Genomic DNA, 57142 nt, shown 5'->3' on the forward strand with positions numbered 1-57142 from the left:
TGGGATGTTGCAGGCTAAAGTGTACCCAGGCATATTCAGCATTTACTCTGGGGTCTGCACCCTGGAGGGTTCGAATCGCAAAATTACCATTAAGGTCTGGATTGTAGGTATACACAGTTTCTGCTCGAGTGATGTTTCCGTATAAATAATTATGGTATAAATCTAATAGCTCTACAAATTGAATGCGGTTTGTAGCAGCCCGTATGTCTTTATTGTCAAAATCAAAAAATTCATTACCTGCATAAAATGAAGTTTCAGAGTCATAACGGTATTGCAATTGATTTCCTAAGCTATACTGGGGTTTTACATTATTGATACTTGTGTTTAGATTATTATTCTGTATTAGTAATGTCTTTATATTTTTCTCGGGATTAACAAATATGGTCTCGCCAAGATCTACATTTATATTTACGACCTGCTTTTCTTCTATAAACTCAAGATTACGAGTGCGTAAAATCTCAACACCTACAGAAACTATAGGGTTATAAATCATAAATTTTCTAGAAAACACAATCTCATCTTCATCATTATAAACTTCAAGAAGGTAGTTGCCAGATTTTAAAAGTGCTGTAGTATTGCTATTGGGTATTTCTAATTCGTAATGGGTGTATAATTGTAATGTACTTACCGAATTTGTATAATTAAAAATACGTACATCGTCTATTCCTCTTAGATATTCGGTCTTTACGAGAACTGAAGGGGTCCAGTCATAATTATAATGCGTGATTCTATAATAGTAATTGGCCTCATCTCCTATGATATCGTCAAAGCTGAGGTTGAGCGTTTGACCCATGCGTAGGAGGGGAAGTTGACTTTGAGCGGTGTTTCCATAAAATTGCACCGATTTTATATAAGGTGGAGCTGCTATTTCGGTCACATTTTGACCTTGTGCAAAGCAGTAAAGGAAGAGCGTAAAAATTAACGAAAACGTTTTCATAAAGGGGTAGTCAAGATATTAGTCAAATGTAGCAAAATATTTTCCTTATTTGTAAACAATCTCAATAAGGAGCGAATGTGCATATTGCAAGCCTTTACTGGCAGGACATTGTTAAATACAGGCAATTTATGAATATTTTTAACCTGTAGTTTGTGTTATGAGCATGTAAAATTTGTAAATTCGCACTCCTCAATTCAAGCATATAATGGGTTGAGTTTAACAAGAACTTTAACATATACTTCCTATGTCAAAAGACATTAAGATCAAAAAGGGTCTTGATATTAAGTTAGTGGGTGAGGCTGAGCAAGTTGTCTCAGATGCACCCCGGTCAAGAACCTACGTGATCAAGCCTTCAGATTTTCATCTTGTAACTCCTAAGATGCTTTTTAAAGAAGGAGCTACCCTACAAGCAGGAGAACCGCTTTTCTACGCAAAGAAAGACCCTAGTATCAAATTTGTTTCCCCAATAAGTGGGACAATTACAGAAATTAAACGTGGCGCTAAGCGTGTTATTACAAGTATTGTAATAGAAGCTGATGGTAAAGATGCTGTGCGTGAATTACCTGTGCTAGACGTTAATTCTGCGAGTGCAGCGGTTATCAAGGAACATATTTTAGAATCTGGTCTATGGCCATTTATTAAACAACGTCCTTATGATGTAATCGCAAGTACAAAAACAGAGCCAAGCGCTATTTATATATCGGGTCACAACAGTGCTCCTTTAGCTCCTGACTATAATTTTATTTTAAAAGGTAAAGAGGCTGCATTACAGGCAGGAATTACTGCATTAAGTAAATTAACTTCGGGAAAAATTCATCTGGGTGTTGCTAAAGTTTCTGATTCTGTTTTTTCTAAATTGAGTGAAGTGCAAATGCATACGGTATCTGGTCCTCACCCAAGTGGAAACGTGGGTACTCTTATTAATAAGGTGTCACCGGTAAATAAGGGAGAAACGGTTTGGACGATTACTCCAGAAAATCTTGCTATTATGGGTGAGCTTTTCTTAACGGGTAAGTTTAATGCAGAACGTATTATTTCGGTTTCTGGATCTTGCATAAAAGCTCCCAAATACTATAAGACAAAAATAGGAGCAGAGGTTTCTACTTTTGCTTATGCGGCAGGCGTTGAAGGTGATAATGTACGTATGATTTCAGGAAACGTACTTACTGGAGATCAGGTTAATGCAGATGGGCATTTAGGTTATTATCATACTGAATTTGCAGCGATTCCTGAAGGAAATGACTATGAATTTTTTGGATGGAATAAACCTGTTTTTAATAAAATTTCTTCATCAAGAGCGCTAACCTTCTCTTGGTTATTCCCCAATAAAAAGTACGATTTAAATACAAACACAAATGGTGAGCACAGAGCTTTTGTGGTAACCGGAAACTATGAGGAAGTTTTTCCTCTAGATATATATCCGCTACAATTAATTAAAGCCTGTATGGTACAGGATTTAGATGCTATGGAAGCTTTAGGTATGTATGAAGTTGCTCCTGAGGATTTTGCGCTAACCGAGTTTGTATGTGTTTCAAAACAACCACACCAAGCAATCATTCGTAAAGGACTTGACTTAATGCACGAAGAAATAGGATAATAGCAATGGGATTAAAAGAAAAATTACACGGAATTAAAGAAGATTTCAAAGGCAAAAAAATGGCGCCTGCATTTAATGCATTGCATACATTTTTATATACGCCAGATGAAACTACGCACAGTGGTGGTCACGTGAGAGCGGTTGATGACTTAAAGCGTACAATGAATACGGTTATCATAGCTCTTTTGCCAGTTTTGGTTTGGGGTATTTTTAATGCAGGTTATCAACATTATGCTGCAGTAGATGCTGCTCAGGGAGTACTTAGAGAAGCAAGTTTATTTGGTAACTTTTTTACCTGGGATAACTTTATTATGGGTGCGTGGACGGTTCTGCCACTTGTTATCGTTTCTTATGCTGTAGGTCTGGGTGTAGAATTTATTTTTGCAGTTATTAAGGGGCACGAAGTAGAAGAAGGTTATTTAGTAACCGGGATGTTAGTGCCGCTTATAGTACCTATAGATATTCCATTATGGATGCTTGCTATCGCAGTCATCTTTGGTGTTGTAATAGGTAAAGAAGTTTTTGGAGGTACAGGGATGAATATATTAAACCCTGCGCTTACCATTAGAGCTTTCTTATTCTTTGCTTATCCTACGTGGATGAGTGGAGATCAGGTATGGGTGCATGGTGCTAAAGCAGCAGCAGGTGGTCCAGACGCGATTTCTGGAGAAACTATTCTAGGTTCTTATGCACAGAATTCTTCTGTTATTTATGATTTCTCAGATAAATTCTTTGGTTTTATACCAGGATCTGTAGGAGAGACTTCGACCTTTCTTATTATTATAGGAGGTCTTTTTCTTATGTTTTCTAAAATAGCGAGCTGGAGAATTATATTAAGCGCGATAGTAGGCGCCGCGGTTATGGGATTAATATTTAATGGCGTTGTTGATCAAGGTTGGATAGGTGAAGGAAATTCATTTTACGGTCTTATGAGTACACCATTCTGGGAGCATTTAATTATAGGAGGTATCGCTTTTGGTATCGTTTATATGGCTACAGATCCTGTATCGGGCTCTCAAACAAATACCGGTAAATACTGGTACGGTTTCTTAATCGGGTTTTTCTCAATTATGATTCGTGTGTTTAACCCGGCATATCCTGAAGGTGTTTTCTTAGCAATTTTGTTGATGAATGTTTTTGCACCTACCATTGATCATTATGTGGTTCAGGCAAATGTGAAAAAACGTATGAAGCGTTTAAAACTTAAAACTGCTTAATTATGGCAAATACAGATAAAAATAGTTACACACTCATCTTTGCAGTAGTGATGGTGCTTGTGGTAGGTTCTCTTCTTGCTTTTACAGCATCAAGTCTTAAACCTGCAATTACTGAAAATGAGCGTTTTGAAAAGCAACAGAATATTCTTTATGCAATGGGCATAAATGAGAATGTTGAAGGTGCCGTTAATTTTATTCCAACAGATAAAGTTGAGGCAGAGTTTAGTAAATATATTAAGGAGCAATTAGTAATTCAAAACGGTAAAATCTCTAAGGATTCTGCTGCATATTTAATAGATCTTAAAGGTCAGCTTGCAGAAGATAAAGAAGATCGTAAGCTTCCGTTATTTGTAGGTGAGAAAGACGGTAAAGATTATTATATCATTCCGCTATATGGTAAAGGGCTTTGGGATGCTATATGGGGTTTTGTTGCTTTAGACGAAAACTATGTAGTTCAAGGTGTTTACTTTGATCATAAAGGGGAAACTCCAGGACTTGGTGCTAATATTAAAGAGCGCTATTTTATGGATGACTTTACAGGTGAAGAAATTATGTCTGGGACACAATTTGAAGGAATTACCGTAGCAAAAGGTAATAATGATCCGCTTAACGATCGTAAAGACGATGGGAAAGTTGATGCACTTGCAGGAGCTACTATAACAGGAAATGGGGTGACGGCTATGATTAATAGTACAGTAAAACTATACATCCCTTATCTTAAAGATTTAAAAATATAATTATGGCATTATTATCTAAAAAAGACAGAGGATTACTTTTAGACCCTCTTGCAGATAACAACCCTATTACAATTCAGGTATTGGGTATATGTTCAGCATTGGCAATTACTGCACAACTTAAAGCTTCTATTGTAATGGGCCTTTCTGTTGTATTTGTATTGGCAATGGGTAACGTTGTTATTTCGCTAATGCGAAACATAATACCTTCTAAAATAAGAATTATTGTACAGCTTGTTGTAGTAGCTGCATTAGTAATTGTAGTTGACCAGGTTCTTAAAGCTTTTGCTTATGAGTTGAGTAAAACGCTTTCTGTATTTGTAGGTCTTATTATTACAAACTGTATCATTATGGGGCGCTTTGAAGCTTTTGCTTTAGGAAATAAGCCCTGGAGATCTTTTCTTGATGGTATAGGAAATGCTGCGGGTTATGCTTTAATCCTAATTATAGTTGGTTTCTTTAGAGAATTATTAGGTTCTGGTACTTTACTAGGTTTTAAAGTTCTTGGAGATCCTATTACTAAAACCGGTCTTTATGCTATAGGCTATGAGAATAATGGTTTTATGTTGCTATCCCCAATGGCTCTAATCGTTGTGGGTATCATTATATGGATACAGCGTTCTAGAAACAGTGCATTAATCGAAGAAAATTAAAGATTATGATTTGAGATTGTATCTCAATTCTAACTTCTTATATAAAAAAAATGGAACACGTAGAGTTATTTTTTAAGTCGATTTTCATTGACAATATGGTATTTGCAACGTTCTTAGGAATGTGTTCTTATCTGGCTGTATCTAAAAAAGTTACTACAGCTGTAGGTCTTGGAGCTGCTGTAATATTTGTACTAGCAGTAACGGTACCTATGAACTGGTTATTAGATCAATACGTATTACGTCCTGGAGCCTTAAAATGGTTAGGTGAAGAGTATGCGGCGTATGATTTAAGTTTTCTTTCATTTATACTTTTTATCGCTACCATTGCAACAATGGTTCAGCTGGTAGAAATTGTGGTTGAGAAATTTGCCCCTGCATTGTATACTTCATTAGGTATCTTTTTACCGCTAATCGCTGTAAACTGTGCGATTTTAGGAGGATCATTATTTATGCAGTCTAGAGATATTCAAACTTTAGGTCTTGCTTTTAACTATGGCTTGTCTTCAGGTATCGGTTGGTTTTTAGCGATTCTTGCAATTGCAGCGATTCGTGAAAAAATTAGATATTCAAATGTACCAGCTCCTTTAAGAGGGTTAGGAATTACTTTCATAATAACTGGTCTTATGGCAATTGGTTTTATGAGTTTTGGGGGTATGCTTACCGGTGGTGATGAAACTACTGAAGAAACAGACGAACTAGCGAAAGCTCAAGTAGAAAATACAGTTTCTGATTCTGAGACTGAAGTACCTTTAGCTGAAGTTTCTCAAGAAATAAACAACAAATAATATGTTTTTAGCAGCAAGTACAGGAGGAGTAATAGCGGCAACGGTAGTAGCCTTTTTAGTTTTGACTATTGTATTAGTAGGTTTGCTACTTTTTGCAAAAGAAAAATTATCACCATCAGGACCCGTAACCATTACTATTAATGGTGAAAAGAAAGTTGAAGTAGATTCTGGTAGCTCACTGCTTTCTACTTTAGGTGGTAAAAAAATATTCTTACCATCTGCATGTGGTGGTGGTGGTACATGCATTCAATGTGAATGCCATGTTCTTGAAGGTGGTGGTGAAGCATTACCTACAGAAACCCCTCACTTTACACGTAAAGAATTAGCTTCTGGAGCACGTCTTGCGTGCCAGGTTAAAGTGAAGCAAGATATGAATATCACAATACCAGAAGAGGTTTTTGGTATTAAAAAATGGGAAGCGACTGTTGTACGTAACTACAACGTAGCATCATTTATTAAGGAGTTTGTAGTTGAAATCCCTGAGGATATGGACTATAAAGCTGGTGGATACATTCAGATTGAAATACCTGAAACTACAGTTAAGTTTTCAGATATGGACATCACTGCGCATCCAGAAGAGCATAGCGATCCTGATAAATTTAAAGAAGAGTGGGAGAAGTTTAAACTTTGGCCACTTGTAATGAAAAATACTGAAGTAGTAGAGCGTGCCTACTCAATGGCTTCATATCCTGCAGAAGGACGTGAGATTATGTTGAACGTGCGTATTGCAACACCACCTTTTGATCGTGCTAAAGGCGGTTGGATGGATGTTAATCCAGGTATAGCTTCTTCTTATATCTTTAGTAGAAAGAAAGGAGATAAGGTAACGATTTCTGGTCCTTATGGCGAGTTCTTTATTAACGAGTCTGAAGCAGAAATGCTTTATGTAGGTGGTGGAGCAGGTATGGCGCCTATGCGTTCGCATTTGTATCATCTTTTCAAAACCTTAAAAACAGGTCGTAAAGTAACCTACTGGTACGGTGGTCGTTCTAAACGTGAGCTTTTTTACCTTAAACATTTCCGTGACTTAGAGGCTGAGTTTGAGAATTTCAAGTTTTACTTGGTATTATCTGAACCTTTAGAAGAAGATAACTGGAATGTTAAAGCAGATATAGATAGCCCTGGAGATGGTTTTACCGGTTTTGTTCATAACGCGGTTATAGAGCAATACTTAAATAAACATGAAGATCCTGAGGAAATAGAATTGTATTTCTGCGGACCTCCACTGATGAACAAAGCAGTTCAGAAAATGGGTGAAGATTTTGGTATCCCTGATGAAAATATTCGTTTTGATGATTTTGGAGGATAATCTTCAATTTTAATATAAAGTAAAGCCGTTACGAAAGTAGCGGCTTTTTTTATGCCTTATATTGAAAATCCACTTTAAGGCTCAAAACATTCATTTATAGTTTGATTGAGTTTTTAGAATTACCGTTCCTGTATTCAAACAGTCGGTTAATCAATTAGGTCTGGTTTTTAGTTAGTTAGCGGCGCATCTTTGACTTGTATAATTAATAAAACAACTTATGAAAACTTCACTTAAACAATTGCTTTTCATTGCTATACTGGCAATAACTGCTATCAGTCAAGCGCAGATTCACAATAACCAGTGGTTATTTAATGCGCGGGTTGGATTTGATTTTCCAACTTATGAAAACAACACACCTTACATAGATTACAAAGGTGGTTTAGACCTGGGTCTTTCCGTAGACTATTATTGGAATTGGTTTGGTATAGGTGCAGATGCAGACTATATCTGGAATAAACCGGAGAGCACCTATCCTACAGATAATTTATTCAGTATGGGAAACATAGCCTTAACGGATTTTTCTCTTTCAGAACAAAAAATAAACCGACTCTTTTATGGTATAGGACCCAGTTTTAGATATGTAAACCAAAATGGTCGCTTTAGCGCTGAGTTGAACCTAAGAGGAGGGCTCGCTAATATTAAGGGAGGACGCACAGAATTACGTGAGAATACCGTAATTAATGATGTTCTAAACTTTCATTCCGGTTATGATGATAAAAATGTATTAAGCGCTAAAGGGCAAATTAGAGCGATATACTTTGTGAATAGTTGGTTGGGTTTACATGCAGGAGCGTATTATTTGCGTCATTTTAATGTAGAAGAGCAATTAGATCCTATTTATAACAGAACAGCCGGGTATTATCCTGTAATAGACAATCAAGGAACCAATAGTGTTAATCAAAACGCACTAAACATTCGAGACGAATCCTGTGACTGCGATATTTATTCGGTTGGAGTTTTTGCGGGTATAACGGTAGCTTTCGGAAATAAAAAGGCAGCAGATGTATGTCCCGTATGTGGTGAAGATCACACACCGCATTGCTGCGCAACTTGTGGATGTACTGTTACTATAACTGCAAGAGATAAGTATACGCAGCAATTACTTGCAAATACAGATGTGGTTCTTGAGGATGCTAATGGTACTATTACTCAGACCGGTACTACAAATTCGTATGGTGTTGTTGTTTTTCAGGAAGTAGCTACTTCAAATTATGTGGTTAAAGGAAAACTGTATGAAGTAAATCTCGAGGAAACAACAATTGCTAAAGCCGAATTTGACACCTGTAAAAAAGGTGGTAAAGGTATTCAGAAGGAAATTATCTATACAGATGAGAATTTCATTTTAAGAGGTAACGTTGTGGAGTGTAATAAAAATGAAGGGATTCCGGGAGTGGATATTAGCTTAAAAGATACTAAAAGCCCATCGCAAAAAAATACACTTTCTGATACAGATGGCAACTTTATATTCTATTTAAAGCAAGCTTCTGTGTATTCAGTTCAAGGAGCTAAAGATGGTTATTTCTCAAATAAAGCAGAAGTTAATACTATAAATACAGATAGAAATACAGATCTATTTATAGATTTTGAAATGTGTGTTGATCCCTGCGGAAAAGCAATACGTCTTGACAATATTATTTTCAATTTAGATAAATGGGACATACTTCCTGCAGCTCGACCAGATCTTGATTATGTCGCTCAATTGATGCAAGATAATCCTACAATCAAGGTTGAAATGTCATCGCATACAGACTCCCGCGGAAGCAATGCTTATAACCAGGAGCTTTCACAAAAACGCGCACAATCTACTGTAGATTATCTACTGGCAAAAGGAATTTCTAGAGATCGTTTAATTGCTCGTGGAGCAGGAGAGACACAACTTCTCAATAGCTGCGCAGATGGCGTACAATGCACAGAAGCCGAGCATACCATTAATCGAAGAACAGAATTTAAAGTTATTTGCTTCTAATTAACCCAATTAATAACCTTAATCAAAGCCGTCTTTCGGCGGCTTTGATTTATTAAAAATATACGATTATGAAAACTATTAAAAACTTCGTTTCACTATTTGTTTTACTCATTATGATCAGTAGTGCATTAAACAGCTGCAAAGATGATGAGGAATGTGCTTATGTTGTTTGTGAAGACAGCTTAGAACGTATTACAGACTTTGAGAATGACAGCTTAGGTACTACTTCAGATTGGCAGGGAATCGCTTCTAGTGGAATTGCTATAGTATCACGAAATGGTAGTAATGTACTACAGGCCTTAGACGGTAGTGGTGCTTCTTTTGTATTTACTGAAACAATATTTCCATCAAATTTAATTGCTGCTGGTTGCGAACTTCAATATGAGGTAGAATATTTTGGAGGCACAAATAACCCTGTAGGTGCTGCAAATTCAATTATTATTTATCAAGGAACCAGTATAAATACAGCTACAGTACTAGCATCATTTGTTCTAAACACGACGTCTTTAGTGATTTCTAGCGATCCTCCTAAACAAATAATTGTACCTATCGAGTTGGCCACATCTACGGCATTACCTTCAAATAGTTTTGGTCAATGGGTTTTATCTGGAGCAAATACGACCACTCCAGCCGCAGATGCAGTGTTATTTAATAATTTAATACAGAATACTTCAGGACTGGGTTTCTATCTAGATTCTGGCGGAAATCCCGCAGAACAGTGGTGGTATGATAATTTTACGTTTAAAAAATGCTGCTCTTTTGATACTAGTAAGTGATTAAAATTTAAAGGAGTTTATCAAGAGGTTGCTATGATATATCTTATTAAAAGTGAGTATATTATGTGCTATTAACCAACTAATTCTAATTATTATGAAAATTATTAAAGCTTCCGCAGTTATTTTTTTTACAACAGTATTATTTACCTCGTGTATAAGCATCAAAAACACAGAGGTAGCAAAGCCAGAGAATCTTATAACAAAAGAACGAGCAGATCAATTGCATGAGGCTTATCTCAACAATCAATATTCATTTATAAACAAAGAACTAGGTGCTGATGAGCTTGATAATGTAGGAGCATTAGTTACAAATGTTGAAGATTTACAACTCTTTTTAGAGTCTATCATTGCATTAAAAAAGCAAGACAGTGTCGCAGCTGTAGGTATGTTTGTATATTTTGGTGCAGAAGAGTCAGGTAGTGGAGTTGCAAAAAGCACAGTCTTTTTTGAAGCAGCCTATTCGCCAAAGACTAAAACTTCAAGAAGAGCTTCTGGAGGAGGAGCATCTTTTACGCCCGTAAATTTCATTTCACTACCTCAAGATGATTCATTTTTACCAGCAGGTGGTGATGGTGGATATTACGATAAACTACATCCTGTGGGAACACGTAAAAAAGGGTCAGGTAACTAATATTCAAATGCTATGTTTATTTTAGAATTTAGTGCAAAATTATTAATGGGTATTGCGTTAGTAATAGCTATTTGGAGACATAGCGAACTGAAAAAAAGTACTCAAAATCATTTTATTTATTTTCTAAGTATAATGATATTCATTGAGTTTGGCGCAGAACTGTGTATAATTCTGTATGGCAATAATGTGCTAATCTATAATTTTTATGACCTCTTTACCGGTATCTTTTTTTGCTATTGGTTTTATAGAATACTTTATAAAAAAATATGGGTGTATATCTTAGTTACTTTGCTTTCAATAAGTTTAGTAACAAGTATGTTAGTAGAAAACTGGATGCTTGATTACAATGTAATTTTCATTTTTTCTGTTACTATAGCATTGCTGGTATTGGTGTTTAGATTTTATATAGAATTTCTGAATAATGATGATCTTATAGAGTTTAAGCGAAATCCTAAATTCTGGATTACCACAGGAATATTGATTTTTAATCTCGGGTATTTACCTATACAGGTCTACATTTCAAAAATAAATGGAAGTTTAGCGCCTAGTTTATACATTGTGATAGCATTCTTAAATATTCCACTTTACGGGTGTATTATAACTGCTTTATTATGCCCACAGAAGAATTAAATTATCAACTCATCGTCACGATGACGCTAGCTTCAGTAGTTGTAGTTGTGGCGGTGATTTTATTATTTACCGTATTTGTTTCTAAAAAGAATGAGCTAATTAAAGCAAAGTTAGAAGTCGAGTTTGAAAAAGAACGGGAACGACATAAACTTGAGTTACAAGCTTTACGATCGCAGATGAATCCGCATTTTGTGCACAATTCACTTAATGCTATTCAATATTATATACAGCGTAATGAAGTTGAGCTTTCTGAAGAATATTTAACTCGATTTTCAAAATTAATCCGTTCGTTTTTTGAGCTTTCGCGCCAGCAGACCGTTACTATTGTTGAAGAAATAAATCTTCTTAATAACTATCTCGCACTCGAGAAAATGCGTTTTGAAGATAAGTTAGAGTACAAGATTACTGTAGATAAAAATTTAGATACAGACACCTGCATACCGGCAATGTTATTACAACCTATTGTAGAAAACGCAGTAAATCATGGTATTTTTCATAAAAATGATAAAGGTCTGGTACGTGTAATTTTTAAACCGTTTAATGAGCACGATTTTGAAGTAATTATTGAAGATGATGGCATAGGTCTTACCAGGTCAAAAGAACTATTTAAAAAAAGTGGTAAGACTTTAGAAAATAGGTCTTCTGCAGTACTAAAAGATCGTTTGAAGTTGCTAGAGTACAGTAATCAGTTTAAGGTTGATTACCGTATAAAAGAGCGTAAAGATTTAAGCGGAACGCGTGTAAGTTTAATTTTTAAAACACGATTTGAGTCATGAGTATCCGAGTATTTTTAATAGACGATGAGCCTAAAGCACTCGCGATTTTACAAAATAAACTCGAGCGCTTTTGTCCGCAGTTAACAATTATAGGACAAAGTCAGAAGCCTGAAGAGGCAATTTCATTCATTAAATCTGAAAAGCCAGAACTTATTTTTTTAGACATTGCAATGCCTACGATGACTGGTTTTGAATTATTAAAAGAGTTTGACGAGCCTAATTTTGAAATCATATTTGTAACTGCTTTTGATCATTATGCGGTTGATGCTATAAAACATTGCGCTATAGGCTATATCGTAAAACCTGTCGCTAAAGAAGATTTGATACTTAGTGTACATCGTGCTATTGAGAGTATAGAATATAAGCACACGCTTTCTAAAAATAAGCAGTTAATTGCAAACTTGGGAGTACGTACTTTTCAGCAGAAAAAGATCGTAGTTCCTACACAAAACGGACTGCAATTTTTAAAAATAGCTGAGATTATACGTTGCGAAGGTACAGACGGTTATACAAAAATATATCTTGAGGATAATAGTTCTGTATTGAGCTCGCATAGTATTGGTCATTTTGCAGACTTACTTGATGATTCAATTTTCTTTAAGACTCATAAATCACATTTGATAAATTTAGATTATCTGGAATCCTATCTTAATGAAGGGTACGTTATATTAGAAGGCAAACATCAAGTTCCTGTATCTCGTAATAAGCGCAGTGATTTTCTAAATCTCTTGCGTAATAATGAGCGTTAGAGTGCAAGAATTATAGTTTCTTTTTTCTTGACTAAAATGTAGAGATAGTATCTTTGTATAATGGCAGATCTATTAGATAAACAAGAACTACATAACCTTGCAATGAACATTGTCGGTAAAGATTTAGAAGAACAGGGTTTTGAGTTTTTAGGAGTAAATTCTCAGCTTAAACGCAATCCTCAATTTGTAGCCTTACGCGATAAAAAACTTCACTTTGTAATCGTAAAAGCAGTGAGTTTTCCTGATGATGCAAATGCGTATGATCCCTTTTTTATGAACGAGATTAAAGCGCACGCAGATAAGTTTAATGCAAAAACATTTTATGCAGGTGTAGGTTTAGGTAGTGCAAGTGATTATGGGAAGCCTGTAGAAAAAGGAACTTCTTACACAGTGATTTATAACGGACTTCAAGAAATTAAATAATGAGATTATTTATTATTGCTCTTTTACTTTTTCAATTTTCAAGCTGTAAGCAAGAACCACAATTAGTAACATTATCTGGCGAAGCTTTAGGAACAGGCTACAGTGTTCAGTTTTACAGTAGTGAACGTTTTGATGTAGTTAATAAGTTTGACTCTACCATTGCAGCTATTAATAAGTCTATGAGTACCTATCAGCCAGATTCTGATATTTCGAGAATTAATGCCGGCGATACCACAGTTATTGTAGATACCATGTTTAAAGAAGTTTTAGCGCTATCGCGGAAGGTTTATAATGCAACTGGTGGCTATTACGATCCTACAGTAGGCATTTTAGTAAATGCATATGGCTTTGGTCCCGGAAAGCCCTTGAATGTACTAGATAGCGTCGTTTTAGATTCTTTGCGCAATTATGTGGGTCTAGATAAAATAAGTCTTTCTGCGACCGGAAAAATTCAAAAAGAAAACAGCGCAGTGTATCTTGATTTCAATAGTATTGCTAAGGGATATTGTATAGACCGCATAGGAAAGATGTTAGAGCAAAATGGTGTTAAAAATTACCTGGTTGAATTAGGAGGAGAATTACTTGCATCGGGAATAAACTTAGATAAAAAACAACCGTGGCGCGTAGGTATTGAGAATATAGATGCGCCAATAAACGATAGGGGGTACACGGCTGCTGTAGAATTAGACAATAAAGGAATGGCAGGATCGGGTAATTACAGAAAATTTAGAGTAGATTCCTTAACTGGTCAGCGCTTTGTACATACCGTAAATCCTATTAACGGACTTGCTGAAAAAAGCGATATTTTAAGCTCAACCGTCATTGCTTCAACCTGCGCAGAAGCAGATGCTTTTGCTACCGCTTTTATGGCTTTGGGTCTCGAGAAATCTAAAAAAGTATTGGAAAAGCATCAGGATATAGAGGCTTATTTTATTTATGCAACTGTAGATAGTAGCGCGGTTTATATGTCAAAAGGATTTAAGAATTTTCTAGTAAACTAGTTTTCCTATTTATAACAAACCGGTAAAATTTCCCCTATAGCCAGTCGGTATTTATCTACTTCTGTAGCCGGTATGGTAGCAGTATAATCAATTTCTTCGGTCTTAAAACCTACTGTTCGTAATTTATCAAAATAGTCACGGCCGTAAACGCGCACGTGGTCGTACTGTCCAAAAATTTCTGCGCGTTTTTTAGGATCTGTAATACTGTTGTCTTCAAATGTAACGGCTCTCGTTAAATCCTGTGGAATTTGAAGTATTGCCATTCCGCCGGGCTTTAATACGCGATAAAGTTCGTGCATTGCCTTGAGATCGTCTTTGATGTGTTCTAAAACGTGATTGCAGAAAATAACATCGTACACGTCATCCTCAAAAGGGAGGTTGCAAATATCAGCTTTCACATCAGCAAGAGGCGAATTCAAATCAGTAGTGGTATAGTCCAGATTTTCCATCTTTCTAAAACGCTTGTAAAATGCCTGTTCAGGAGCAAAATGTAAAACTTTCGCTTTAGCGGTAAAAAAATTAGTTTGTTTAGATAAATACAACCACAACAAGCGATGTCTTTCTAGAGAAAGGGTAGAAGGCGAGAGCACATTTTCTCTTTGCTTACCATAACCATAGGGTAAAAATTTTCGAAACCTTTTACCGTCTATAGGATCTTCATAGCGGTCTCCTTTAAGTCCTATCGCAAGAACAGGTCTTGCGATATAGCTTAATCTAATGAGAATAGGCCGTGGGACTGCGTTGAGGATGCGTTTAAAAATTTGTGCAATCATACTTTAAGATCACCCCAGTTTTCTCCTGTTTTAATTCGATGTAATTGCATTTCTGAAACTCCAAATTGTTTAGCTAATACTTTTAGTCGCGTACGACGGTTAGGATCTAGCAATTTCTTTTTAAGTATTGTTGCTTCGGCAAAAGTCAGCTTAGTATAATGGCGTTCTCCCGAAGTACGTCTTTTAATATCTAACGGACTCGTTTTCTGATGTGCATAACGCTCTTTGTGCGTTGCCCATTTTAAATTTTCAATCCGGTTATCTTTCTTATCGTGATTGAGGTGTAAAACCGCCTTCTCATCATCTGCAGCTTTTAAAAAAGCTTTAGCAAGGAGTTTGTGCAGGTAGTAATTTTTACGTTTACCATTTGCCAGTTTTGCGCTTACAGTCACGTAGCCATGAATATGGCCACCTTTAATTAAAGTACCCTCAGGGCCTTTATTGTAACTGCGTATTCTACCATAATTAGAAAGACCTATTGTATAATTTTCTTCCCAATTATCTTCACGGTACTTGATCCATGTTTCTAATTGCATTGTATGTAGGGGGTGTTGATGTTTTGCTAATTTGTAATAGCCTGCGCTCTAAAAGCATCTTCTTCATTGCTTGTAATGCCTAAGGCATCATAAATATACTTAAAAGTTGAAAGAAGTTCTGGTTTACCGTCAATTAAAGCCACATCATGCTCAAAATGAGCACTTGGCTCATTGTCACGCGTTGTAATCGTCCAGCCGTCATTATGTTGTTTTATGCGGTGAGTGCCTTTGTTAACCATAGGTTCTATGGCGACAACCATACCTTCAATAAATTTTTTACCACGACCTCTTTTTCCGTAGTTAGGCATCTCAGGATCTTCATGCATTTTAGCGCCAAGACCGTGACCTACAAGCTCTCGTACAATACCGTAGCCGTGATCTTCGCAATATTTTTGAATGGCATAACCCACATCACCTACGCGGTTGCCAAATTTAAATTCTGCAATACCTCTGTATAAAGACTCTTTAGAAACTTCAAGAAGCTTTTTTGTGCTGGGGTCAACCTCGCCTACTTCAAATGTATATGCGTGATCACCATAAAATCCGTTTTTTAAAGCACCACAGTCTATCGAGATAATATCACCTTCTTCTAGAGGTTTTGCATTAGGAATACCATGAACAACTTGTTCATTAGGGCTCATACATAGCGTATTTGGGAAATCATATAATCCCAAAAATCCAGCTATTGCGCCGTGGTCTCTTATGCAGGTTTCTGCAATTTTATCTAAATACAAGGTGGTAACACCCGGTTTAACTTCAGATGCTAGTGCACCCAGAGTTTTAGAAACAATCAAGGCGCTTTCTCGCATTAATTCTATCTCTTCTCTGGTTTTTGCTATAATCATGTGTGTCTATTTTACTCAGCAAAGGTACAAAGAATACCTAATTTTGGGTATTACAAATTTTAGTATTAAAACAGAGGTTTATGTAGGAGATAAATCTCTTAAATAGAATCAGGGTTGGTCGCAATTGTCTTAAAGAGGTTGGCTTTTGCTTTATAAAATTTATTTGTGATTTCTATTTGTTTTAACTGGGAATCTATAAGTTTTAATTCTCTAGAATTTATAAGAAAAATAGAACTCTCACCTACTTGATACTTGCGTTCTTCTGCATAGAGCATCGTTTCATAATTACGCACCAGTTCTGCTGCCAGTTGATTTTGCTCTTCAAGTACTTGCAATTCTGTAGTTACCGCTCGTAATTTATTCTGAAGCTCTAATTTTGAATTAGTTAATTCAAACTGTGAGTTTTGAACTTTTAACTTGGCCAGTTTTAAATCACCGCGCTCTTTTCTCAAAAAAAGTGGCATTTTAAAGCGTAAGCCCGCTTTGTAATTTTGCGTATAGAAAGTGCTGAGATCATCACCATCAGAAGATATAAAGTTGTAGTTAACGTCAATAACTGGGAGCAGATTATTAGCTTTTAATTGCCTGTCAAGTTCTAAAGCTTCCACCTTAAAATTTAAAGAACGAAGTTTAGGATGCTCCTCAAGCTGAAAATTTGCAAGATCAAATCCTGTTATGTCTAAAATCTCATCTATAGAAAACCCCAATTCTTCCTGCGGAAAAATTCCCTCCTGAAGCTCTACAGGAATATTATTTCCTAACCATAGAAAGTTAGACAGCTCCAATTTTTTCTTAATATATTCTAATTGAACTTCTCTTAAATTAAGCGCTCTACTTTGTACGCTAATAGTCGCTTCGGTAGTATCTATAAGAGGTTTGTCTCCTGCTAAAGCGCTGCTCTTTATCCCTCTAAAACGCAGTTGCGAATTTTCTAAAAAACGGTCAAACAGTTTAACTTTTTTGTAAGCTTGTAACCATTCAAAATAAGCAACTGAAGCTTCGTAAAGAACAACGTTTACTGCTATGTCAAGATCTGCCTTTGCTTGCTCACGGTAAACTTTTGCTTGTTTTAAAGTAGTCATACGGTCATTAATCCATAATCCTTGTCCCAGTGATGCCGAAATTCCGGCAGTGTACAAGCCATTTTCAGGAACTGTATTTTGTGGATTGAGGTAATAGCCCTCATTTTGCTCAAACTGTGCTTTTAAATCTATACCGTACCACGTAGGGATTTTAAATGTTGCATTTAATAAATCGTAGTATTCAGTTTCCTTAAATACTTTCTGATCAAAATCAACTTCAATTTTAGGATCAAATCCTCCTCTGGCTTTCAATAGTTTAGCTTCCCCGTTTTTCCTAATTAAATTAGCTTGTTTTACGATAGGGTGGTTCTGTTTTACCAGAGTCAAATATTCTTTAAATCCTAAAGTTTCTAAACTATCTATCTGAGCAAAAAGCGAAGAACTAAAAGTCAAAAGTATTAGTAAAAAGAATGCCTTTATCATTTTTTTGTAGTTTCAGATTTTGTTGCTGGTGTATAGTAGTCAGGAGGGAAGCCATTAAGTTTCCTCCATAGTTCATACCAGATAGGTACATCTTCAAGTAATGCCATTGTACTTGCGCCAGACCCTACTCTAAGGGCATCTGGCCAGGATTGTTCTTCAGGATCGGGAGCCAGTAGTAACCTGTATTTTCCATTTGGGCTAATAAAATTTTCTATTGCAACTACTCTCGCTCCAAAGGTTCCTAATGAGCTATTAGGCCAGCCACTAAACACTATAGAAGGCCACCCATCAAATTGAACACGCACTTTTTCATCTAAATGTATAAGAGGCAAATCTATAGGCTTAACAAAAGTCTCTACTGCTATATCGTAATCTGAAGGTGTAATCCCTACTAGTTGTTGCCCTTCTTTAAAAGTCTCACCTATACCACCTATAATGGCCTTATTAATATAGCCAGATTGTGGGGCGCGTATGTAATACAGATCATTACGTATCTCATAATTAGTACGGCTATTTTCTAATTTACTAACCGCAGCTTCAGAATCATATTGACTAGATTGAGCAGTAGCTCTATCGCTCTGCGCTTTTGATATTTTATCTATATAAGTTGCTTCTAATCTATTAAGCTCAATTTGAGCATTTAAAAGTTCGTTACGTGTTGCCAGTAATTTATTCTCCTGAGAGATTAGTTTAGCTTCTGTTTCCTGAAGTTTTAATCGCTTTTCTTCAACATCTGTAACCGCTTTTAAGCCTTCTTGCTGTAAACTAAGCGTTCGCTCATACTGTCGCTGTGCAATACTTAGATTAGTCTTAGCGGCTTCAAAGTCTATACTGTCGCTTTTAATTTTTAAACCGGCTTGTATGCGTTTATTTTCGGCTTGTTTTAATTTTAAAACACGCTCATTATTAAGTGCAGCTATCTGATTATTTAGTGCTGTTACCTTCTGGGTGTAAGATTCTACAGAATTTGCTTTAGCACGTACTTGCAGTTCTGTACGTTCTACCAGGTTAGGATCAAAATATTCATTTTTTATTTCAGAAATAAAAAGAATCGTATCTCCTTTGGCTACAAAATCTCCTTCGCGCACATACCATTTTTCGACTCTTCCCGGAATGGGAGATTGAATGGTTTGCGGACGTTGCTCTGGTGTTAGTGTAGTAACAAATCCTGCCGAAGATATAGTTTGCGTCCACGGTAAAAACAAAATTATAAGCAGAATAATGGCAAACACAGCTAAAAATCTGTTGAAGTATGCGTAATGTTCTTTTTCTAAAACTTTTATTGAAGATTTATACTTAGAAAGATCAACCGCTTTATTTAATTTATTGTGAGATATATTAAGCATAGCTATTTAATTAGTAGTTGAAATTTTACCGCCATCAAGCCATAAAACCCGTTCGCAATAGTTTTTCCACATTGCATCTTTGCTGGCAATTACAATCGACCAGGTATTAGATTTATCAAATAAGAAGTTGATTATACGTTCTTTTTCTTCAGATGAAAATTTATTGAGGGGTTCTTTTAGTATAAGTATTTTAGGCTTTTTTACGATACTTCGAGCCAGAATAATCTTGTTTGCAATGGTCTCTGAGAGAAACTTTCCTTCTGGCTTTAATAAAGTTTGCAATCCTAAAGGTTGATTTTTTACAAATTCTGATAATCCCATTTTTTCTACAGCCCAGTCAATGTCTTTTTGAGAAATTGATTCATCGCCAAATGTTATATTATCTAATAAGGTACCTTCAAAAGGAGTTTCATCAGGAAAAGATTGCCCTAGTAATGAGCGGTAATGATTAAGGCTTATCCCCTGAATAGATTTATTATTTATATAGAAATCTCCAGATGTGGGTTCAATAAGGCCCGCTATTATTTTAAGCAATGTAGATTTGCCCGAGCCGTTAGGACCATTTATCAGCAAATGTTCACCGGGATTTATATTAAGAGTAATTGTGTCTAAAATACTTTTAGTATCGCGATCATCTACATAGCCTATATTTTTAAGCTCAAGGGTAAGTGAATCAGAATCTTGAAAGGGTGTTGCTAGGTTTTGAGACTCTAAATCTTTATCAACCACCTGTCCTACTTTTTCTAAGGCTGTTAATAAATCATAGAAATTCTCAAGCCCCAGAATTAATTTCTCTACTGAATTTATAATGAGTAAGATTATAATTTCTGCTGCTACAAATTGCCCTATGTTCATTTGTTGATTAAGTACCAGTATACCACCTATTAGTAACAGACCTGCGGTTACTAGTACTTTAAAGCCAATCATTTGGATAAACTGAATACGTAGAATTCTAAAATGACTCTCTCTTGAATCTATATACTCGCTTACTAATTGATCATTTTTATTTAAGGCTAAACTTGATCTACCCGAAAGTTTAAAGCTTATAAGGGTACGTGCGATTTCCTGTATCCAGTGTACAATTTTGTATTTGTACTTAGATTCTGTAAGACTTGTTTTTAAACCGGTGCTTCCGGTGAATTTGAATACCAGATAAATAAGAATTACGAGTAACATCCCATAAAAAATAAAGAAGGGATGATAAAATGATAATAAAATCAAACCGAATATGATTTGCACCATTGCTGCCGGAAAATCAAGAACTAACTTGTAAAGTCCTTTTTGTATGGTTAGTACATCAAAGAAGCGGTTTGCAAGTTCTGGTGGATAATAATCCCGAAGCTCACTCATTTTAATTTTAGGGAATCTGTATGTGAATTCAAACGAAGCCCGAGTAAATATTTTTTGCTGAATATTTTCTACGATGCGTATTTGCATAAGTTGCAAAGCACCTACAAAAGCGACACCTAGCGTTACTAGAACCACCAGAACAATCCACGAGGTGCTAATTTGCGCACCTTGAATTAAGTTTACAATTGCTTGAATACCTAACGGAAGTGAAAGACTTACTATACCGGCAAAAATCGCATAGTATAATATTTGTAAAAAGTCTTTGCGCTCTAATTTTAATAGCCCCACAAAGCGTTGCCAGGGCGTGTATGATTTCTTATCCATAGTTAGTAGGGAGTTATGAATTTAGTAGTGTAGAAGTGAGATGTATAAAATACTGTGATGGCGATGTGCTTGCATTGCAATCTGTTAAAGAGGTAAAATGATCTATAAGAAAATGCTGATGTAAAGAACCTGCCAGTATGGTACTCGCTAAACTTGCGGGATATGGGTAGTTAGGATTTACGTCTATTATCATTGCTTTTAAACGACTAGATAAGCGTTTGTAAATTACAAAATAACCTTCTTTATTTTCATTATCTACCTCCTTTGTCAAATAGGATTTTGAGTATTCATTTATGACTATTTTACTAAGGGCAACTTCATTAATATGTGAGAATAATTGATCTTGCTCAACCTCACGAGTGAGAATCTCTATTGCTTTTATTAATTTTTCGCTGGTGTTTGAAATATTTATAGTTGCAAATACAAGCTGGTATTCTTTCCAACCCCAATACCAGGAGGTGAGATAAACCAGAAATTTGTGTTTATTCTCAAAATATCTATAAATGGAGCTTTCATTAGACTGAATTCGATCTCCTAATTTTTTAAATGTAAAATTGTCGAAGCCCAATTCATCAATAAGTAGAATACCATCTTCAATTATGCGCTTGCCTAATTTTGAAGACTCGGGATCTTTTAAATAGATCCCTTCATTAATGGTAATCCTAATATTTTTAAGTAACTCATTCATAAAAAAGTATTTTGATTGCAAATATAATAGTATTACTATTAATTTTGAATGTTTCACACTTTTTTAACTCATTTCTACGAGTTTTATTTAGAATTACTTTGGCAGCTTAAGACTAGTAAGTTGTAGTCATATCTGCATCTATAACAATAATAAAATCTGCCTGGTTGAGGTAATTAACTTCTAGAGTGTCTAATTTTTCTTGTGATACACTAGTAATTGTTGTGTATTTAAGTTGTGGAGCCTGTTGCTTTAAATACCATAATATACCTTCATGAAAGTCACTGTGATAGGAGCCGTTGTAATGTATAAACAGGTGCTCTTTCTCTAAATTGTTTAATATAAAATGAGCCATTGTAGCATCTTTTATCGCTTGAGCCATTACTAATTGCGGACTTCCATGATCTCCCATCATATTTAAAATTTCTTTGTAACGTGGTAAATTGGGTTCAAATAAGATAGGTAAGGGGGCTATAAATCGTTTTTTAATAGGAGGTAAGCTGTCTAAAACTTCAAAGCCTTGCTTGTAAACCATACTGGCGTACTTCCGTGGGATGTTTGTCCCTATAAATCTTAGTTTATTGGCTTTAGCAAAATCAATAAGCGGCTGGTAGTCTGTTTTATGATTGACCCAAAGTCGTGCAGATGTGGCAAACTCTTTAAAACTTATACTATCTTTCAAGTAAGAATTTATTTCATCTTGATTATCTGTTTCGATCATTTCTGCACCTAATATGAGGTTTTTTGTTTCGGTTAAATCTTTTGTTACTTCTAGTTCTAACCAATGCACGATAGGGTTGTCGTGCATTTCACCAAATAAAATAATGTCTTTTTCATTTTTTAAAGAATCAAGCATCACACGGTAACTTACCTTTTTACCATCAGCATCAAACAATTGATAAGCAGGCTTGTCTTGAGAATGTGCAGTTTTACTATTTAGGAGTATTAGAAAGCTGCAAATTAGAAGTAAACGCATAGTTGAGATTTTTAAATTTAAAAATACAAGAATAAAGAGGTGCTAAATGTCCTAATCTTAATTTCTTATTACAGTTTTAGTACAAGTGTTGACTATCTTTGCGCTTCAAAATTTTAACATGGCAGACAATTTTAAAGAGCTGGGCTTAAGTGCCGGCTTAATCAAGGGACTTACAGAGCTTGGGATTATAAATCCTACACCAATTCAACAAGAGGTTATTCCTATATTATTACAGGAAAAAACACATCTTGTAGGACAGGCGCAAACAGGTACCGGTAAAACTGCTGCTTATGGTTTGCCTATTTTAGAGCGCATAGATCCTAAGAAAAAAAATATACAGGCTCTAATATTGTGTCCTACACGAGAGCTCTGTCAGCAGGTGGCAAAGCAGCTGTTTAGATACACAAAATATACAGATAAAATTTTTACAGAAGCTATTTACGGAGGTGAGAAAATAGACATTCAGATAAAAAATCTATTAAGACCTACACATATAATTGTAGCTACACCGGGTAGACTCATAGATTTACTAAATCGAAAAATAATTGATCTTTCCTATGTAAACACAGTGGTGCTTGATGAGGCAGATGAGATGTTAAGTATGGGTTTTAAACAGCAGTTAGACGAGATTTTAAATGCGGTAAAAAATGTAGATAATAAGTGGTTGTTTTCTGCCACTATGCCTCACGGAATTAAGCAGATTGTAAATGAACATATGTCTTCTGAAGCACATCGTATTCAGATAAGTAAAGATGTGGTGAATAAAAATATAGACCATAAATTTTTGCAATGTGAGGAAACAGATAAGTTGCCAATACTTTTAGATTTTTTAAAAACCAGAGGTGATGAGCGTGGTATTATTTTTTGTAAAACTAAAGCGGCAGCAACTAAGTTGGCTAAACAATTAATAGCAAAAAATATAGCTGCGGAAGCTTTACAGGGAGATATGTTGCAAAAAGAGCGCGATAAAGTAATGCGTGCTTTTAAAAATGAAAGTCTACGTCTTCTTGTTGCTACAGATATAGCAGCACGAGGTCTTGATGTACAGGATTTGACTTTTGTAATTCATTACCAGATGCCAGATCAGGAAGAATATTATACCCATAGAAGTGGTAGAACTGCCAGAGCCGGTAAAGAGGGTCTTTCTCTTGCTTTAGTGACTACTAAGGAGCTGCGTATTTTACGTAGTTATGAAAAGTCTTTGCAAATAGGCTTTGGAGAAGTTAAAAGTAGATAGATCTAAACGTGACTGTACCAGAATATACTCCATATAAATAGGAAGGTCCATAGTACAGTTCTAATCCAATTTAATTTAACCAGACGTTGAGGGGTTTCTTTCGCTGCAGTTTTTGTGGCAATACTGTTATGTAGTGGTACAAACTGAATGAAGGTAGACAGCCACAATGCGATAACCACAAATCCACTTACAAGCGTATAAACTGTAACTACATTTAAAAGTTGTACTGCGGTAACTAATAGTTGGCCTATCATTAATGGCATTACAATGTAAGAAAGTCGGGTAGTGTATTTTTTATGCCATAAAATCAAATCTGTTTCAGAATAGTAGCAAAATCCAGGGTAAATTACTAATTGCACTAGCCAGATAAGGATAAGCATCCCGGTATCAAGCAATACTCTTATAAAATCTAAAGGCATAAACTTGGTTAGTTATAGGCTCTAAATTTAAATAAAAGCGCAGCAATTAATAGGCGTTATGAATGCTTTTCTACAACCTGTTTTAGATCTGCTCTAGTAAGCACTCCGCTTTGTCGCCAAAGTTGTTTTCCATTTTTAAAAAGCATCAGCGTAGGAACACCACGCACTTGAAATTTTTGAGCAAGCGCCTGATTTTTATCTACATCAACCTTAATGATTTTTACTTTTTCGCCTAAATCTTTTTTCACATCTTCAAGTATAGGAGCTAGGGTCTGGCAAGGGCCACACCAAGTTGCATAAAAGTCTATCAACACCGGCGTTGATGATTCAGTTAGATTGCCAAAGGTTGTTTTCATATTTACAAAGCTAGGAGTTTCTTTTTATTCACAAAATGCTTTAACTACATCTTAATACTATCCCAATACCAGCGTTAAAGGGCGTTAAGAAAATATTTGAAGCTTAGTCAATTAACTAAATTTGTATTGATTAATTTATAAATATGAAGAAGTCGCAGTTTGACTTTATAAAAATTGTAAGCTATGAATACGAGTAAAGAAAATATTTTAGTTGCTGGAGCAAACGGTACAACGGGAAAAAAGATTGTGGAATATTTAAGAGAATCACAATATTATAATCCGGTTGCTATGGTGCGCAAAGAAGAGCAAAAAGAGCAGTTTAAAATACTTGATGTTGATACCGTTTTAGGTGATTTAGAAAAAGATCTTTCGCACGTTGTAGAAGGTATTGATAAAGTGATTTTTGCCGCAGGTTCTGGAGGAAGTACAGGTCCTGAAAAAACAACAGCAGTAGATCAAGAAGGAGCCAAAAGTCTTATAGACGTATCAAAGAAAGCAGGAATTAAGAAATTTATAATGTTGAGTTCTATAAATGCAGATAAACCTGAAACAGGAGGGGAGTTAGAGCATTATCTAGAGGCTAAACAAAATGCAGATAATCACCTCAAGAAAAGTGGATTATTATATAGTATCGTACGTCCTGGAACTCTTAAGGATGAAGAAGGAACGCGTAAAATCACAGCTGCAGAAAAAGTTGATATGGGTAAAATAACCCGTGATGATGTTGCATATACACTAGTGCACGTTTTAAACGACGATATAGCGCAGAATGCGGTATTTGAGATGATAGAAGGTGATGAGCGTATTGAAGATGCTTTAAAAGCTTTTTAATAAGATGTAATATGTTGGAGTGTCTTAATGTATTATATTAGATTCAAAATTTAAAGGAATATTGATAGTACCGCCATTTAATTAAAATAAAAACCCCTGTAAACCTAATGTTTACAGGGGTTTTTTTGTACCCGGAATGGGACTTGAACCCACACGTACAGAGTACACACGGCCCTCAACCGTGCCTGTCTACCAATTCCAGCATCCGGGTGTTTAAATCAAAATTAGTTTTAAAAAATAAAACCAGACCTTAAGATCTGGTTTTATTCTCGTGACTTGGCTGGGGCTCGAACCCAGGACCCTCTCCTTAAAAGGGAGATGCTCTGCCAACTGAGCTACCAAGTCTTTTACAACTCAGATTTATTTAAATCTCAACGATTTTAAAAAGTTTTAAAAAGTAAAACCAGACGTTGAGATCTGGTTTTAATATGGTGACTTGGCTGGGGCTCGAACCCAGGACCCTCTCCTTAAAAGGGAGATGCTCTGCCAACTGAGCTACCAAGTCTTTCCTTAAATGCGGCTGCAAATATACATCCATTTTTTTAATCTTACCAAGCCTTTTTGTAATAAATTTGAATAAAATAGTAAGACAGAGCTTAGGCTTCTGAAAATCAGTAATTTTAAGCATGAAAATATATTTAATAGGCTATATGGGTTCTGGTAAATCTACTTTAGGTAAGATTTTAGCTGCCGAAAAAGAGATGAATTATATCGATTTTGATGACTACGTAGAGCAAAAAGAGGGGAGATCTATTGCAGAAATTTTCGAGGAAAAAGGAGAAATTTATTTTAGAAGGCGAGAATCGCAATATTTAGATGAGCTGCTTGTAGGTTTTGAAAATACCATTATTAGTCTGGGTGGCGGAACTCCTTGTTATGGGGACGCTATAGATCGTATAAAGGCCGCAGAGGGCACTTCGGTTTATATTAATGTTAGTGTAGGTGAACTAACTCAAAGGCTGTGGACGCAGCGGGATCACAGGCCCGTTTTAAAACATCAGGAAACTCAAGAGAAGCTAGAAGAGTTTATACGCAAGCATTTATTTGAACGCAGTTTTTATTACAACCAAGCTACTATAAAGCTTCTTGTAAACGACCGTTCTGTACCTGAGTTGATAGAAGAATTAAAAACGCGCCTATTCTAATATAGCAGAATCTTTACCAGGTTTAAATCTAACCTTAACACGCTCTTGAAGAGATGTGCTTAGTGAAATGCCTTTATAATCTGCCTTTACAGGATATTTTTTGTGGTTTCGGTTTACGAGCACTGCTGTTTTAAATTGCTTAAGTGGTACATCTAGAAAATGCTTAACTCCATAAATTAAAGTTGTTCCCGAGTTTAAAACATCATCAATAAGTACAAGAGATTTATCTTGATATTCACTTTCTGTAAGTGATGTTGTAACCGTACCTTGAGGTGCAGTTTTATTCATAGTTACCTTACAGAGCGTACACTTTAGATCAGAAATAGTTTCTAAAATAGCTTTCAAACGTTTTGCAATTACATATCCGTTTTGCGCAACTCCTGCTAAAATGAGTTCTTCCTCATTTACATTGCTTTCATAAATCTGATAGGCAATTCTGCGTATTTTATGTTCAATGTCTTCGTGATTAAGTATTGTTTGCACGGCAGTTTTCATAAGATTTAGTTAGCGGGTTGCTGTTTGTTTTCAAATATAAAAAAGAGTTCGTTGCCTTGACGTGGTTTTATAGAATTATAACAAGGCTCTAGTATTTTTATAGTAAACTCTTCGGAAAATAACTTGTGATATTCTAACTCACTTCCTCCGTAAGGTGGCCCTTTTTCTGTAGACGGAAAATTAAAAAGCAATCCCACTATTTTTCCGGAAGGCTTAAGTAATTGATTCATGTGTTGTGCGTAATCTAATCTTAAATCGGGGTCTAATGCACAAAAGAAAGTTTGCTCAATAATAAGATCATAGGTTTCATAATGCTTAAAGAAATCACCTTCTATAAAATGCGAATCTGGTACATCAGGTAAATGAGCCTTTAGGTTTTGTAATGCTGAAGTAGACAAATCTAATACCGTCACATTGGTAAAGCCTTGTTTATATAAATATATTGCCTCGTGACCAAAGCCGGCTCCCGGAATTAAAATCTTAAGATTCTTATTAGATAATTGATCAAAATACGCTACTAACGGGTCTGAGGCGTAACCTATATCCCAACCGGTATTACGCTCGGCATACCTGCTTTCCCAATAGTTTTTATTCAACATCTTCAAAAAAATCATCTGTATCCTGAAAATCATCGAGGTCCCTACGATCTTTCTTAGTAGGGCGGCCTGTACCGCGTTTGCGGTAATAATCTTTAGAATATTTAAGCAGGTCTAATTTTTCCAGGTTTTCTGCGGGTGTTTTATCTATGACATAAAGTCCCACAAGTTTAGCGCCTACACGGCTGGGCGGGTGCTCTATGACTTCAAGAACATAGTCAACCTGATTTTTTCTAACTTGTATAGTGTCTGACGGAAAAACTTCTCGTGAAGGTTTAACTGCAACATCTTTAATTTTTACCTGTCCTTTTTTGCAGGCATTCGTAGCTATAGAACGTGATTTAAAGTACCGTATACACCACAAATATTTGTCAACTCGCATAATCTATTGCTTTAAAGCTCGTTTTTAATAACACAAAAATAGCGCAAAATTGTATCTTGCGCGACCTAAAAGGAATATGATGAATATGATTAGAAATGTGATTGTGGCTGTTTTAGGCCTTTTTATTTTAGCCTCGTGTAGCAAAGATGATGATTCTGTAGAAGTTACTCCACCGCGTGATCGAGGTGAGGTTGAAGTTGAAAGTCAGGCAAATTTGAAAGCGTATTTAAATACCCACTTTTATAATTATGAGGAGTTTGAAGCTAAAGAAGATGGTTTTAATTATAAAATTGTATTTGATACGATAAGTGGTTCAAATTCAGATAAAACACCTTTAATGTCGCAGGTTGTTGAAGAGAAGTTTACATATCTGGACACAGAGTATACGTTATATAGTTTAATAGCTAGAGAGGGTGCTGGTTTACAGCCTACGTTTGCAGATTCTACTTTTGTAAATTATCAAGGTAATGTTGTGGGTGGTGCTAAATTTGATAGTTCAGTAACACCGGTTTGGTTTGATTTAACACAAGTTGTATTTGGGTTTGCAAACGGTTTAAAAAATCTTAAAGCAGGTACTCAGTTCACCCAAAATGCAGATGGTTCAGTAAGTTTCGGTAATGATTATGGTATTGGAGCTGTTTTTATTCCTAGTGGTTTAGCGTATTTCAATGGTTCAGGATCAGGTTATAGCGCATACTCAGATCTTGTTTTTACATTTGACCTTTACCGAGCTGTTGAAGACACTGATGATGATAATGATGGTGTTCCTAATTGGAAAGAAGATATTAATGGAAATAATTTTTTAAATGAAATAGAAGATGATAGTGATGGAGATAATATTCCAGACTATTTAGATGCAGATGACGATGGCGATGGTACTCTTACGCGTGATGAGATTGTAATTAACGCAGATGGTACTATAACCTATACAGATTCTAATAATGATGGTACTCCAGACTATTTAGATCCTGATGTAAACTAATATCCTCTTGCTTAACTAAGAATAATAAAAAATCCCCGCAAGATTAGATCTTGCGGGGATTTTTTTATCACTTTAATCTTTCGGTTTTACTAACCTTAGAGGTTTAACGATAAACTTAAAATTAACTGGTCTGGTCGTGTATCTATACGAGAACCATCTCTAATAATTCCGTTAGTGTCTAAAAACTCTGCTTCGTTATCTCCAAAGCCTCTTTCATAACGTAAATCAATTCCTAGTTTACCCAGAGATACTCCGGCTCCAACATTAAGTCCTACTGTAAAATCATTTTTTACATCTCCTAAAGTCAGGCCATCATAGTCTGTGTCTAGTATATATTGCAATGAAGGTCCTGCAAATACATTAAGTGGACCAAAAACTTCGTAACCTATTAATAAGGGTGCGTCTAATTTTTGCATACTAAAGTCAGAATCTTCATAAGTAGAATTAAGCTTAGTATATACAAGCTCTGGTCTAAAATACAGTTTGTCTCCAGTACGTCCAAAAACTCCTATGTGATAACCTATATCACTACTTGGATTCTCGTAAGCTTTCTTTGTAGAATCACTTATATCTCCTGTTCCGCCATAGTTAAGACCAGCTTTTATACCAAAACCAGGGTCTGATTGTGCGTGTGCTGCGCCTGCGGCTAAAAATAAAATTCCTAAAAATAAATTCTTCATATCGGTTATTTTGTGCTCTTCTTGTTTTTTAGAGCCGTTAAAATTAAGTTTGGTTTATTTAAAAACCTTCAGAATTTTTGGTTGATAGAGGTAAACACTTTTAGGAATTGTCCTTAAAATGTTTACTTTCTTGTCAGCACTTTATTAACGGCTTCAATAATAGATTTAGTATTTAAACCATATTTTTCCATAAGCTCAGCAGGAGTTCCACTTTCGCCAAAGGTATCGTGAGTTGCCACAAATTCTTGAGGAGCAGGGTCGTTAGTAGCCAGTACGCGCGCAACACTTTCTCCTAAACCACCTAGAAAATTATGCTCTTCACAGGTAACAATACATCTGGTTTTCTTTACAGAATTTAAAATTGCTTCCTCGTCTAGCGGCTTAATAGTGTGAATGTTTATTACTTCAGCGCTAATTCCATTTTCATTTAATTCTTCAGCAGCTTTAATTGCTTCCCAAACCAAGTGCCCGGTAGCAACGATAGTTACATCAGAACCATCAAGTAAATGCAATGCTTTACCTATTTCAAATTTGCCATCTTTTTCTGTGAAATTAGCAACGCTAGGGCGACCAAAACGCAAATAAACAGGGCCTTCGTGATCTGCGATCGCGATTGTCGCTGCTTTGGTTTGATTGTAATCACACGTATTAATTACCGTCATTCCTGGTAACATTTTCATTAAACCTAAATCTTCAAGAATTTGATGCGTAGCACCATCTTCGCCTAACGTAAGACCGGCGTGAGAAGCACAGATTTTTACATTTTTACCTGAATAGGCCACACTTTGACGTATCTGATCGTAAACACGACCTGTAGCAAAGTTTGCAAAAGTAGTAGCATAAGGTACTTTACCTCCTATGGTCATACCCGCGGCCATACCTATCATATTTGCTTCAGCGATACCCGTTTGAAAAAAACGTTCTGGGTGATTTTTTTCAAAGTCATTCAGTTTTAGAGAACCGGTAAGGTCTGCACAAAGAGCAACTACATTTTCGTGAGTCTTTCCAAGTTCATCCATACCCGCACCAAAACCTGAACGTGTATCTATATTTCCTGAGTTTATATATTTTTTCATGAATGTATTTTTAAAGTTTTAGAAATCTCTTGAGTGTTACGTGATTAATAATCACCTAGAGTTTCCGGGTTTTGAGTTAAAGCAGATTCAAGTTGATCATCATTAGGCGCTTTACCATGCCAAGCGTGAGTACCCATCATAAAATCTACACCATTACCCATTATAGTATGTAGTAAAATACAAACAGGTTTTCCTTTTCCTGTTAATGATTTTGCGTTATTTAAGCCTTCTACTACCGCAGTAATATCATTTCCTTTTTCTACATCAAGAACTTCCCAGCCAAAAGCCTCAAACTTAGCGCGAATACTTCCCATATTTAAAACGTGGTCTGTACTACCGTCAATTTGCTGACCGTTTAAATCTATAGTTGAGATAAGATTATCAACTTTGTTTGCAGAAGCATACATAATTGCCTCCCAGTTTTGACCTTCTTGAAGTTCACCATCACCGTGTAAAGAATACACTAAGTTAGGATCTCCATTTAATTTTTTAGTTTGAGCAGCACCTAAGGCTACACTCATTCCTTGACCTAGTGAACCAGAGGCAATACGAATTCCCGGTAAACCTTCGTGCGTGGTAGGGTGACCCTGTACACGTGAATTTATTTTTCTATATGTATTTAATTCAGCTACAGGAAAATATCCTGATCTAGCCAAAACGCTATAAAATACGGGTGATATATGACCATTAGACAGGAAGAATAAATCCTCGTCTTTGCCATCCATATCAAAGCCATCTTTACGCTTCATTACTTCTTGATATAAGGCGACAAAAAATTCTGCACAACCTAAAGATCCTCCTGGATGACCAGAGTTCACTCCATGTACTTGCCTTACGATGTCTCTTCTTACCTGAGAAACAAAATCCTCTAATTGTTTTGTGTTTGGCATTTTTATTGAGTTAAAATTGAACTTCAAAAATACCGTTTTTGAATAGGGATTACAATCAATAACCTATATATTACTAAGCTTTTAAGGAAAATTAAGAACTTTTCATTTTCTACTGCATAATTAGCATTATGACGTGATGTCTTTCTTATCTATCTGTTAAATAGTTTTATCTTTGCCCCTCTAAATTAAGCTATGCAATTTAATCTTCTTAATACTGACGCAGGCAGTCAAGCACGCGCAGGTACACTAACTACAGATCACGGTACTATTGAAACTCCTATTTTTATGCCGGTAGGCACAGTAGGTACAGTTAAAGGTGTGCATCAACGAGAGCTTAGAGAAGATATCAACCCTGATATCATTCTGGGTAACACCTATCATTTATACCTGCGTCCTCAAATAGATATTCTCGAGAAGGCCGGTGGTTTACATAAGTTTATGAACTGGGATCGTAATATCTTGACAGATAGTGGCGGTTATCAGGTATATTCTCTTTCTGCAAACCGTAAAATTAAAGAGGAAGGTGTGAAGTTTAAATCACATATAGATGGGTCTATGCACCTGTTTACCCCAGAGCGGGTAATGGAAATACAGCGCAGCATAGGTGCAGATATTATCATGGCTTTTGATGAGTGTACTCCCTATCCTTGCGATTACAATTATGCAAAACGATCTATGCATATGACGCACCGCTGGTTAGATCGTTGTATAAATCATCTCGATAAAACACCGGTTAAATATGGTTATGATCAAGCATTTTTTCCTATTGTACAGGGGAGTACTTATAAAGATTTAAGAAAACAATCTGCGGAATATATAGCAAATGCAGGAGCGGTAGGGAATGCCATAGGCGGACTTTCTGTAGGAGAGCCGGCTGAAGAAATGTATGCAATGACCGAAATTGTTACCGCAATTCTTCCGAAGGAAAAACCGCGTTACCTTATGGGGGTAGGTACACCTATAAATATTTTAGAAAATATTGCGTTAGGTATAGATATGTTCGACTGTGTGATGCCAACCCGTAATGGTAGAAATGGTACTTTATTTACGCAACACGGTACAATAAACATCAAGAATAAAAAGTGGGAAGCAGATTTCTCACCATTAGATCCAGACGGAACGACCTGGGTAGATCAAGAATATTCTAAAGCTTATGTACGTCATCTTTTTAGTGTAAATGAAATTCTGGGAAGGCAAATAGGAACAATACACAACTTAGGTTTTTATATGTGGCTGGTACGTGAGGCGCGTAAACATATTATCGCTGGAGATTTTTATTCCTGGAAAGAAAAAATGGTTAAACAAATGGACAAAAGGTTATAAATGAAAATCCTAGACTGGTACATTCTTAAGCGTTATCTGGGTACATTTATCATGATGCTTGTTTTATTTATTCCCATAGGGATAACTGTAAATCTTGCCGAAAAGATAGATAAGATGCTTGCTAATGAAGTGCCTTTTCTGGAAGTGGCGTTATATTACTTAAACTTCACAGTTTACTTTGCAAACCTGTTATTTCCGCTGTTTTTGTTTTTATCTGTTATCTGGTTTACGTCAAAGCTGGCTAATAATACCGAGGTTATTGCTTTTTTAAGTTCTGGTGTTTCTTTTTACAGATTTTTACGTCCTTACTTAATAGGAGCAACCATTGTTTGTGTAGGTGCATATATTTTAGGTACGTACTTAGCACCGGCAGCGAGCAGGGGATTTAATGAGTTTTCTTATGAATATTTAAAGAATAATAAAGCAGACCGGGAAACACGCAATGTGTATCGCCAGATAAATGACAATGATTTTATCTACGTGAGCCGTTTTACTCCTTCAAGTAAAATGGGACAGAATTTTACATTAGAACATTTTGAAGATAATACCTTAAAATACAAAATTCAAGCCCGTAGTATTGTCTACAGTCCTGAAGATACCTTGTATCGCCTTAACGGATACAAAAAAAGAATAATAGGTAAGGAAGGTGATATTTTAATAAGCGAGACAAAACTAGATACTCTTTTTGCCTTTGATCTAGAAGATTTAACTCCGTTAGAATATATCGCAGAAACTCTAACAACCCCAAAACTGCGCGAGTTTATAGCTAAAGAAAAAGCAAGAGGATCTTCTGCTATTAACCGGTATGAAGTGACTTTATACAAACGATTCAGTTTACCGGTAAGTGCCTATATACTTACGATAATAGCTGTAGCAGTTTCTTCAATGAAACGCAGAGGAGGTATGGGAATTAACCTTGCATTAGGTATCTCACTGGCATTTATATTTATATTTTTTGATAAAGTTTTTGGTACTATATCAGAACAATCTGATTTCTCTCCGCTGGTAGCGGTCTGGTTACCTAATGTACTCTTTGGTATTTTAGCCATTTATCTGCTCAATAATGCAAAACGATAGTTTAAAAAGCTACCTTCATTTTCACTTTATTGTGTTTATCTGGGGGTTTACAGCAGTTTTAGGTGCGCTAATTACTGTAGACACGGTAGCGCTGGTTTGGTATAGAATGCTTATCGCCTCATTTTTTATATATCTGTACATTCGATATAAAAAAATATCGCTTAAAACAACACGGTCAAATCAATTAAAGCTTACCGCTGCCGGAATTATCATAGCACTCCACTGGCTTACATTTTTTGGAGCCATAAAACTCTCAAATGTATCTATAACATTGGCTATGATGAGTACAGGAGCTTTTTTTACAAGTATACTTGAACCTATATTTTATAAGCGGAAAGTGATCTGGTACGAGATAATTTTTGGTCTGTTGGTAATCGCAGGATTATACCTCATATTTGAAGTAGAAACCCGGTATACTGAAGGTATAATTGTGGCTCTTATTTCAGCTTTACTATCTGCAATTTTCACCTTAATTAATGGGAAGTTTATACAAAAACATAATCATGTCGTGATTTCTTTTTATGAGCTACTTACCGGTACTTTATTTATAACTGTTTTTCTTCTTATCACGGCCCGCTTTGATGCTGAGTTTTTTCAGTTAAAAGAATCAGACTGGTTTTATATTTTAATACTGGCTACCATTTGTACCTCATATGCATTTATAGCTGCAATTAAAGTGATGAAGCATTTAACACCTTACACGGTAATGCTTACCACTAATATGGAGCCTGTTTATGGGATCGTATTAGCGTATTTAATTCTGGGAGATGCAGAAGAGATGAATACAGGATTTTATTACGGAGCATTACTAATCTTACTTACAGTTATAGGTAATGGTATTTTAAAAATGCAACGTAAAAGGCGCAATGCCCGACTATTAAAAAAACAAGTAGAATAATTAAGACGGCTTCACGATTAAAATGGGTTAAGACTTTGGCAAAAGGTTTCTAAAACCGTTATATTTGTGAGCTAACTAAAATTTTCCCCTAATGGAATATTTAGATTTTGAACAACCTATTAAAGAGCTGGAAGAACAGCTTCAAAAATGTTCTTTAATTGGTGAAGAAAGTGACGTAGATGTTACTAATACCTGCAAACAGATCGAAAAGAAACTTGCAGAGACTAAGAAAGATATATACAAAAATCTTACAGCATGGCAGCGTGTGCAATTATCACGTCACCCTAACAGACCTTATACATTAGATTATATCAAAGCGCTATGCGGCGATACTTTTTTAGAGTTGCACGGTGATCGCAATGTAAAAGATGATAAGGCAATGATAGGCGGTTTGGGTAAGATAGGAGACCAGAGTTTTATGCTTATAGGTCAACAAAAAGGTTATAATACCAAGACCAGGCAGTACCGCAATTTTGGTATGGCAAATCCAGAAGGATATCGTAAAGCGCTGCGTTTAATGAAGAGTGCAGAGAAATTTGGTTTGCCAGTAGTATCATTTATTGATACTCCTGGAGCTTATCCCGGTCTTGAGGCAGAAGAGCGCGGTCAGGGTGAAGCAATCGCACGAAATATTCTTGAAATGATGCGTCTCAAAGTACCTGTTATCGTCATAGTGATAGGTGAAGGTGCTAGTGGTGGAGCACTGGGTATTGGCGTTGGAGATAAAGTTATGATGTTAGAAAACTCTTGGTATTCTGTAATATCACCAGAAAACTGTTCGTCTATACTTTGGAGAAGTTGGGAGTATAAAGAGATTGCAGCAGAAGCACTAAAACTAACAGCTAACGATGCCAAGCGTCTTAAGGTTATAGATTCTATTATTAAAGAACCTCTAGGTGGTGCACATACACAAAGAGAAGAAACATTTGCTACTGTAAAAGATACCATTTTGAGCACATTTAAGGATTTAAAAAACTTATCAGCATCAGAATTAGTAGAGAAGCGAATGGACAAATATTCAAATATGGGTGTATTTAAAGGTTAACCTTTTAAACATCACTTGCGCGTAATTTCCGGAATCCTAGGTTCCGGATTTTTTTATGCTTATCAACAAAATATTAAAGTTATTCACAGGTTATTTGTTAACTTCTGGTGAATAACCGAGGTGTAGAATATTAAGCTGCCCTTAACACATTCTTTACATTTGCTCTAATGGAACAAGTAAAAACAAAACCCAATTATATCAATCCTTCAAAAGAAGTTATTTCGCTAGAGCGAGGTAAAATACCGCCGCAAGCCATTGATCTAGAGCAAGTTGTTCTTGGAGCAATGATGATTGATAAAAAAGGTGTTGATGAAATAATTGATATTTTAACTCCTGAAGTCTTCTATAAAGAAGCACATCACCACATATATGATGCAATACGTGCCCTGTTTGAAAATGGTGAGCCTATAGACTTATTAACCGTTTCTGAGCAATTAAAGAAAATGGCTAAGCTTGAACAGGCAGGTGGTGATTATTATTTAATTCAGTTAACCCAAAAAGTATCCTCTTCAGCGCATATTGAATATCATGCGCGTATTATTTTACAGAAATACATACAGCGAAGTCTTATTAAGATTTCTAACGAAATCATAGAAGAAGCCTATGATGAGACAACAGACGTTTTTGACCTTTTAGATACAGCGGAGAGTAAATTATATGAGGTAACTCAGGGAAACATTAAGCGAAGTTCAGAAACTGCTCAAAGTCTTGTAATACAGGCAAAAAAGAAGATCGAAGAGATTTCTAACAAAGAAGGTCTTTCCGGGGTTTCTTCCGGTTTTGATCGTTTAGATAAATTAACTTCGGGTTGGCAGCCTAGTGATTTAATTATTGTTGCTGCTCGTCCGGGTATGGGTAAAACCGCATTAACCTTATCAATGGCGCGTAATATTGCCGTAGGGCAAGGTATTCCTGTAGCATTCTTCTCTCTGGAGATGGCTTCGGTACAGTTAATTACGCGTTTAATTTCGTCAGAAACAGGGCTTTCTTCAGAAAAACTACGTACTGGTAAATTAGAGAAACACGAGTGGGAGCAACTTAACGTAAAGGTTAAAAGTCTTGAGAAAGCACCTTTGTTTATAGATGATACCCCGTCACTTTCCATTTTCGATTTACGTGCAAAAGCACGTCGTCTTGCTTCACAGCACGGTATTAAAATGATTATTATTGATTACTTGCAGTTAATGACTGCAGGAGGTAGCCAAAAGAACGGAAACAGAGAGCAGGAAATCTCGATGATTTCCCGTAACCTTAAAGCGCTGGCAAAAGAACTTATGGTACCCGTAATTGCACTTTCACAGCTTTCGAGAGCCGTAGAAACCCGTGGAGGTAGTAAAAGACCTTTACTTTCTGACCTTAGGGAATCTGGAGCAATTGAACAGGATGCAGATATTGTATCCTTTATTTATCGTCCTGAATATTATAAAATTGACGAATGGGATGATGAAGAGCGTAGCCCAACAGATGGTCAAGCAGAATTTATCATTGCAAAACATCGTAATGGTGGTTTAGAAAATATACGTCTTAAGTTTATTGGGCATTTAGGTAAATTTGATAATCTTGATGATTTTAATACACCGTATCAATTTGAATCTGCTATGAACCAAAATGCAGCGGCCAATGATGATACCTTTAGACCAGAGTCATTTCCAACGCCTACGCCAGATCAGGCTTTTGGTAGCTCTATGAATGATGGTGGTTTTGATCGGGATGGGGAAGATGAAGTTCCTTTTTAATTGAAATGAACTTATATTATAGTAAAAAAGGAAGCTTAAAGGGCTTCCTTTTTTTTTGCTTATAATTGACGCAACTATTTCTTGGGTTTATCATCTATAATATAAAGTAGTGTTATGAAGAAATGGTTTTTAACTGCGCTACTATTTAGCTTTATAGTGGGTTGTTTACAAGCACAATTCATTGAAAAAAATGCATTTTATTTTGAAGCTGGTGCCTCCTTAGGCACTCACTTGGGGGCTTCGGTTAGTTTTAACTATACTTATAACCAAAAATATTCTTTTGCTGTAGGGTGGTCTCAATTGTTAAGAGCATCTAAGAATAAGCCAGATGATTATTCTTCAGGATTAGTAGGAGTTTTTTTATTAAATCTGATCAAGCCATTAGAAGAAACCACCCTTTATGATTTACAAGCGGGACGAATCATTGTTTTAAATAAATCAGGTAGCATTCGTTTAAATTTTATGGGAGGTGTAGGATTTGTTCAAATTAAAGATGCTTATAACTTTGAACCAGTAGATAACTCTTTTCTCGTTGAAAATTATACCTATGATTATGTGTCTTCCACTTCAGTTGGTTTATTGCTAACACCAAGAATTGAATTTACTACGCGCTTTTATGGGCTTAGTATTTCTCCTCAATTTATCTACAATAAGGAAAAGTTGTATTTTGGTTTAGCAATTAATCATATGGTCGGAATTTTACGACCAAAATCAAATTAATTATACTAGGCATATTCTTTGATACGTTGTATTTTCAGCAATGCTTATGAACATATGTAATTTCAAATTATTCCTTAGATTGAAACAAAATAGCTTCAAATCTTTTTTCTTGCTTCTCATAGCGATTATGCTATCTGTTGAGTCATTTGCTTCATATGTGCTTATCCCCATGGATGCCGAAAGTCAAAAAGAGCATCTAAAAGCATATGGCATTACATACTGGTCACTAGCTCAACAACAAAATGTTAAATGGCTTCTTAATTATAGAGGAGGTTCATTTCTACTGCAGGATTCTGAAAGTTTAAGAAGAGAATGCAAAATTAGAGGAATATCTTATGAAGTGCTTAGCGATGCAAAGACCGAAAGTATTCTTGCAGAAATAGAAAGTCCGTCTCAAAATATGGAAGCCGTAGTCTTGGAAAAAGCTCCAAAAATTGCAGTATATACTCCAGATGGTTCTGTGCCCTGGGATGATGCAGTCACCATGGTTTTAGAATATGCAGAAATACCTTATACTAAAATTTACGACAAAGAAGTTCTAGGAGATGAGTTAGTACTTTACGACTGGTTGCATTTACATCATGAGGATTTTACAGGACAATATGGAAAGTTTTATGGTACATACAGAGCTACACCCTGGTACATCACTGAAAAGCAAAATGCAGAGGCGTTAGCCGCAGAGCTGGGTTATACTAAAGTGTCTCAAGAAAAGCTTGCCGTAGCCAGTAAAATAAGTGATTATGTAATAGGTGGTGGTTTTATGTTTGCGATGTGTAGCGCTACAGATAGTTTTGATATTGCACTTTCTGCAGCCGGAGTTGATATTTGTGAGCCCATGTTTGACGGTGATGCTTCTGACGCTAACTACCAGACTTTGATAAATTATGAACGCACATTTGCTTTTACAGATTTTACCTTAGAGCGCTCTCCCATTAAATATGAATTTTCGAGTATAGATACAACTCCTGTACGCAGTGTAAATCCTGATACAGATTATTTTGGCCTTAAGAGCTTCTCAGCAAAATGGGATCCTGTTCCCACCATGTTATGTCAAAACCACACGGCATTAGTAAAGGGTTTTATGGGGCAAACTACAGCGTTCAATCCTTTAGAAATTAAGGCGACAGTCTTGGTTTTAGGTGAAAATAAGGCCAATGGTGAGGCGAGATACATACACGGCGTTAAAGGAAAAGGTTTTTTTACATTTTATGGAGGTCACGATCCTGAAGATTACCAGCATAGAGTGGGAGATCCTAAAACCGAATTAGAATTACACCCTACGAGTCCTGGATATCGTCTAATCTTAAATAATGTTTTATTTCCTGCTGCAAAAAAGAAAAAACAAAAGACCTAATGCTTCGATTATTTTATTTGATAGTTTGTGCTGCTCTATTTATTTCGGTACAAAAGAAAGAATATCGCTTTGCCTGGGACGCCAATAATCCACTAGAATGGTCAGATTTTAGAGCCACTCCAGAAAGAGGAAGCGCTTATGCAGCAACGGCAAATTCAGGTTTAAGTCATAAATACACCATAAATAGCGAAGGTTATCTAGTTAAGAAAGCTTCTGTAATTTCGGCAAATTTTTATCCTAATTTATCTTGGTATAAGCCTAAGTTGATAGATGAAAATACGCTGGCGCACGAGCAAACTCACTTTGATATATCTGAATTGCATGCACGTTTGCTAAGAAAGGCTATTGCTGAATACCGGTTTACGGATAATTCTAAAGCAGAAATCCAAAAAATTTACAAAAGTATTGAAGCGCAACGCAGAGCTATGCAAATTCGGTTTGATAAGGAAACTAACCATTCTCAAAACAAAGAGATCGAGCAAAACTGGGAGTCTTTCATGAGGTTGAACCTTCAAAAATTAAATTCTTATAAATAACCAAATCCTAATTAGGTTTTTAAGACTTAACTCGTTAATCTTCTGTTAGAATTGCTTTGTAAAATAACCGGCTCTGTTAACTTTAGAAAAAAAAACTATGATACGAGAAGGAAGTGAAGTAAAATGGAAGTGGGGAAATGGGACAGCAACCGGTAAAGTTGAAAAAACTTATACTAAAAAAATTACCAGAACTATAGATGGTTCTGAAATTACCCGTGATGGGGAAGAAGGTAATAAAGCCCTTTACATTAAGCAAGAGGATGGCTCAGAAGTCCTAAAACTTGAGAGTGAGGTTGAGAAAGCATAAAAGGTATGGCAAAATTTATAAAACTATATAATGATAATCCCAGCGAACGCGAAATTAAGCGCATCGTAAAGATTTTAAAAAATGATGGTGTCATCATTTATCCTACAGATACGGTTTATGGTTTGGGCTGCGATATTACCAGTACTAAAGCATTAACCCGTGTTGCTCAACTACGTGGTATTAAACTTGAAAAGGCCAATTTTTCTTTTATATGTGAAGATTTAAGTAATATTTCGGAATATGTTAGACAAATAGATACACCTACATTCAAGCTGTTAAAGCGTGCTTTACCGGGTCCTTATACTTTTATATTACCTGGTAATAATAATTTACCTTCAGTCTTCAAAAAGAAGAAAACTGTAGGTATAAGAGTGCCTGACAATAATATTGCACGAGCGATTGTAAAAGAGCTGGGCAATCCTATTATCTCGACATCTATTTATGATGAAGATGAGGTTGTAGAATATACTACAGATCCAGAACTTATTTTAGAAAAGTGGGATAAGCTTGTAGACGTAGTAATTGATGGCGGTTATGGGGATAATGTACCTTCTACAGTAATAGACCTTACAAGTGGTGAAGCTGTTTTAATACGGGAAGGTAAAGGCTCATTAACCATTTAGATTTTTTTATAGGTTCTGGTTAAAATTCTTATAAATTGCGAATCACAATTTGATTGCTAGTTGCTTAGATTGTAATTTAAGGTAAAATAAAAATACTATGAATTACCTTGAAACAACTTCAACCGAAAACGACGAATCTATTAAACTATTTTACCACGACTATGGCAGTGGAGATCCTGTAATACTTATTCATGGGTGGCCTTTAAGTCATCAAATGTGGGAATATCAAGTAGAGCCTTTAATTAATGCAGGGCATCGTGTTATAGCTTATGACCGCAGAGGTTTTGGAAAATCAGATAAGCCTTGGGGCGGTTATGATTATGATACCCTGGCAAAAGATCTTAATGATCTTATAAATGTGCTTAATCTTACAAACATCACGCTCGTAGGTTTCTCTATGGGTGGAGGTGAAGTTTCTAGATATATAGGTAATTATGGAACTTCTAAACTTAAAAAAGCAGCATTAATTTCTTCAGTAGCGGCATTTATGCTCAAAACAGATGATAATCCTAAAGGAGTGCCTGCGGAAACATTTGAGCAGTTCAAAGCGGGTGTACGTAAGGATCGATTGAGTTTCCTTGAAGACTTTGGCAATAACTTTGTAAACTACGGTGATAACAAAGATCGAATAAGTAAATCGCAAGTTCATTTTAACTGGTCTGTTGCATCGCAAGCTTCCCCAAAAGCGACAGTAGATTGTATAGATTCTTTTGGGACAACAGATTTTAGAGAAGATTTGAAAAGTTTTGATATACCTACACTCATCGTACATGGTGATGCAGATCAAGTTGTGCCTATAGAACCTTCGGCAAAACAAGCAGCATCAATTGTAAAAGGAAGTACTTTAGAGATTATAAACGATGCACCTCACGGCTTAGTCTTTACACATACTGAAGAGTTGAATAAAATACTTATAGACTTTTTAGCCAAGTAATTCTTAAAACTATAAGGCAATAAAAAACCCGGTCATTCGACCGGGTTTTTTGTTTTCTATTACTAGAAAATTATTTTGCTTTTGGCATTCCGTCTTCGATCATTTTGTAAAATTGATCAAGTTTAGGAAGAACTACTATACGAGTTCTACGGTTACGAGCACGACCATCTTCTGTATCGTTGCTTGCAACAGGAACATAATAACTTCTACCTGCAGCTACCATACGCTCTGGTGGTACACCAAATTCTTTTTGTAAAATACGAACCACAGAAGTTGCACGTTTAACACTTAAATCCCAGTTATCTTCGATTACTGCAGTGCTAATAGCTTTACTGTCTGTATGACCTTCAACCATAAATTCAATCTCTGGTTGGTTTTTTACAACAGTAGCAACTTTACCTAATACTTGTTTAGCACGGCTAGTTACATCCCAACGACCACTGTTAAATAATAACTTGTCTGAGATAGAAACGTAAACAACACCTTTTTCAACATTGATCTCAATATCTTCATCATTTAAGTTTCCTATTGCTCCTTTTAAGCTAGTAACTAAAGCTAAAGTAACAGAATCTTTCTTGTTTAAAGCATCACGGAAAGTTTTGATCTGTAGATCTTTTTCTTTCATTTGCTCTAAAGACTTCTCTAAATTTTCTGCTCCTTTAGTAGATAAAGTAGTTAAATTACCTTGAGTGTCAATTAAGCTATTATTAGTTTTTCTTAAATCACCTATTTGTTCACGTAACGTTTCACTTTGAGCTAAACAAGAATTCAATTTGACAGTGGCTGAGTTCAGCATATCTTGAGTTTCAAGTTGTTTTGCCTCTAATGCAGCATATTTTTTCTGAGATACGCAAGAGGAAAGTAGTATCAAAGCAGAAGCTGATACAAGCATTAATTTTCTCATAATTTAGTTGTTTTCTATTTAATTTATAGGACCCAAATATACCTAAAATACAATGTAAATGACCAAACTTAACAATACTTTAGATTTTGTTAAAAGAGTTCGTTATAGTGTTTAGTTTTCCGTATGAAATACGCATAAACAATCGAATAAATTGAGGCATAACTCTTGATTTTCTTTGTGTTACGTCTTTTTTGAATAACTAAAAATAATTTTGAGTAAAAGTTAAAATGAGCTCTTAAAATTGCAAAAAAATGTGTTGATTTTCCTTCAAAAAGAAATTTTAGTGCAGCAACTCCATCTAAACACATTCTAAAAAATAAAATATACCAGACTTTAAAACCAGATACATTTTTGAGCAAAAGTATAAGGTTGTTTCTAAAGTTTAAAAATGTCTTTTGCGGGTTCATTTGTTCTAGGGTTGCACCACCTAAATGATATACGGCGCTCACTCCTATACTTTTAATTTTAAAACCTTCTGCTTGAATACGCCAGCATAAATCAATCTCCTCTTGATGTGCAAAAAAGAGTTCATCTAAAGCTCCTGCTTTCCAAAAGAGTTCATTTCTCACGACAAAACAAGCGCCACTAGCCCAAAATATAGGTAATGTATCATCATACTGACCGTGATCTTCTTCTACAGTGTCAAAAATACGACCGCGACAAAAGGGATATCCTAAAGAGTCAATAAAACCACCGGCTGCACCGGCGTATTCAAAATGTGTTTTGCGTTTTAGATCTAGTATTTTTGGCTGTGCAGCCCCTAGGTGATTATCTTTTTTAAATTCTTGAATAATAGGTTTTAGCCAGTCTTCTGTAGTAAGAATATCGCTATTCATTAAAACTAATAAATCTTCAGAAAGACCTTTTAAAGAATCATTGTATCCTTTAGCATACCCACCATTGCTTTTGTTTAGTATACAGGTAACCTGCGGAAAGTATTGCTTTATAAATTCAACAGAATCATCTGTTGATGCATTATCTGCAACATATATATGAGCCTCATTTGCACTATGCGCAATTACCGATGGTAGGTATTCTTCAAGCAGGTGTCTGCCATTCCAGTTGAGTATAACTATAGCTACTTTCACGATTTGTATTTAAAGGTTGTAAACAGGTAGATCCCGAAGAAAAATATACTTTTCTGCATCATAATCCATCTGGCAATAGTAATGATTTAAACCATTTGTAACCATAAGATACTCTGCTTTTAGTGCTAGATTATATCGTGCTATCTGGTCAAAAGTGTCTTGATTGATATTAATCTTAGGTGCTTTACACTCAATAATAAGCTTGATGCTTCCGTCTGGGTTAAAAATGACAACATCATACCGTTTAGAGAGCTTATTAATCTTAAGCTCTTTCTCAACATTCACCAGCGAAATAGGGTAATTATAAGCTTGTAACATATGAGTTACGGTGTGTTGACGCACCCATTCTTCCGGCGTGAGCCGAACAAATTTTTTGCGTATGTCGTCAAATATAAGCGGTTTATTTTCGCTATTTTTGACCCGAAAAGTATACTTGGGGAAGTTCAATTGCTGCATCGTTTCAAAGGTAATCAACCTTTATAATTTTTTACCAAGTTTATACTGTTAAGCCTTATTAAATAGATCTTTTTGTGGAAGAAGTTACCCGTATAGTTAAGGATATTAAAAATGGAAATCTAAAGCCTATTTATTTTTTAATGGGGGAGGAGTCCTATTATATAGATCAGCTTGCAGATTTTATAGCAGATAAGGTTTTAACCGAAGAAGAGCGCGGGTTTAATCAAATGGTCTTATACGGTCGTGATGTATCACTTGATGATGTAGTTGCACAAGCCAAGCGTTACCCTATGATGGCAGAGCATCAAGTGGTAATTGTAAAAGAAGCTCAGGATATGGCCCGTGAGATTAATGCACAGAGCGAGGATAAGAAAAACAAACTCGAGGCCTATGCCGAAAATCCGCAGCATACTACCGTGCTGGTTTTTTGCTATAAATACAAAAAGATAGATAAGCGTAAGAAGGTTTACAAAGCCCTAGTCAAAAACGGTCTGGTATTTGAAAGTAAAAAACTGTATGACAACCAGGTAAGTGACTGGATTAGGAAAGTGATGAGTAGCAAAAATTATACGGTAGAGCCCAAAGCGGCTCATATGCTTGTTGAGTTTTTAGGCACAGATCTTTCAAAAATAAATAACGAACTTCAAAAATTGATGTTGATTTTGCCTGCGGGAAGTGCTATTACACCACTTGCTATAGAAGAAAATATAGGTATTAGTAAAGACTATAATAATTTTGAATTGCGTAAAGCAATAGGTAATAAGGAGATTGTAAAAGCGCACCGCATCATTAATTATTTCTCACAAAACCCTAAGGACAATCCTATGGTGGTTACTATAGCGCTGCTTTTTCAGTACTTTCAAAAGTTGTTGATGTATCACGGCTTGCCGAGTAAAGACAAAAATTCTGTTGCAAAAGCACTCAGTGTCAGTCCGTATTTTGTTGGAGAATATGTAGATGCGTGCCGCAATTACCCCATGAAAAAAGTAAGCTATATAATTAATCTTTTGCGTGACGCAGACATGAAAGGTAAAGGTGTAGGTGCAAATCAATTACCACAAGGTGATATTTTAAAAGAATTACTGGTTAAGATTATGGGCTAATTCTAAGCTTGTTCATTAACAAAAGCAACGCTATGCACCGCGACTACGGCAGCGGTTTCAGTACGTAGTCTACTTTCTCCAAGCATTACCGGAGCAAAACCTGCTTGTATGGCATTCTTAATTTCTGAAGTAGAAAAGTCGCCTTCGGGTCCTATCAAAATTAAATTAGAATCACCTTTCTGTAATTTTTGCTTGAGCGAGAATTTTGAAGTTTCTTCGCAATGCGCGATATATTTTGACCCGTTATATTCTGTGGTAAGTGCGACAAATTCTGAAAAAGAAATAGCTGGATTTAATTTAGGGATATAGGCTTTTAGCGACTGCTTCATAGCGCTTTGTAAAATACGCTCGTATCTATCTTCTTTAATTACTTTACGCTCGCTGTGATCACAAATTATGGGTGTGATTTCAGTGATACCTATCTCGGTAGCTTTTTCTAAAAACCATTCAAATCTATCATTCAGTTTAGTAGGAGCAACAGCCATATGTAACCCATAAGAAAGAGGATTTTGAGTTGTGACTTCGATGATTTTTACAATACATCCAGAAGGACTTGCGGTTGTGATTTCGGCTTTAAAAAAATTGCCTGAGCCATTAGTGATGTCGAGTAGGTCTCCCGCTTTTTTCCGCAGAACTTTTACGATATGTTTACTCTCGTCTTTAGGAAAAGTTGCTTGTTTTGCTTCTGCAGCAATATCTGGATTATAAAATAACTGCATACTTATATTTTAAGACGAGATTGCGCCATTACACGGGTTTCTTTAAAACCTGTATTTTCAAGATTTTCAGATTTGTATTTTAAATAGCCTACAATACCTATCATTGCCGCGTTATCTGTGGTGTATTCAAACTTTGGGATAAACGTTTTCCAGCCGTATTTAGCTTCCGCTTTTTTAAGCGCTTCCCGAATTCCACTATTTGCAGAAACACCGCCTCCAATTGCAACTTTCGTAATGCCAGTTTCTTTTACCGCTTTTTTAATTTTATCCATTAAAATCTCTACAATTGTGTACTGAATTGAAGCACATATATCGTTGAGATTTTTATCTACAAACTCAGGATCTTTAGCAACCTCCCGTTGAAAGAAATAGAGGACAGCAGTTTTAAACCCGCTAAAACTAAAATCTAATCCACCAACCTTAGGCTTTGTAAACTTATAAGCTTTAGGGTTTCCTAGCTTAGCATATTTATCAATTAAGGGTCCGCCGGGATAGGGTAAACCCAATATTTTTGCACTTTTGTCAAAAGCTTCACCTACGGCATCATCAATAGTCTGACCTAAAACCGTCATTTTAAAATGATCATCTACACGTACAATCTGCGTGTGACCACCAGAAATTGTCATTGCAAGAAACGGGAATGTAGGCTTGTCATACCCATCCTCATCTATAAAATGAGCTAAAATATGCGCCTGCATATGATTTACATCTATTAAAGGGATATTAAGTCCCATTGCAAATGATTTTGCAAAAGAGGTGCCTACAAGAAGCGAGCCCATTAGACCGGGGCCACTGGTAAAAGCAATCGCTGCAAGATCTTCTTTTTTTACATTTGCAACGCGTAGCGCCTCGTGTACTACGGGAACAATATTTTGTTGATGCGCTCTCGATGCAAGTTCAGGAACCACACCACCATATTGTTTATGTACAGCCTGGCCCGCGACAACATTTGAAAGGGTTTGATCGTTAAGAAGCACAGCGGCGGCAGTATCATCACAAGATGATTCAATAGCTAAGATGTATGTATTATTTTTTGGCATAATGGAGTTAAGCATACCGATTGTTAATGTACTTTTACCCTAAAGAAAATCATTGCTGAAAGGCAAATTTTAAACAGGTTCTGTTTATAAGCGCCGTTATTCTTAAAGAGATAATTTAAGATTTTGTAAATCGCACAATGTGCAAAGTTAAAACTTAAAAACGTATCAGAAAATTTAGAAAAATAGTTACACGTACCCTATTCTTTGTAATAGGCGTTTTTGCGTTGCTAGTCGTTATATTTTCGATACCTGCCGTACAGACTTTTATAGCCAATAAAGTTACAACCTCTCTAAATGAAAAATACGGCACTCAAATTTCGGTAAGTAAGATTCATATAAAATATAATGGTTTTGCTGCAATTAAAGAAGTGTATATAGCAGATCATCATAATGATACCCTAATCTATTCACAGACAGTAGAAACAAGTTTATTAAGTCTAAAAGCTTTGCTGAATAGCCAGATGAATCTAGGAGGTATAACTCTTGAGAATTCTAAGTTGTATGTGCGTAAGTACAGAGGAGAAGAGAATGATAACCTGTATGTTTTTTCTCAAAAATTTAATACCGGCGCGCCACCTTCTGCACCTTTTAGACTCTCGTCTTCTGACGTAGAGTTTATAAATATGCACTTTAAGTTTATTGATGATGATTTAGATACTCCCACAGTAGTAGATTATACAAATCTGCAATTACTGGCAGAAGATTTTAAACTTGATGATGTTACAGTTACCGCTCTAATAAAAGATTTACAGCTTGATGCTGCAAGAGATTACCATTTACGTGGGCTGCAGGCAGATTTTAAATACAATCCAGATACCATTATTTTAAAAGATCTTACACTAAGTACAGAGCATTCGGTATTGAAGGGAGATGTGATTATGGATACTAAAGATGACGCTTTTCAGGATTTTAATAATCGGGTGATATTTAATATTGATTTTGAGGATACTCAAATCTCGACAACTGATTTACAAGTTTTTTATTCGGAATTTGGCGCTGATAAAACCTTATCGCTTAACGGAAAAATGAATGGTACACTCAATGATTTCAGACTTTCAGACTTTGATTTAAGCGGTCTGAGCACGAGTCGCATTCAAGGAGATGTACGCTTTAGAAATTTGTTAGGCGATAACAATACGTTTGCGATAGATGGTAATTACAATCAATTACGAACTTCATATTTAGATTTAACCGCGTTGCTGCCTAACGTATTGGGAGCAAATTTACCCGAGGAATTGGTGCGTTTAGGAGTCGTTGATCTTCAGGGAGTTTTAAATGTTACCGAAAATACGGTATACTCTAAAACAACAATTCAAACAGATCTGGGACTTGTCGAAACCGATATCGATTTAACAAATACCAGTAATATAGACCTGGCGACCTATGTAGGTATGGTACGTGCCGAAAACTTTAACTTGGGTAGGCTTTTGCAGGTACCTAAGTTAGGAGCTGTGACATTTAATTTACTTATAAACGGAGAAGGCATTGAGGCTGCGACACTAGACACACACGTAGAGGGTGTAATTAATAGATTAAATTATAATAAATATACCTATCAGGCTATAACAGTATCAGGTGATTTAAGTTATCCGGTTTTTGATGGCCGCCTAAGTATAAGAGATCCTAATGCAGATCTAACATTTAATGGTCTCATTGATGTTACTGAAGCTGTAAATACGTACGATTTTACCGCGGAAATTGACCATTTAGACCTTGCGAATCTTAATTTTTTAAGGGATAGCACAGCTGTTCTAAAGGGGCAAGTGGTTATAGATATGCAAGGTACAAATGTTGATGATGCTGCGGGAAGTATTGTATTTAGTAAATCTAGTTTTCAGAATAGTAACGACCTCTATGAGTTTGAAGATTTTGAAATCACATCTACATTTAGAGATAGCTTACGTACGATTACTATAAATTCTCCAGATATTATATCTGGAGAGGTTTCAGGTAACTTCAGGATAGGTGATGTACAAGCTCTTTTTAGAAATGCAATAGGAAGCCTTTACACAAACTATGAGCCGCAGACCATTACTACAGATCAATTTATGGATTTTAATATTCAGATCTACAGCAAGATTGTTGAGGTTCTTGTGCCAGATATAGAACTTGAGCCTAATACCTTTGTAAGAGGAAGTGTGATTTCTGACGATTCAGACTTCAAACTTACCTTTAGGTCACCGCGTATAAAGGCATTTGGTATTCTCGCAGAATCTATAAATGTACGGGTAGATAATAAGAATCCGTTATTCAACACCTTTATAGAAGCAGACAGTATAGGTAGTGGTATTTATGGAGTAAGTGACTTTAATCTCATTAACGTTACACTAAAAGATACGCTATTTATGCGTTCTGAGTTTAAGGGCGGTCCGCAGAAGCAAGATGTTTATGATTTAAGTTTTTATCATACCATTAATCCTGACAACAATTCGGTATTAGGATTTAAAAAGAGTAGTCTTAAATTTAAAAATAACCTGTGGTTTTTAAACGAAGTAGATAATAAGGATAACAAAATAGTCTTTAGTAACAATTTTCAAAATATAGATGTTAGAGAACTTATTCTTTCTCATGAAGAAGAGCGCATTTCTGTTGAAGGTATTTTGAGAGACAGTACATTTAAAGATATTAAGACAAATTTTGAACAGGTGCGTCTATCCCATATTACACCTTATATAGATAGTCTTAGCCTTCGCGGTCTCGTAAATGGCAATCTTGATATTTTACAGAAAGAAGGAGTGTATCTGCCTAATAGTAATGTGAATATAAACGACTTCACTATAAACGACATTTTAATGGGAGATCTCGATCTTTCGGTAAAAGGTAATGAGAGTTTAACGAGTTATAAAATAGACACGCGTTTGCGTAATGAAAATGTAGAGACGCTATCTGCTTTAGGAACCATAGATTTAGGAGCTGCAAATCCTGCTATAGACTTAGATGTACAGCTTCGGAAATTAAATCTGCAAGCATTTAGTCCGTTAGGAGGTGATGTAATTTCTGCAATACGTGGTTTCGCGAGCGGCAGGGCACAAATAACAGGCGATTACCGTAATCCAGATATTGATGGGGAATTACTTCTTAGAGATGCCGGCTTATCTATACCTTATTTAAATACTAATTATGACTTTAAAGGCACTGCGCGAGTAACCTTAAGTGATCAAGAATTTAAATTTAACTCGGTCTCCTTATCTGATGTTAAATACAAGACTACGGGAACTTTAACCGGTACTATAAGTCATCAATTTTTTAGAAACTGGGATCTTGATCTCGACGTAAATACAGACCGTTTATTAGTGTTAGATACAAAACAAGATGATTTTGCTTTGTATTATGGTACAGCATTTATAAGTGGTGATGCGAATTTAAAAGGACCTACAGACGAGCTTGTTATTGATGTAGCCGCAACTACAGAAAAGGGAACTATTTTTAAAATACCGTTAAGTGACACAGAATCTTTTGGAGACAGCAGTAATATTTATTTTTTAAGTCCTGAAGAAAAACAGGCGCGTTTAGACGGGGAAGAGATTGTCATTAAAGAATTTAAAGGTCTTGAACTTAATTTTGATTTAGAAGTTACCCGTGATGCCGAAGTAGAAATTGTCGTAGACGAGACAAACGGAAGTACGCTTAAAGGCCGTGGTGCGGGTTATTTATTAATACAGATTAATACTAATGGAAAATTTAATATGTTTGGTGACTTTACACCCTACGAAGGTTCCTATAACTTTAGATACAGTGGTGTAGTACAAAAGCAATTTGACATTATTCCGGAAGGTAAGATTAGTTGGGATGGGGAACCTACTGAAGCCTTGCTTGATATAAGTGCTGTTTACAGAACACAGGCAAACCCGTCTATACTTTTAGAAAACCCTTCAGTTAATCGAAAAATACCGGTAAATGTAATTATTAACCTCGATGGTGAATTACTGCAACCCGAAATCACCTTTGATTTTGAGTTTCCGAATACCAGTTCTATTGTGACATCAGAACTTAATTACAGATTAGATAACAGAGCAACCCGAGAATTGCAAGCCTTTTCACTAGTGACTCAGGGATCATTCTTTAGTCAAAATGGTATTGATGCACAATCTGCCGCCTATGGTAATTTAATAGAAACAGCATCGGGCATATTTAATGATTTATTGTCTGATGAAGATGGTAAATTTAGTGTGGGGCTTGATTATGTGCAGGCAGACAATCGGCCAGACTTACAAACATCAGGTCGTTTTGGATTCACACTTTCTACGCAAATCTCTAATCGTGTTATAATAAATGGTAAGGTAGGTGTACCCGTAGGCGGTGTAAGCGAGCGTGCCGTTGTAGGTAATGTTGAGGTTAACTTTTTACTTAATGAAGACGGGTCTCTTCGCGCAACTATTTTTAACCGCCAGACCGATATACAATTTGTAGCTAGTGATAACGATGGTTATACTCAGGGAGCAGGTGTATCCTATTCTGTAGATTTTGATACATTTAAACAATTGATTCAAAAAATATTCAAAGGAGAAGCTCGCGAAGTCGAAGAAGAAATTAAAATTATACAGTCAGATTCTGATTATCCCATAGAATAGGGATTACCCGAGAACTACATATTTTAATAAGAATCTGCTATTTTGAGCCGTTCTTATTTTCTGATCCTTTAAAAACTACCCTTTTAGATTGTAAAGTTCCTAATTTGACGTGTCAAAAAAAATAAGTTGTTAACGATAACGATTGAAATTGAGGATACCCTTAAATTCATTGCTAATGACTTAGGAAAGTGCTTAGAGATTCCTATTTTTACTGTTCATTCAATAGTAAATGGCAAAAAAAATTACAAAAATCGGAGTTCTTACTTCCGGTGGGGATTCTCCGGGAATGAATGCTGCAGTTAGATCTGTGGTGCGTACGTGTGCGTATCATAAAGTTGATTGTATTGGCATATATAGAGGTTATGAAGGTTTAATAGATGGTGAGTTTGCACCTATGGATGCACGTAGTGTACGTGATATAATTAACCGGGGTGGTACAATGCTCAAATCTGCCCGTTCAGATCGCTTTAGAACTCCTGAAGGTCGTAAAATAGCTCACGACAATCTACTTGAGAATAATATAGATGCGCTGGTTGTTATAGGAGGTGATGGGACATTTACGGGTGGTCTTCTTTTTAATACTGAATTTGACTTTCCTGTTATAGGAATTCCTGGTACTATAGATAATGATATTAGCGGTACAGATCGTACGTTAGGATATGATACTGCTTTAAATACAGCTGTAGAAGCGATAGATAAAATACGTGATACAGCCAGTTCTCATAACAGACTTTTCTTTGTTGAAGTAATGGGACGTGACGTAGGTCACATCGCACTAAATGCAGGAGTAGGAGCGGGAGCTGAAGAAATACTAATTCCTGAAGAAAATCTAGGTCTTGAACGTTTATTAGAATCATTACTGCGCAGTAAGGCCAGTGGTAAAATGTCTAGTATCGTGGTCGTCGCTGAAGGTGATAAAACAGGTAAGAATGTTTTTGAGCTTAAAGATTACGTAGATGAGCACTTAGAAGGCTATGACGTAAGAGTTGCGGTTTTAGGACATATGCAGCGAGGTGGTTCACCAAGTTGTTATGATCGAGTTCTGGCAAGTAGAATGGGTGTAAAGGCTGTAGAATCGTTACTTGCAGGAGAAAGCAATTATATGGTAGGAATACAACACGAGAAAATGATTTTGTATCCTATAGAAAAAGCGATTAAAGGAAAAACTGAAATTAACAAAGAGCTTGTGCGTGTGTCTGAAATAATGACCACATAATATTAATTCTAATTAAAAGTAATTTAAAATGGGAAATTTAAAAATAGGTATCAATGGTTTTGGCCGCATAGGTCGTATCGTATTTAGAGCAACAGTTAAACGTGATAACGTAGATGTTGTAGCTATTAATGACCTTTTAGATGTTGAACATCTTGCATACCTTTTAAAATATGATTCTGTACACGGTAACTTTGACGGTACCGTAGAAGTAAAAGATGGTCACCTTGTTGTAGATGGTAAAACTGTACGTATTACTGCTGAGCGTGACCCCAAAAATTTGAAGTGGGATGAAGCAGGAGTAGATGTTGTTGCTGAGTGTACTGGTATTTTTACTACACTAGAGACTGCAGATTACCACATTCAGGCAGGTGCTAAGAAAGTTGTTATTTCTGCACCTTCTAAAGATGTACCTATGTTTGTAATGGGTGTTAATCATAAAGATGTAAAGGCTAGCGACAAAATCGTTTCTAACGCATCTTGTACAACAAACTGTTTAGCTCCATTAGCTAAAGTATTAAATGATGCTTACGGTATTGATGAAGCTTTAATGACAACGGTACACGCAACTACTGCAACTCAAATGACAGTAGATGGTCCTTCTAAGAAAGACTGGAGAGGTGGTCGTTCTGCTATGTTAAACATTATACCTGCTAGTACCGGTGCAGCTGTTGCTGTAACAAAAGTTATTCCTGAGTTGAAAGGAAAATTAACGGGTATGGCTTTCCGTGTACCTACTGCAGACGTTTCAGTAGTAGATTTAACGGTACGTTTATCTAAAGAAACAAGCTACGAAGATATTAAGAAGACTTTTAAAGCTGCTTCAGAAGGAGACATGAAAGGTGTTCTTGGTTACACAGATGAGAATGTTGTTTCTCAAGATTTTATAGGTGATCCTCGTACAAGTATTTTTGATGCTGGTGCAGGTATTGAATTAAATTCTAAATTCTTTAAGATCGTATCTTGGTATGATAATGAGTTTGGTTATTCAAACAAATTAGTTGACTTAGCAGAATACGTTAATACACTATAATTGATTTATAATTTTAAGCCCTTTAATTCAAATTTTGAACTAAAGGGCTTTTTTTAACTCTTACATCAAAACATATGATATTATTAGTAGATAGCGGATCAACAAAGACAGATTGGATCGCATTGAATGCTGAGGGGGCTGAGATTTTTCAAACACAGACTTTTGGTTTAAATCCACAGGTATTGTCTGCTGAAATCTTAACCGAAAGAATAATCAATAACTATGAATTGTATAAGCATCGTCACGAGGTGACCCATGTTTACTTTTATGGTGCAGGTTGTGGTACTACTAAACCTAAAGAATTGATTAAAAGTGTTTTTGATGAATTTTTTGACAAGGCGCAACTTATAGATATTAAAGAAGATACCTATGCTGCTCTTTATGCTACTACTAAAAAGAATGAACCGGGAATTGTTTGTATTATAGGTACGGGCTCTAACTGTAGTTTATATGATGGAGAGAATATAGAACAAAAAGTAACTTCTTTGGGATATATTTTAATGGATGATGGTAGTGGTAACTATTTTGGACGTCAACTATTACGTGACTTTCATTTCAATAAAATTCCAAAAGAATTAGCTTACGAGTTTGCTAAGCAATTTGATCTTACTGCAGAGAGCATCAAAAATCATTTATATAAAATGCCTAATCCGAATACGTATTTGGCGCAATTTGCTCGTTTTTTAATCACAAATAAGGACCACGAGTATTGTAAAAAGCTAATACGTAAAGGCTTCAAATTATTTATTGAGCATCAGATTCTTCAATTTAAGAATGCTAAAGAAATACCAGTTCATTTTGTAGGATCTATTTCTTTTTACCTTCAGGATGAATTAAGAGATTTGTTAAAAGAATACGACTTGAAGATAGGTAAGGTTTTAAAAAGACCTATAGAGGGTCTTGTCGCATACCATAAGAATTATATTATGGTTTAATTAGGTCGCCTACTTATTATAAATAAAGAAGCTGCTAACGGGAAGTTATTCTCATTAGCAGCTTTTTTTATGAGTGTTTCAGATTACTTAACAGCAATCATAGAAATTTCAACATTTACAAATTTAGGAAGATTTGCTACTTCTACAGTCTCACGTGCAGGTGCTGTCTGCTCATTAAAGGCTGTGGCGTAAACTGCATTCACAGCAGCAAAACTATTCATATCGCTTAAGAAAATAGAACTTTTAACTACGTGCTCAAATGTAAGTCCTGCCTCTATTAAAATAGCTTCTAAATTTTGCATAACCATTTTAGTTTCTTCAGTAATATCACCACTTATAAGCTCACCTGTTTTAGGGTCTAAAGGTATTTGACCGCTTATATATAAAGTGTCTCCGGCAAATACAGCTTGGTTATAAGGGCCTATAGGAGCAGGTGCGTTAGAGGTGCTAATTATTTTTTTCATAAGTCTGTATTTTAAATATTTAATTAAAGTCTTTGATCTGGTGAACGTCGTTTCTCATATTTAAGATCGCTCAACACGCTTGATTTTATACCTATAAAGAAATTCCAGGAAGCAAATGTACCAAAAGGGGTCCACGCAAAAGTCATATTAAAACTTTCAAGATCTCGTGCAAATCGTAATTGTGTAGGTGTAAATTTTCCGGTTGTTAAGTCAACCCCAGAAGATGCTCCCACAAACCAGCGCTCACCTAATTCTACATCTCCACTAAAGTTTACAGCGTGTGAGGTTATCATATCCTGCCGTGTAAGATTTCCATAATTTACATTATAATTCACGCGTAAATTCCAAGGAATTTTATAATTATACAGTTCACGTTTTACATCTTCGTCTTCTTCGCCCTCTTCCTTATCATTAAATTTATTTCTTAGCTGATCACCGTCTTCCCCGAGCAAATTATCGCGCCTGGCGCCATTACGTGCAGTCTGGGTATCTTCACTGTCATTGTTTTTTTCAAAACTTTTACTGCTAAAAGAATAGCCAAAGTTGGCGCTTGCATTTGTTAATCTAAATAAACTTCCACCGTTTTGAATATTCAATTTATCAATACGTCTGTTATTGTTATTTAAGGCATACGGGTCTAAAGTCATATTGAAGTTAACACTCAATTTACTTTGAATTATAGGAATCGTACCTCGTACCGAAATAGGGCTCAGCTTTAAACTATCTGCCAGAAAATTATAATTAGTCGATATCGCAAGGTTGCTTATAAGATCTATTTTTTTAGGCTCTACAGCGGTACTGTCTTTGTCTCTAACTTTAGCTTCTAAAGTATTATTAATACTAAAACTAACCCCACTTGAACTAAAATTACCGGGAGCACCATAAAAACCACCATCAAATCTGGAGTAAGTCACCTCACGAGTTAAGTCACCATTAGGATCATCTAATTCTGGAGCTAAGAACGTTTCATAATACTGATCAAAAGCCGGGTTGTAATTAAAAGAAACTGAAGGTTTAATCACGTGACGTATGGCTTGTATCTTTTTCTCTTCTCCAAAATTAAACTGGCCGTATAGCGTAGTACCTAAACTTGTACTGAAGTTATAGGTATTAAAACGATCAAAACCATTTATAGTATCCCGAACAATTTCTCGTTGTTCTGTGTCAAAACTCTGGTTGATGGTTTCAAAAACCCAGCTTTCCTGATAGTTTGTACTTGCAGATACGCTTAAATGCTTAAAAAGTTTAAAGTTTGTTGTAATAGGGATGCTGTGTCTTACTCCTAATTCTGCATCTCTAAACATTTGAGCGGTAAAAAATAGACTGTCTGTAGTTTCAAAACGGTTTTCCCCACTACCGGAGTAATTGAAGTTGATGTTTTCTATAATTCCTTTTTTAGAGCCGGTCTTTGGCGCAAATGGGTAAATACGATCTACATTTAACTGTAAAC

58 protein-coding genes and 3 tRNA genes (2 of these 61 cut by a window edge) are annotated in these 57142 nt (G+C 35.8%); 34 read left to right on the plus strand and 27 right to left on the minus strand.

The genetic code is table 11. From position 1 onward, the window contains the following. Positions 1-937, minus strand: the 5' portion of a protein-coding gene (locus ACIGAM_RS08850; protein WP_396511101.1) for a DUF5103 domain-containing protein. It extends 323 nt beyond the left edge of the window; only the first 937 of its 1260 coding nucleotides appear in the window; it begins with the start codon at positions 935-937; its stop codon lies beyond the left edge, outside the window. A gap of 244 nt (positions 938-1181) precedes the next feature. Between ACIGAM_RS08850 and ACIGAM_RS08855 the strand changes: the two genes are divergently transcribed. The 14 genes from ACIGAM_RS08855 (at position 1182) to ACIGAM_RS08920 (ending at position 14184) form a co-directional block, all read left to right on the plus strand. Beyond that, on the plus strand, positions 1182-2534 hold the full coding sequence (locus ACIGAM_RS08855; protein ID WP_396511102.1) for a Na(+)-translocating NADH-quinone reductase subunit A: 1353 nt from the start codon (positions 1182-1184) through the stop codon (positions 2532-2534). A 5-nt stretch (positions 2535-2539) separates the two neighbouring features. Further along, a complete protein-coding gene (locus ACIGAM_RS08860; RefSeq protein ID WP_396511103.1) occupies positions 2540-3751 on the plus strand; it encodes an NADH:ubiquinone reductase (Na(+)-transporting) subunit B in 1212 nt (403 codons plus the stop codon). A 2-nt stretch (positions 3752-3753) separates the two neighbouring features. Then, a complete protein-coding gene (locus ACIGAM_RS08865) occupies positions 3754-4488 on the plus strand; it encodes a Na(+)-translocating NADH-quinone reductase subunit C (RefSeq protein ID WP_396511104.1) in 735 nt (244 codons plus the stop codon). 2 nt (positions 4489-4490) lie between these two features. Further along, a complete protein-coding gene (locus tag ACIGAM_RS08870) occupies positions 4491-5138 on the plus strand; it encodes an NADH:ubiquinone reductase (Na(+)-transporting) subunit D (RefSeq protein WP_396511105.1) in 648 nt (215 codons plus the stop codon). 50 nt (positions 5139-5188) lie between these two features. Next, positions 5189-5923 carry an NADH:ubiquinone reductase (Na(+)-transporting) subunit E gene (nqrE, locus tag ACIGAM_RS08875; RefSeq protein ID WP_396511106.1) on the plus strand — a complete coding sequence of 245 codons (735 nt, stop codon included), beginning with the start codon at positions 5189-5191 and terminating at the stop codon, positions 5921-5923. Position 5924: 1 nt separating this feature from the next. Then, positions 5925-7232, plus strand: coding sequence for an NADH:ubiquinone reductase (Na(+)-transporting) subunit F (gene nqrF, locus ACIGAM_RS08880; RefSeq protein WP_396511107.1), 1308 nt, complete (start codon positions 5925-5927; stop codon positions 7230-7232). Between the two features lie 217 nt (positions 7233-7449). Further along, entirely contained in the window at positions 7450-9198 is a 1749-nt protein-coding gene (locus ACIGAM_RS08885) for an OmpA family protein (RefSeq protein ID WP_396511108.1), read from the plus strand. Between the two features lie 68 nt (positions 9199-9266). Further along, positions 9267-9974: a hypothetical protein gene (locus ACIGAM_RS08890; RefSeq protein WP_396511109.1), complete on the plus strand. Its 708-nt coding sequence runs from the start codon at positions 9267-9269 to the stop codon at positions 9972-9974. Between the two features lie 94 nt (positions 9975-10068). Continuing rightward, positions 10069-10605, plus strand: coding sequence for a hypothetical protein (locus ACIGAM_RS08895; RefSeq protein WP_396511110.1), 537 nt, complete (start codon positions 10069-10071; stop codon positions 10603-10605). Positions 10606-10617: 12 nt separating this feature from the next. Continuing rightward, positions 10618-11235, plus strand: coding sequence for a hypothetical protein (locus ACIGAM_RS08900; RefSeq protein ID WP_396511111.1), 618 nt, complete (start codon positions 10618-10620; stop codon positions 11233-11235). Further along, positions 11217-12011, plus strand: coding sequence for a sensor histidine kinase (locus ACIGAM_RS08905; RefSeq protein WP_396511112.1), 795 nt, complete (start codon positions 11217-11219; stop codon positions 12009-12011). Before ACIGAM_RS08900 ends, ACIGAM_RS08905 begins: the two co-directional genes overlap by 19 nt. Next, positions 12008-12760 carry a LytR/AlgR family response regulator transcription factor gene (locus ACIGAM_RS08910; protein WP_396511113.1) on the plus strand — a complete coding sequence of 251 codons (753 nt, stop codon included), beginning with the start codon at positions 12008-12010 and terminating at the stop codon, positions 12758-12760. Before ACIGAM_RS08905 ends, ACIGAM_RS08910 begins: the two co-directional genes overlap by 4 nt. 60 nt (positions 12761-12820) lie before the next feature. Continuing rightward, positions 12821-13183, plus strand: a complete 363-nt coding sequence (locus ACIGAM_RS08915; protein WP_396511114.1) for a Na(+)-translocating NADH-quinone reductase subunit F — start codon at positions 12821-12823, stop codon at positions 13181-13183. Continuing rightward, complete coding sequence (locus ACIGAM_RS08920; protein WP_396511115.1) at positions 13183-14184, plus strand: FAD:protein FMN transferase; 1002 nt, start codon at positions 13183-13185, stop codon at positions 14182-14184. Before ACIGAM_RS08915 ends, ACIGAM_RS08920 begins: the two co-directional genes overlap by 1 nt. A 5-nt stretch (positions 14185-14189) precedes the next feature. On the opposite strand, the gene ACIGAM_RS08925 is transcribed toward ACIGAM_RS08920, so the two are convergent. The 8 genes from ACIGAM_RS08925 to ACIGAM_RS08960 form a co-directional block, all read right to left on the minus strand. Continuing rightward, on the minus strand, positions 14190-14957 hold the full coding sequence (locus ACIGAM_RS08925) for a class I SAM-dependent methyltransferase (RefSeq protein WP_396511116.1): 768 nt from the start codon (positions 14955-14957) through the stop codon (positions 14190-14192). Beyond that, on the minus strand, positions 14954-15493 hold the full coding sequence (locus ACIGAM_RS08930) for an HNH endonuclease (RefSeq protein ID WP_396511117.1): 540 nt from the start codon (positions 15491-15493) through the stop codon (positions 14954-14956). The genes ACIGAM_RS08925 and ACIGAM_RS08930 overlap by 4 nt, the downstream gene beginning before the upstream one ends. 26 nt (positions 15494-15519) lie before the next feature. Next, positions 15520-16338, minus strand: coding sequence for a type I methionyl aminopeptidase (gene map / locus ACIGAM_RS08935; protein WP_396511118.1), 819 nt, complete (start codon positions 16336-16338; stop codon positions 15520-15522). A gap of 98 nt (positions 16339-16436) precedes the next feature. After that, positions 16437-17843: a TolC family protein gene (locus ACIGAM_RS08940; protein ID WP_396511119.1), complete on the minus strand. Its 1407-nt coding sequence runs from the start codon at positions 17841-17843 to the stop codon at positions 16437-16439. Continuing rightward, entirely contained in the window at positions 17840-19189 is a 1350-nt protein-coding gene (locus ACIGAM_RS08945; protein WP_396511120.1) for an HlyD family secretion protein, read from the minus strand. The genes ACIGAM_RS08940 and ACIGAM_RS08945 overlap by 4 nt, the downstream gene beginning before the upstream one ends. A 6-nt stretch (positions 19190-19195) precedes the next feature. After that, entirely contained in the window at positions 19196-20863 is a 1668-nt protein-coding gene (locus ACIGAM_RS08950; RefSeq protein WP_396511121.1) for a peptidase domain-containing ABC transporter, read from the minus strand. 13 nt (positions 20864-20876) lie between these two features. Further along, entirely contained in the window at positions 20877-21551 is a 675-nt protein-coding gene (locus tag ACIGAM_RS08955) for a TetR/AcrR family transcriptional regulator (protein ID WP_396511122.1), read from the minus strand. Between the two features lie 112 nt (positions 21552-21663). Then, entirely contained in the window at positions 21664-22524 is an 861-nt protein-coding gene (locus tag ACIGAM_RS08960) for a ChaN family lipoprotein (RefSeq protein ID WP_396511123.1), read from the minus strand. Positions 22525-22642: 118 nt separating this feature from the next. Between ACIGAM_RS08960 and ACIGAM_RS08965 the strand changes: the two genes are divergently transcribed. After that, positions 22643-23761 carry a DEAD/DEAH box helicase gene (locus ACIGAM_RS08965; RefSeq protein ID WP_396511124.1) on the plus strand — a complete coding sequence of 373 codons (1119 nt, stop codon included), beginning with the start codon at positions 22643-22645 and terminating at the stop codon, positions 23759-23761. 2 nt (positions 23762-23763) lie between these two features. Here the strand turns inward: ACIGAM_RS08965 and ACIGAM_RS08970 are convergent, their stop codons facing one another. Together ACIGAM_RS08970 and trxA are read right to left on the minus strand one after the other, a co-directional pair. Continuing rightward, entirely contained in the window at positions 23764-24180 is a 417-nt protein-coding gene (locus tag ACIGAM_RS08970; protein WP_396511125.1) for a hypothetical protein, read from the minus strand. 56 nt (positions 24181-24236) lie between these two features. After that, a complete protein-coding gene (trxA, locus tag ACIGAM_RS08975; RefSeq protein WP_396511126.1) occupies positions 24237-24536 on the minus strand; it encodes a thioredoxin in 300 nt (99 codons plus the stop codon). Positions 24537-24719: 183 nt separating this feature from the next. Between trxA and ACIGAM_RS08980 the strand changes: the two genes are divergently transcribed. Next, entirely contained in the window at positions 24720-25367 is a 648-nt protein-coding gene (locus tag ACIGAM_RS08980; protein WP_396511127.1) for an SDR family oxidoreductase, read from the plus strand. Between the two features lie 128 nt (positions 25368-25495). Here the strand turns inward: ACIGAM_RS08980 and ACIGAM_RS08985 are convergent. The 3 genes from ACIGAM_RS08985 to ACIGAM_RS08995 form a co-directional block, all read right to left on the minus strand. Continuing rightward, positions 25496-25578 (minus strand) — tRNA-Leu (locus ACIGAM_RS08985). A gap of 61 nt (positions 25579-25639) precedes the next feature. Beyond that, positions 25640-25712: transfer RNA gene (locus ACIGAM_RS08990), tRNA-Lys, on the minus strand. 84 nt (positions 25713-25796) lie between these two features. Continuing rightward, positions 25797-25872 (minus strand) — tRNA-Lys (locus tag ACIGAM_RS08995). Between the two features lie 121 nt (positions 25873-25993). Between ACIGAM_RS08995 and ACIGAM_RS09000 the strand changes: the two genes are divergently transcribed. Continuing rightward, positions 25994-26512 carry a shikimate kinase gene (locus tag ACIGAM_RS09000; RefSeq protein WP_396511128.1) on the plus strand — a complete coding sequence of 173 codons (519 nt, stop codon included), beginning with the start codon at positions 25994-25996 and terminating at the stop codon, positions 26510-26512. Here the strand turns inward: ACIGAM_RS09000 and ACIGAM_RS09005 are convergent. Genes ACIGAM_RS09005 through ACIGAM_RS09015 form a run of 3 tightly spaced genes read right to left on the minus strand, consistent with a single transcriptional unit; the run spans position 26504 to position 27985 of the window. Further along, positions 26504-27007, minus strand: coding sequence for a phosphoribosyltransferase family protein (locus ACIGAM_RS09005; RefSeq protein WP_396511129.1), 504 nt, complete (start codon positions 27005-27007; stop codon positions 26504-26506). The two genes, ACIGAM_RS09000 and ACIGAM_RS09005, sit on opposite strands and share 9 nt — an antisense overlap. A 5-nt stretch (positions 27008-27012) precedes the next feature. Continuing rightward, a complete protein-coding gene (locus tag ACIGAM_RS09010) occupies positions 27013-27606 on the minus strand; it encodes a methyltransferase domain-containing protein (RefSeq protein ID WP_396511130.1) in 594 nt (197 codons plus the stop codon). Further along, positions 27596-27985 (minus strand): RNA-binding S4 domain-containing protein, encoded by a 390-nt coding sequence (locus ACIGAM_RS09015; protein ID WP_396511131.1) that lies wholly within the window; start codon positions 27983-27985, stop codon positions 27596-27598. Before ACIGAM_RS09015 ends, ACIGAM_RS09010 begins: the two co-directional genes overlap by 11 nt. A gap of 76 nt (positions 27986-28061) precedes the next feature. On the opposite strand from ACIGAM_RS09015, the gene ACIGAM_RS09020 reads away from it, so the two are divergent. Next, a complete protein-coding gene (locus ACIGAM_RS09020; RefSeq protein WP_396511132.1) occupies positions 28062-28967 on the plus strand; it encodes an FKBP-type peptidyl-prolyl cis-trans isomerase in 906 nt (301 codons plus the stop codon). Positions 28968-29062: 95 nt separating this feature from the next. Here the strand turns inward: ACIGAM_RS09020 and ACIGAM_RS09025 are convergent, their stop codons facing one another. The 3 genes from ACIGAM_RS09025 to ACIGAM_RS09035 form a co-directional block, all read right to left on the minus strand. Continuing rightward, positions 29063-29647, minus strand: coding sequence for an outer membrane beta-barrel protein (locus tag ACIGAM_RS09025; protein WP_396511133.1), 585 nt, complete (start codon positions 29645-29647; stop codon positions 29063-29065). Between the two features lie 122 nt (positions 29648-29769). Next, entirely contained in the window at positions 29770-30723 is a 954-nt protein-coding gene (locus tag ACIGAM_RS09030) for a transketolase family protein (RefSeq protein ID WP_396511134.1), read from the minus strand. Positions 30724-30767: 44 nt separating this feature from the next. Next, positions 30768-31613, minus strand: coding sequence for a transketolase (locus tag ACIGAM_RS09035; RefSeq protein WP_396511135.1), 846 nt, complete (start codon positions 31611-31613; stop codon positions 30768-30770). A gap of 192 nt (positions 31614-31805) precedes the next feature. Here ACIGAM_RS09035 and tgt point away from each other — a divergent pair, with 192 nt between their 5' ends. From tgt to ACIGAM_RS09090, 11 genes are all read left to right on the plus strand, one after another. Further along, on the plus strand, positions 31806-32936 hold the full coding sequence (gene tgt, locus ACIGAM_RS09040; protein WP_396511136.1) for a tRNA guanosine(34) transglycosylase Tgt: 1131 nt from the start codon (positions 31806-31808) through the stop codon (positions 32934-32936). Beyond that, positions 32937-34013 (plus strand): LptF/LptG family permease, encoded by a 1077-nt coding sequence (locus ACIGAM_RS09045; protein WP_396511137.1) that lies wholly within the window; start codon positions 32937-32939, stop codon positions 34011-34013. Continuing rightward, positions 34000-34911: a DMT family transporter gene (locus tag ACIGAM_RS09050; RefSeq protein WP_396511138.1), complete on the plus strand. Its 912-nt coding sequence runs from the start codon at positions 34000-34002 to the stop codon at positions 34909-34911. Before ACIGAM_RS09045 ends, ACIGAM_RS09050 begins: the two co-directional genes overlap by 14 nt. 91 nt (positions 34912-35002) lie before the next feature. After that, entirely contained in the window at positions 35003-35956 is a 954-nt protein-coding gene (locus ACIGAM_RS09055) for an acetyl-CoA carboxylase carboxyltransferase subunit alpha (RefSeq protein ID WP_396511139.1), read from the plus strand. 167 nt (positions 35957-36123) lie between these two features. Then, positions 36124-37692, plus strand: coding sequence for a replicative DNA helicase (gene dnaB, locus ACIGAM_RS09060; RefSeq protein ID WP_396511140.1), 1569 nt, complete (start codon positions 36124-36126; stop codon positions 37690-37692). Positions 37693-37806: 114 nt separating this feature from the next. After that, entirely contained in the window at positions 37807-38412 is a 606-nt protein-coding gene (locus ACIGAM_RS09065) for a hypothetical protein (RefSeq protein ID WP_396511141.1), read from the plus strand. Positions 38413-38539: 127 nt separating this feature from the next. After that, the gene (locus tag ACIGAM_RS09070) at positions 38540-39766 is read left to right on the plus strand and encodes an asparagine synthetase B (protein WP_396511347.1); all 1227 of its coding nucleotides are present in this window, start codon (positions 38540-38542) and stop codon (positions 39764-39766) included. After that, a complete protein-coding gene (locus ACIGAM_RS09075; protein ID WP_396511142.1) occupies positions 39766-40302 on the plus strand; it encodes a DUF922 domain-containing protein in 537 nt (178 codons plus the stop codon). Before ACIGAM_RS09070 ends, ACIGAM_RS09075 begins: the two co-directional genes overlap by 1 nt. 97 nt (positions 40303-40399) lie before the next feature. Then, positions 40400-40609 (plus strand): DUF2945 domain-containing protein, encoded by a 210-nt coding sequence (locus ACIGAM_RS09080; RefSeq protein WP_396511143.1) that lies wholly within the window; start codon positions 40400-40402, stop codon positions 40607-40609. Between the two features lie 5 nt (positions 40610-40614). Continuing rightward, a complete protein-coding gene (locus ACIGAM_RS09085; protein WP_396511144.1) occupies positions 40615-41232 on the plus strand; it encodes an L-threonylcarbamoyladenylate synthase in 618 nt (205 codons plus the stop codon). A 97-nt stretch (positions 41233-41329) separates the two neighbouring features. After that, on the plus strand, positions 41330-42166 hold the full coding sequence (locus ACIGAM_RS09090; RefSeq protein ID WP_396511145.1) for an alpha/beta fold hydrolase: 837 nt from the start codon (positions 41330-41332) through the stop codon (positions 42164-42166). A gap of 70 nt (positions 42167-42236) precedes the next feature. Here ACIGAM_RS09090 and ACIGAM_RS09095 read toward each other — a convergent pair whose 3' ends face one another. The 3 genes from ACIGAM_RS09095 to ACIGAM_RS09105 all read right to left on the minus strand — a co-directional run bounded on the left by ACIGAM_RS09095 (position 42237) and on the right by ACIGAM_RS09105 (position 44614). Further along, a complete protein-coding gene (locus tag ACIGAM_RS09095; protein ID WP_396511146.1) occupies positions 42237-43070 on the minus strand; it encodes an OmpA family protein in 834 nt (277 codons plus the stop codon). 89 nt (positions 43071-43159) lie between these two features. Continuing rightward, positions 43160-44158: a glycosyltransferase family 2 protein gene (locus tag ACIGAM_RS09100; protein ID WP_396511147.1), complete on the minus strand. Its 999-nt coding sequence runs from the start codon at positions 44156-44158 to the stop codon at positions 43160-43162. 9 nt (positions 44159-44167) lie between these two features. After that, entirely contained in the window at positions 44168-44614 is a 447-nt protein-coding gene (locus tag ACIGAM_RS09105; RefSeq protein ID WP_396511348.1) for a type I restriction enzyme HsdR N-terminal domain-containing protein, read from the minus strand. Positions 44615-44688: 74 nt separating this feature from the next. On the opposite strand from ACIGAM_RS09105, the gene holA reads away from it, so the two are divergent. Then, a complete protein-coding gene (gene holA / locus ACIGAM_RS09110; RefSeq protein WP_396511148.1) occupies positions 44689-45717 on the plus strand; it encodes a DNA polymerase III subunit delta in 1029 nt (342 codons plus the stop codon). A gap of 2 nt (positions 45718-45719) precedes the next feature. On the opposite strand, the gene ACIGAM_RS09115 is transcribed toward holA, so the two are convergent. Together ACIGAM_RS09115 and tsaD are read right to left on the minus strand one after the other, a co-directional pair. Next, positions 45720-46436, minus strand: coding sequence for a 16S rRNA (uracil(1498)-N(3))-methyltransferase (locus ACIGAM_RS09115; protein WP_396511149.1), 717 nt, complete (start codon positions 46434-46436; stop codon positions 45720-45722). Positions 46437-46438: 2 nt separating this feature from the next. Further along, on the minus strand, positions 46439-47476 hold the full coding sequence (gene tsaD / locus ACIGAM_RS09120) for a tRNA (adenosine(37)-N6)-threonylcarbamoyltransferase complex transferase subunit TsaD (RefSeq protein ID WP_396511349.1): 1038 nt from the start codon (positions 47474-47476) through the stop codon (positions 46439-46441). 224 nt (positions 47477-47700) lie between these two features. Between tsaD and ACIGAM_RS09125 the strand changes: the two genes are divergently transcribed. The 4 genes from ACIGAM_RS09125 (at position 47701) to ACIGAM_RS09140 (ending at position 55228) form a co-directional block, all read left to right on the plus strand. Next, the gene (locus tag ACIGAM_RS09125; RefSeq protein ID WP_396511150.1) at positions 47701-52047 is read left to right on the plus strand and encodes a translocation/assembly module TamB domain-containing protein; all 4347 of its coding nucleotides are present in this window, start codon (positions 47701-47703) and stop codon (positions 52045-52047) included. 229 nt (positions 52048-52276) lie between these two features. Beyond that, a complete protein-coding gene (pfkA, locus tag ACIGAM_RS09130; RefSeq protein ID WP_028374637.1) occupies positions 52277-53263 on the plus strand; it encodes a 6-phosphofructokinase in 987 nt (328 codons plus the stop codon). Positions 53264-53291: 28 nt separating this feature from the next. After that, entirely contained in the window at positions 53292-54293 is a 1002-nt protein-coding gene (gene gap / locus ACIGAM_RS09135) for a type I glyceraldehyde-3-phosphate dehydrogenase (protein WP_396511151.1), read from the plus strand. Between the two features lie 74 nt (positions 54294-54367). After that, positions 54368-55228, plus strand: coding sequence for an N-acetylglucosamine kinase (locus ACIGAM_RS09140; RefSeq protein ID WP_396511152.1), 861 nt, complete (start codon positions 54368-54370; stop codon positions 55226-55228). Positions 55229-55311: 83 nt separating this feature from the next. On the opposite strand, the gene ACIGAM_RS09145 is transcribed toward ACIGAM_RS09140, so the two are convergent. Both ACIGAM_RS09145 and ACIGAM_RS09150 read right to left on the minus strand, forming a co-directional pair. After that, entirely contained in the window at positions 55312-55692 is a 381-nt protein-coding gene (locus ACIGAM_RS09145) for a RidA family protein (protein WP_396511153.1), read from the minus strand. A gap of 23 nt (positions 55693-55715) precedes the next feature. After that, a protein-coding gene (locus ACIGAM_RS09150) for a putative LPS assembly protein LptD (RefSeq protein ID WP_396511154.1) crosses the window boundary here: on the minus strand, positions 55716-57142 show its 3' portion. 1399 nt of this gene lie beyond the right edge of the window; 1427 of the gene's 2826 nt are visible here — the last part of the coding sequence; its start codon lies beyond the right edge, outside the window; its stop codon occupies positions 55716-55718.

It is taken from the genome of Leeuwenhoekiella sp. NPDC079379 (genome assembly GCF_044542075.1).
In the GTDB taxonomy this organism is placed as follows: domain Bacteria; phylum Bacteroidota; class Bacteroidia; order Flavobacteriales; family Flavobacteriaceae; genus Leeuwenhoekiella.

What these genes read in the sequence shown, in the direction of transcription:
- ACIGAM_RS08855 (WP_396511102.1), top strand. Translation starts at nt 1,182, where the DNA reads ATGTCAAAAGACATTAAGATCAAAAAGGGTCTTGATATTAAGTTAGTG.
- ACIGAM_RS08860 (WP_396511103.1), top strand. Translation starts at nt 2,540, where the DNA reads ATGGGATTAAAAGAAAAATTACACGGAATTAAAGAAGATTTCAAAGGC.
- ACIGAM_RS08865 (WP_396511104.1), top strand. Translation starts at nt 3,754, where the DNA reads ATGGCAAATACAGATAAAAATAGTTACACACTCATCTTTGCAGTAGTG.
- ACIGAM_RS08870 (WP_396511105.1), top strand. Translation starts at nt 4,491, where the DNA reads ATGGCATTATTATCTAAAAAAGACAGAGGATTACTTTTAGACCCTCTT.
- nqrE (WP_396511106.1), top strand. Translation starts at nt 5,189, where the DNA reads ATGGAACACGTAGAGTTATTTTTTAAGTCGATTTTCATTGACAATATG.
- nqrF (WP_396511107.1), top strand. Translation starts at nt 5,925, where the DNA reads ATGTTTTTAGCAGCAAGTACAGGAGGAGTAATAGCGGCAACGGTAGTA.
- ACIGAM_RS08885 (WP_396511108.1), top strand. Translation starts at nt 7,450, where the DNA reads ATGAAAACTTCACTTAAACAATTGCTTTTCATTGCTATACTGGCAATA.
- ACIGAM_RS08890 (WP_396511109.1), top strand. Translation starts at nt 9,267, where the DNA reads ATGAAAACTATTAAAAACTTCGTTTCACTATTTGTTTTACTCATTATG.
- ACIGAM_RS08895 (WP_396511110.1), top strand. Translation starts at nt 10,069, where the DNA reads ATGAAAATTATTAAAGCTTCCGCAGTTATTTTTTTTACAACAGTATTA.
- ACIGAM_RS08900 (WP_396511111.1), top strand. Translation starts at nt 10,618, where the DNA reads ATGTTTATTTTAGAATTTAGTGCAAAATTATTAATGGGTATTGCGTTA.
- ACIGAM_RS08905 (WP_396511112.1), top strand. Translation starts at nt 11,217, where the DNA reads ATGCCCACAGAAGAATTAAATTATCAACTCATCGTCACGATGACGCTA.
- ACIGAM_RS08910 (WP_396511113.1), top strand. Translation starts at nt 12,008, where the DNA reads ATGAGTATCCGAGTATTTTTAATAGACGATGAGCCTAAAGCACTCGCG.
- ACIGAM_RS08915 (WP_396511114.1), top strand. Translation starts at nt 12,821, where the DNA reads ATGGCAGATCTATTAGATAAACAAGAACTACATAACCTTGCAATGAAC.
- ACIGAM_RS08920 (WP_396511115.1), top strand. Translation starts at nt 13,183, where the DNA reads ATGAGATTATTTATTATTGCTCTTTTACTTTTTCAATTTTCAAGCTGT.
- ACIGAM_RS08925 (WP_396511116.1), bottom strand. Translation starts at nt 14,957, where the DNA reads ATGATTGCACAAATTTTTAAACGCATCCTCAACGCAGTCCCACGGCCT.
- ACIGAM_RS08930 (WP_396511117.1), bottom strand. Translation starts at nt 15,493, where the DNA reads ATGCAATTAGAAACATGGATCAAGTACCGTGAAGATAATTGGGAAGAA.
- map (WP_396511118.1), bottom strand. Translation starts at nt 16,338, where the DNA reads ATGATTATAGCAAAAACCAGAGAAGAGATAGAATTAATGCGAGAAAGC.
- ACIGAM_RS08940 (WP_396511119.1), bottom strand. Translation starts at nt 17,843, where the DNA reads ATGATAAAGGCATTCTTTTTACTAATACTTTTGACTTTTAGTTCTTCG.
- ACIGAM_RS08945 (WP_396511120.1), bottom strand. Translation starts at nt 19,189, where the DNA reads ATGCTTAATATATCTCACAATAAATTAAATAAAGCGGTTGATCTTTCT.
- ACIGAM_RS08950 (WP_396511121.1), bottom strand. Translation starts at nt 20,863, where the DNA reads ATGGATAAGAAATCATACACGCCCTGGCAACGCTTTGTGGGGCTATTA.
- ACIGAM_RS08955 (WP_396511122.1), bottom strand. Translation starts at nt 21,551, where the DNA reads ATGAATGAGTTACTTAAAAATATTAGGATTACCATTAATGAAGGGATC.
- ACIGAM_RS08960 (WP_396511123.1), bottom strand. Translation starts at nt 22,524, where the DNA reads ATGCGTTTACTTCTAATTTGCAGCTTTCTAATACTCCTAAATAGTAAA.
- ACIGAM_RS08965 (WP_396511124.1), top strand. Translation starts at nt 22,643, where the DNA reads ATGGCAGACAATTTTAAAGAGCTGGGCTTAAGTGCCGGCTTAATCAAG.
- ACIGAM_RS08970 (WP_396511125.1), bottom strand. Translation starts at nt 24,180, where the DNA reads ATGCCTTTAGATTTTATAAGAGTATTGCTTGATACCGGGATGCTTATC.
- trxA (WP_396511126.1), bottom strand. Translation starts at nt 24,536, where the DNA reads ATGAAAACAACCTTTGGCAATCTAACTGAATCATCAACGCCGGTGTTG.
- ACIGAM_RS08980 (WP_396511127.1), top strand. Translation starts at nt 24,720, where the DNA reads ATGAATACGAGTAAAGAAAATATTTTAGTTGCTGGAGCAAACGGTACA.
- ACIGAM_RS09000 (WP_396511128.1), top strand. Translation starts at nt 25,994, where the DNA reads ATGAAAATATATTTAATAGGCTATATGGGTTCTGGTAAATCTACTTTA.
- ACIGAM_RS09005 (WP_396511129.1), bottom strand. Translation starts at nt 27,007, where the DNA reads ATGAAAACTGCCGTGCAAACAATACTTAATCACGAAGACATTGAACAT.
- ACIGAM_RS09010 (WP_396511130.1), bottom strand. Translation starts at nt 27,606, where the DNA reads ATGTTGAATAAAAACTATTGGGAAAGCAGGTATGCCGAGCGTAATACC.
- ACIGAM_RS09015 (WP_396511131.1), bottom strand. Translation starts at nt 27,985, where the DNA reads ATGCGAGTTGACAAATATTTGTGGTGTATACGGTACTTTAAATCACGT.
- ACIGAM_RS09020 (WP_396511132.1), top strand. Translation starts at nt 28,062, where the DNA reads ATGATGAATATGATTAGAAATGTGATTGTGGCTGTTTTAGGCCTTTTT.
- ACIGAM_RS09025 (WP_396511133.1), bottom strand. Translation starts at nt 29,647, where the DNA reads ATGAAGAATTTATTTTTAGGAATTTTATTTTTAGCCGCAGGCGCAGCA.
- ACIGAM_RS09030 (WP_396511134.1), bottom strand. Translation starts at nt 30,723, where the DNA reads ATGAAAAAATATATAAACTCAGGAAATATAGATACACGTTCAGGTTTT.
- ACIGAM_RS09035 (WP_396511135.1), bottom strand. Translation starts at nt 31,613, where the DNA reads ATGCCAAACACAAAACAATTAGAGGATTTTGTTTCTCAGGTAAGAAGA.
- tgt (WP_396511136.1), top strand. Translation starts at nt 31,806, where the DNA reads ATGCAATTTAATCTTCTTAATACTGACGCAGGCAGTCAAGCACGCGCA.
- ACIGAM_RS09045 (WP_396511137.1), top strand. Translation starts at nt 32,937, where the DNA reads ATGAAAATCCTAGACTGGTACATTCTTAAGCGTTATCTGGGTACATTT.
- ACIGAM_RS09050 (WP_396511138.1), top strand. Translation starts at nt 34,000, where the DNA reads ATGCAAAACGATAGTTTAAAAAGCTACCTTCATTTTCACTTTATTGTG.
- ACIGAM_RS09055 (WP_396511139.1), top strand. Translation starts at nt 35,003, where the DNA reads ATGGAATATTTAGATTTTGAACAACCTATTAAAGAGCTGGAAGAACAG.
- dnaB (WP_396511140.1), top strand. Translation starts at nt 36,124, where the DNA reads ATGGAACAAGTAAAAACAAAACCCAATTATATCAATCCTTCAAAAGAA.
- ACIGAM_RS09065 (WP_396511141.1), top strand. Translation starts at nt 37,807, where the DNA reads ATGAAGAAATGGTTTTTAACTGCGCTACTATTTAGCTTTATAGTGGGT.
- ACIGAM_RS09070 (WP_396511347.1), top strand. Translation starts at nt 38,540, where the DNA reads ATGCTATCTGTTGAGTCATTTGCTTCATATGTGCTTATCCCCATGGAT.
- ACIGAM_RS09075 (WP_396511142.1), top strand. Translation starts at nt 39,766, where the DNA reads ATGCTTCGATTATTTTATTTGATAGTTTGTGCTGCTCTATTTATTTCG.
- ACIGAM_RS09080 (WP_396511143.1), top strand. Translation starts at nt 40,400, where the DNA reads ATGATACGAGAAGGAAGTGAAGTAAAATGGAAGTGGGGAAATGGGACA.
- ACIGAM_RS09085 (WP_396511144.1), top strand. Translation starts at nt 40,615, where the DNA reads ATGGCAAAATTTATAAAACTATATAATGATAATCCCAGCGAACGCGAA.
- ACIGAM_RS09090 (WP_396511145.1), top strand. Translation starts at nt 41,330, where the DNA reads ATGAATTACCTTGAAACAACTTCAACCGAAAACGACGAATCTATTAAA.
- ACIGAM_RS09095 (WP_396511146.1), bottom strand. Translation starts at nt 43,070, where the DNA reads ATGAGAAAATTAATGCTTGTATCAGCTTCTGCTTTGATACTACTTTCC.
- ACIGAM_RS09105 (WP_396511348.1), bottom strand. Translation starts at nt 44,614, where the DNA reads ATGCAGCAATTGAACTTCCCCAAGTATACTTTTCGGGTCAAAAATAGC.
- ACIGAM_RS09115 (WP_396511149.1), bottom strand. Translation starts at nt 46,436, where the DNA reads ATGCAGTTATTTTATAATCCAGATATTGCTGCAGAAGCAAAACAAGCA.
- tsaD (WP_396511349.1), bottom strand. Translation starts at nt 47,476, where the DNA reads ATGCCAAAAAATAATACATACATCTTAGCTATTGAATCATCTTGTGAT.
- pfkA (WP_028374637.1), top strand. Translation starts at nt 52,277, where the DNA reads ATGGCAAAAAAAATTACAAAAATCGGAGTTCTTACTTCCGGTGGGGAT.
- gap (WP_396511151.1), top strand. Translation starts at nt 53,292, where the DNA reads ATGGGAAATTTAAAAATAGGTATCAATGGTTTTGGCCGCATAGGTCGT.
- ACIGAM_RS09140 (WP_396511152.1), top strand. Translation starts at nt 54,368, where the DNA reads ATGATATTATTAGTAGATAGCGGATCAACAAAGACAGATTGGATCGCA.
- ACIGAM_RS09145 (WP_396511153.1), bottom strand. Translation starts at nt 55,692, where the DNA reads ATGAAAAAAATAATTAGCACCTCTAACGCACCTGCTCCTATAGGCCCT.